Genomic DNA, 57671 nt, shown 5'->3' on the forward strand with positions numbered 1-57671 from the left:
TGTGCCCAGGTGTCAGCTATTGATGAGGAGCTACTCACCCAGCAGGAGTTAGCTGCGCCCAGCCATACTGTTCTCTCTGGTGCGGCGCACCTGTATCGATTGTTTCCCAAGCGATCCACAGCCAACCATATGGCGGCCAGGTTGGCGATGATCCTTTCTGGATGCTTTGTGGGTTTCCTACCGGAATACCTGGCCCGTAGATATGTCGGGGAAGGAACCCTACTCCCCCTGCTGCCGGAAAAGTTTCACTACCAAATACAAAATGCTGTCACCTTCAAGAAAAGTGCAACAACTCATCCCGCTGTGCAGCTTTTTTTGGAAGCCTTGCAAATCAATAGACAGATATAGCCACTGCTATTTATTCCTAGTGATACTGAAATAATCGAGCCAAGAATCCAGTAAATAGAGAGATAAGCATTTTAAAAATTATCAACTATTTATGATCGATTCTCTATTGTGGAATTCGTCATAATAATTAAATAAATTTAAACATAAAAACACAACCAAAAAGCAAATCATCTGTAACTTAATGCGTCACAGTGGTAATCTCCTCCTCCAATAGAATTACAGGGATAACCCGTGATAGATTTTAAAAACTCACCGGTCTTTAAACTCAAGCCTATAGATATCTCTGAAGCCAGGGATGACTTTAATAAGTTCCTGATCGAGGGGGAGTTTATTTTTGCTGGTTTTAAAACTATTCGCGATCAGGTAGTTTTCACCAACAAACGCATTATTGCCGCCAATGTTCAGGGTATCACCGGCTCAAAAGTAGACTACACCTCTTTGCCTTTCAGCAAAATCCAGGCATTCTCTGTTGAGACCGCTGGCACTTTTGATCTGGACTGTGAAATAGAAATTTATTTAAGCGAGATCGGTAAGGTAAGGTTCGAAATAAGAGGTTCTTTCGATCTTATTCAGTTCAACAAATATATCAGCCAATATATATTGGACTGATATCAACCCTTAGTAAATACACAAAATAACTGGGGCTCATCAGCTCCCACAACTTTATCAATCAACCCGATAGTAGAGAGGGATGTCCATGTCGCAAATCTGGTTAGAAAGCCTAATTACTGAAAATGCACAACAAGGCTTTGAACTTGCAATGAAACTATCCAGGATGGGAGTTAAATATACCCAGCCTTCAGATGAAGTACGGGGTAAGCTAAGGTCCGCCTATGAGGAAAATGCAGACAGCCTGATCGCCTCCTCTCAGGTTGTTGCCATTAACTTCCAAACCGTTGCAGCTGCCAATAATTACTGGCGCGGCTAAAGGGTTAAGAATGCGTTATCTTTGTAGAACGGGTAACGCATTCTAAATCTGCAAACATTCAAATAATTTCCCTTCACCTCCTCCTCAATAATTAATGGTCTTTTAGTACTACAAACACTCTGAATCTGTACTAAAAATTAGCCATCACTATAGGTAGCTGCAAGATCGTCATATTCACTGTTGACGCTCCCGACCTTATTGATATTTATAAACATTGCGATACTGTCGTTGGTACAAGATAGATTAACTCAACGATCAGTAATATTGCGCCTCAAATGGGAAGGTGAATGAGATGGAATACAATGACGACGAAAAGTTCTTAATTCAACTTTGGGAAACCCATACCAAGGCCGAATTCGATCTAAAAGATGCCGATGCCGCAATTGCTACCATGACAGAAAATCCTGTATTAATTCATGTACCCGTTAATACCGGCGCAACGGGAAAAGAACCCTTACGAAAATTTTATAGGGATATATTTATTCCTCAAATGCCAGCGGATATAAATTTACAACTTCTTTCCCGCACCGTGGGCAAAGACAGCTTAGTGGATGAGTTTATTCTTCACTTTACCCATTCTATTCGTATGGATTGGTTCGCACCTGGTATCGAAGCAACAGGGAAGAAGCTTTCAGTCCCCCATGTGGGAATTATTAGCTTCTCCAACAGAAAAATCAGCTCTGAGCATATTTACTGGGACCAAGCGACTGTCTTGGATCAATTGGGTATATTGCAGTCAGGTCTACCAGTAACAGGAAGTAGTCAATGTCATCGCTTGTTAAATAGTAATGCTCCGGCAAATGACCTGATACCGTAACTTTCATTCCCAAAGGGCAAAATCCCAGCCGATCCCCAATCTGACCAGTAGGTCACAAACGGGTCGACGAAAATATCTATAACTGAATCCAAAGCGTGGGCATTTGCGTCTAACTACTGTAATTCCAGGAGCCTTTGAATAACTCCGTAATGCCTCTGCGGGTCTTGAAGGCTGCAGATGTTAGGCGCAACTCGCCGCGAATGGCCGTAGCCCTTTGCAAGAGCTGCAACGCAGCAGCTGTGGCCTTCAAGGCGCGCCCTTCGGGGCCTGCAGAGCGATTCACACTCCGCGTTGCGACTTCTTGAAAGGTCTAGACATTCCAGCGAAGCCGCGCCTTGATTGTGAACCACTCTGCAAGCCAGAGGTATCACGGGGTTATTCAGAGGCTCCTTAAAATGATATAGCGATTAGAATTTGCGGTAACATCAGTAGATTACCGTTTTCACTAATATATTTTACCGAATTGGTAGGGGTAGTTATGCGAACACTTGGAAATTTCCTCTGGTTTATCCTTGGTGGTGTCTTTATGGGACTCTGCTGGTGGTTTTGCTCGCTGATTGCCTTTATCAGTATTATTGGTATTCCCTGGGGAAGAGCCTGCTTTGTAATAGGCAAATTTTCTTTTTTCCCCTTCGGCAAGGAAGCAATTTCCCGAGAAGAGCTCACCCTGCGCGGTGATATTGGGACAGGTGGTTTTGGTTTAGTCGGAAATATTATCTGGTTCCTATTGGCCGGTATCTGGCTCGCTATTGGCCACCTTCTGCACGCTATTGCCTGTTTTATTACTATTATTGGTATACCTTTTGGTTTACAGCACCTTAAGCTTGCGGCAATTTCACTCTCTCCGATAGGTAAGACTATTGTCAGCAAGGAAGTAGCCCATTCCGCTAAAATGCGTAATGCAGATGTTGAAGTAACCAGATTAAGAAGTGGTACTTAAGTAAACATACATTAACAGTGATACCGTACCAACTTGGGGCTATTTAAAAATAGTCCTGAGATCTCAAGCCCCACCGCAATAAATCAATAAAAAATTTTTCAGATCAGAAAAATCACTCTGTTTATCTTTTTTATAAGTAGATACAAATAATTTACAGTATTCAATTTTGAATCAATCCATTAATATCAAATTCAAACCTATTCATTTGTACGATGCTTAGGAAAACTATAGAAACCAAATAATAAAATAAGGATATTTAATGAAAAACATAGTAAGACAAGTCACTGGCTCAATTATGCTTTCTTTGGGGCTTATTGGCCTAAGTGCCTATGCGGAGCCAGTAGAAAGTACAGAGCCCGCACAGGTTATGCTTTTTGGTAGCTTTCACTTTAACCACTTCAGAAAACCCGGTAAAGATGTGGTGAAAACACAAGTTATTGATGTTTATACCGACGAAAGTCAAAGGTATTTGGAGGATTTATCCTCACGGATTGCCGCTGACTCGCCAACACATGTTCTTCTGGAATGTCACACCAATGACGAAGGCAAAATGAATCAGCGCTTTGCCAGATATATCAAGGGTGAGCACAAGCTAAATAGAGGAGAAAGCGAACAGCTGGGATTTAGAGTAGCCAAGAAAGCAGGCCTATCAAAAGTAAATTGCTATGATTCGGATCAGAATCTTCCTTACGGTGAGCTTTTATCCTACTTAGAGAAGAGTTCTCCCGAGAGGAAAAAGTTGATAGATGATTACCTTGAAGCCTGGGGAAAACGTTTCAATGATCTGTATGCCTCATCAACCTTGGAGCAAGCTCTCGATAAACACAATGATCCCGCTGAAGACAAAATAAATGTAGGCTCCTATATAATGCTCAATGACGTTGGCCAAGGCGATAATTTTATCGGTGCCGATCTATCCACCAAATGGTGGTCCAGAAATTTCCGTATGTATGCCAATATCCAGGCGATTGCCCAGCCAGGAACCAAAGTATTTGTTCTTGGTGGCCAAGGACACAGTTCTGTAATGAGACCCATGCTCGAGCTGGATGACAAGCGTGAAACCTGGAATGTCAGAGACTATTTCTAAGCTGGTCGCCGAATAAAAAATCAGCCCCTACGGGGGAGGAGCCCTGCCATTGGATTTATAGATAGAGTTATCCTCTATATCCACTTCATAGGCAGGGCACTATGCGTTTTTCTCCCACTATTTTACTAGGGCTTCTGTTTGCCCTGATACAACCCGCGTCAGCCAGTACTTCCAAGGAAATCCAGGTATCCTCTGGGAAAATAGAGACACTCCCTCCTCTCATTCAGGAAGGGCTTTCCGAGCGTTCTGTTCGAGTATGGCTACCCAATAATTACCCGACTCAACAGCCCTACGCCGTTGTCTATATGCATGACGGGCAAATGCTATTTGATAAAGGTACCACCTGGAATGGCCAGGAATGGGGTATGGATGAAACGGCTTCAAAACTGATCTCCCAGGAAAAAGTCCGTCCTTTTATCGTTGTTGCTATCGACAATGTCAGCAAGTTCCGACATGGCGACTACTTTCCACAAAAGGCTAGGGACTTTCTACCAAGTGATGCCCGACAATCCAAGCACCCTTTCAACCAAGCTGAATTACGGGGCGATCTTTACTTGAAATACCTAGTGACTACAGTAAAGCCGTATATTGATGAACATTACGCAGTTGGATATGGAGCCGATGATACCTTTATCGCCGGTGCCAGTATGGGAGGTTTGATATCACTCTACGCCGTTGCCGAATACCCCGATATTTTTTCCACGGTAGCAGCAATATCCACTCACTGGCCGGGTATTAATCCAGATGACAGCCTCCCCTTAGCGGAAGCTATTCGTGCTTATTTACGGGAAAATTTACCGAAGCCTGGCAATCATCGATTTTATTTTGATCATGGAACAGAGACTTTAGATGCCTACTACCCACCACTGCAACTAGCAGTAGATCAGATTATGCGCCAGCAAGGTTACAGCTCCTCAGACTGGTTAACTCAAGTATTCGAAGGGCACGCTCACGATGAGGAGTCTTGGAGTTCGCGTCTCGATCAGATATTAATATTTATGTTAGGACACCAAAAAAACAAATAAGTGCTTTTTTCCTTCACATGCCGGTACTCGTATTGAGTTAAGACTTTACTGGCCGGCATGCTAACACTTAAGGCCTTCGTTTTAATATCAGGCGATAATCTCAGTGCAACTACACTTCTCTATCAGTATCTTATATCGCTTTAAAGAGTAAAAGCTATGGCGTTAGAGAACTCTCCTGACGCACAAACGTTTCTCACAACACATAAAAAACGTAAAAGTAGGACAGTACTTTTGATACCCGGTATTTTTGATCGAGGAACCTCCCTGTTAAAAATGCAACATGAGCTGGCTGCTGATGGATTTGACGCTCATTATATCCACCTGCGCTACAACTCTGGCTGGCATGGTATGGAACACCTCTCATCCCAGTTACTCGCCAAGTTGGAACATATTGTAGAAAAAGATACCACATGCACATTGGTAGGCTTTAGCATGGGGGGGATTGTCGCCCGATATTACTTGCAGGCCTTACAGGGTATCCATAGGGTCCATAAGTTTATCTCCATCTCATCGCCCCACTACGGCAGCTACTGGGCAAGTTTTCTTCCTTATAAGGGAGGTAAACAATTGCGGGTTGGCAGTGATTTTTTGCGAAAGTTAAATCACGGTTTGAAGATGCTCGAAAGTACGCAACCAGTTTCAATTTGGACACGCTATGACATTACTATTATGCCCCATAGCAGCGCCATACTCGGCCTTGGCACAACATATGAAGTTCCAGTGATATTACATCGAATGATGCCAATGAGCCGTAAAGTAATCTCTGTACTAAAGCGGGAATTAGAACTTGGCATGGCTTAATTTTGTAACTCAATCTGAATGGTTAATTCATACTGGATGATTTTGGCAGGAGGCTGATGCATGGAAAACTCCCGATGGAAAGACTCCGCTAACCGTTCGAGCTATTCACAATTACTATAGAAAATTTGAGAGCCTGATCGCGCTTATTTTAACCTTTATCATTGTCGTAATCGTCATCGTTGCCATTAGCCGTCTAGGTTACTCTGTGTACAGTATGCTACTTATTGAAGTGCAAGACCCATTGGATCACAATGGTATTCCAAACAATATTTGGTGAAATAATCATACTACTGATTGCACTTAGGTTCAGCCACACCCTTCAATATGTAGTCACACGTCAACAAAGTATTATTCAAACTAAAGTTGTTGTACTCATTGCTATTTTAGCTTTATCTAGAAAGTTTATTATTTTGGACCTGGACAAAGTTGATGCCGGAGAACTTCTAGGTCTATCTTCAGCCACTCTGGCATTAGGTTTTACTTATCTGATCTTAAAAATCAAAAATAAAATTTAAGCTGTTGATTAGAAAATAGGGCGGAGAACATCTCCACCCATTATAGTTAGCTATCTTCGCGCAATGCATGATGCAGCTTTACAGGATGCGTTTTGCGAGCCTTCTTACTGCGCAAGCGAAGATTGAGGAATTCAACTGCCATTGAGAATGCCATGGCGAAGTAAATATACCCCTTAGGTACATGCACGTCGAATCCTTCAACGACCAAAGTTAACCCAACCATAATAAGGAAGGACAATGCCAGCATTTTTACGGTGGGATGGCGATCGACAAAATCTCCGATCGGTTTCGCCGCAACTAACATTACAATTACAGCCAAGATTATGGCTACCGCCATTATTGATATTTCATTGACCAATCCAACAGCAGTAATCACAGAGTCGAGAGAGAATACGATATCCAGCAGAGCAATTTGTAGCAGCACCATCCAAAAACCGGCACTGCCTAGAGAGGAAGCACTTTCTTCCTCTCCTTCAAGGCTGTTGTGAATTTCGTGGGTTGCTTTAGCAATCAGGAATAGACCTCCCCCCAATAGAATTATATCCCGGCCAGAAATATCCATACCGAAAATACTAAATAGCGGCTCAACCAGGCCCATAATCCATACGATAGAGAAGAGCAGGGCCAGACGTGTTACCATTGCCAGGGTTAGACCAATAAAACGTGCCGGCTCTCTCTGCTTTGGTGGAAGCCTTCCGACCAGTATAGAAATAAAAATAATATTATCGATACCCAGCACAATTTCCAATGCTGCCAAAGTGGCCAAGGCGACCCAGGCCTCGGGGCTGGTTATCCACTCAAACATACAAAATAATCCTTATATCAATTATTATTTACATTGAGGTCCACGCAGGACATAAACTATCGAGAAAATCAGCCTTTTCATAGAACGTTCACTACAGATAGCAATTCTATGTATCTTCTTCCAACCATGCCATAGCCTCGGGTTCGGATTCAAAGGTCCGATACTCTCCACCGATAAACCAACTCCCCACTTTACCAGCTACTTGCAGCCAGCGCTTGCTAGACAATACCGCAATACGATTAAATTCTCGCCCATACTCAACCCCCAATTTGAAATCATCCCAAGCCGCTCGAGGCTCCCAACCCTCAAATTCTCGGGCATCCATAAATACATTAATCTTTGGATGACCGACCTTTTCAATCGCTGAGGTAAGCATTGGCACCATGGCCTCGTAGTCTTCATGAGTCAGCTTACCTCGGGCTTTCAAAGTAAGAAAAATATGCTCAGATTTCTGCTCAAGACCGATAGACACACCGTGAGACGTAGCAGTCATAAGATACCTATAAAATTTGATGGGTTATGAGAAATTCATTACTCAACAATTCAGCGAATCCTAGTTTTTCAAACATCTGTTCCAAAACTTCCCTCTTAGCCAGTTAAGAAGATAACTGTAAATTTATTTTAGCTAGTTGATTTAACACCTATAGTTATGATTTCATGGCTCACGGGCAACACTTTGATATGACTCCCCTGTCACCCCTAGACTCACCTCTATTTGGCAATGCCTTTGTAGAACCTCGCATGAGGGAAATATTCAGTTTTCACAATTATTTGCAGTCCTGTATAAATACTGAGGTAACGCTGGCCAAAGTACAGGCATCTCTCGAAGTAATTCCCAGTTCCGCCGCTAAGGGGATTGCCGATGCTGCGGAGAAATATATTCCAGATCTGGAAGAGTTACAGAAAAGTACAACATTGGTGGGCTATCCAATCTTGCCTTTAGTGGAGCAATTAGCAAAACAGGCGGGAGACTCAGGTCATTATCTGCACTGGGGTGCAACTACACAGGATGTTATGGATACTGCAACGGTGCTACAAATGCGCAGCGGGATAGAATTAATTGAATCACAAGTTCGGAAAACCATAACTGCGTTATTAAGTCTAGCAAAGAGGTACCGCGATACACCCATGGCGGGCCGTACTCACTTACAACAAGCCATTCCCATTACTTTCGGCTATAAGGCTGCTGTCTGGCTTAGTGGCCTGGATCGCCACCTGGAACGCCTTTCGCAACTGAAAGCTCGAGTGCTGGTTGTCCAGTTTTCCGGCGCCGCTGGGACACTCGCGTCTCTGGGGACAAAAGGGCTAACCGTGCAACATGCACTGGCAGAAGCGCTTGATCTGGAAGTTCCAACTATTACATGGCACTCAAGCCGGGATGGCTTTACGGAAACTGTTCAAACACTGGCATTAATATGTGCTAGCTTGGCGAAGATTGCTGTAGATGTATCTGTAATGATGACAACGGAAATAGCAGAAGTTGCTGAACCTTTTGCCCAGCATCGTGGCTCATCCAGCACAATGCCACAGAAGCACAATCCCATTTCTTGTGAGTTGATTAGCGCTAACTCAAAAATGGTACGTGAGCATGCCGGATTGATGCTTGATGCAATGGCAGTGGACTTTGAGCGCGCTACTGGACCATGGCACCTTGAGTGGCGGGCAATCCCTGAGAGCTTTGCCCTGACTTCAGGATCGCTCTCCCAAGCAAATTTCATGTTGACAGGGCTCCAAGTATATCCAGATAAGATGAGAAGAAATTTAGATTTATCCAGGGGGCTGATTTGCGCTGAGGCAGTAATGATGACTCTGGCTCCCATAATAGGACGGCAAACTGCACACAACTTAGTTTATAATGCCTGCAGGCAAGCAGTAGATACCGGTAGCCCTTTCGCAGACATACTTTTAGAAATGCCTCAAATAAGAAAAACATTGACTGAAAAGGAGATAAAAACCCTGACAACCCCAGAAAATTATCTTGGCTCGGCACCTGAAATGGTGGACAAAGTTGTGAATAACCGCTGACAGCGCTAATCAGGAAATATCCAATTTATAAATCAGCCGCTGCTGAACCACCCTTATTAAATTGCATCAGGTAATAGCTATTACCAAATGGATCTGAGAGTGATGCTTTAATTCCCCATTTTCTTTTCTGAATGTTGCCGTTCATCTGGCCACCAGTATCAACGACCCGCTCTATCGCCAATAGCAGTTCCTCCACAACGACATCCATATGTACCGGTGTCCAGTGCCGATCATAACTATTTATATTTTTCTTACTATTTATTGGCCAGGCCCCAGGATCTCTTTGCTTTAGGAAAATTGGTATGCTGCCACCGAGTATCTCAACCACATCCGTACCCAGGCGACGTCCTTCGTGAAGACCAAAAGCATCACAGTAAAAATTACTCCCTCGACTTAAGTCATCCACATCAATATTCAAGAGTATTTGCATAATGATGCGATTCTATTTTCCAGTCGATTTACACAAAACTTTTTAAAAAATCATATCACTAGTCAGCCGTAGGCCGGGATCTACCACATTGCCAGCAGAAGTCAAAAGCTGCACCATTATCCTCACCACAAGCAGTGCATAGCCAGTTTTTTTGTTCCACTTCTGCTTCAGCAAGAACCTGCTGAGCGCGCTCTAAATCGCGATCCCGCTCCAACCACAATTCGGGCCAAACCTGATTTGGAGCTAACTCACCGGTTGCTCCCTGGGCATATTCATTCTTTAACCGGGTTTTTATTCCCGCTACTTCCAGACGACTTTTTACCAACTCAACCAACAGACGGTTTTCATGGGTATAGATGAGCTTCATAGTAAGTAGAACCAAAAAATGGGCTACTCAGAGTACCTATCTACCAACCTGCAAACAATTACTTTACCGATTGGAAACAACAGGCCACTCCTCTATTTCTAATAGGCACCCACTCGATCACAATGATCAAAATCGCAGTATCGATCTTCCGCAACTGTAATTATCTCCAGAATCGACTCGACGGAGTCTATGGCAGATCGGCTGTTCAACAGTATTCGGCCGGAGCGATTGGCAATATATTCGAGAACCACTTTCCCTTTGATATTTCGGTGCTCGGCGATTTTCTGCCCTTTTCTGACTTGATCACCGCGGTTAACATAAAGTCTGATCCAATCTCTATGTCGCTTTTTAAGGTTATTGCCCCGAGCAGTACTCGCATATATTTGCTCAGCACCGATCAGTCCCATAATTTCTCCAAACACTGGAGATTTCGCAGCCTGGGCATAAGAAACACTACTGGCGTACAAAACAACAAAGATAAAGATCTTGCTCAAACCTGTACTCCCGACCGCCATCCAACCTAAAAATTGGAAACCACAAATCTGCAGATGACGCCCCAAACTTTTTCTGGAGCAATAAGTTAGGTATAGCTGACTAGATAATTCGCGCCAGAAAGCTCTCTGTATGCCAGGTTACTGATTGATGGGGAGAGGTTGGTGTGGTATCGCTTTCACGAAAGTTCAGGAGCGATAGTGAACTGACTCACTATCGGGTAGAAAGTAATAGGGGGACCGACACGCGGTCCCCGGGGGGTTAACTCAGGTCAATCCAGGTGGACTTAAGTTCACAGTACTTATCCAGTGCGTGAAGGGATTTATCTCGGCCGTTACCGGATTGTTTAAAACCACCAAAGGGTACGGTGATATCACCGCCAAAATAATTATTTACCCAAACAGATCCGGCGTATATATCACGCGCCATGCGATGGGCACGTCCCAGGTTATTGGTCCAGATACCCGCCGCCAGACCATAGATAGAATCATTGGCAATAGCGAGTGCTTCTTCCTCACTCTCAAACTCGATCACAGACAGCACCGGGCCAAAGATTTCTTCACGGGCGATGGTCATATCGCCAGTAACACTGCGAAATACCGTTGGCTCATAGTAATAACCACCCGCAACTTCATCCACTGGTTTACCACCGCAGACTAATTGCGCCCCCTGCTCCAGGCCCTTGGCCACATAAAATTCAACTGTGTCAAACTGGCTGCGATCGATCAGGGCGCCCATACGAGTATTCGGGTCTTGGGGATGCCCGGGCTTAAAACACTCTGCGGCTTTACTCACCTTTTGAATAAATTCATCAGCGATAGACTTTTCCACCAGCAAACGTGATCCGGCGGTACAGGTTTCACCCTGATTGTAAAAAATAGCCAGGGCCGCCGCTTCCGCCGCCTTATCCAGGTCTGCATCGGCAAATACAATATTCGGGCTTTTACCGCCGAGTTCTAAGAATGTACGCTTGAGATTGGACTGGCCAGAGTACTCGGTCAGGGTTTTGCCCACCTCAGTGGAGCCCGTAAAGGTCAGGCAGTCGATATCCATATGCAGGCCCAGGGCCTTGCCCAAACTGCTACCCGGCCCCGGCAGCACATTTAGCACGCCATCAGGAAGTCCCGCTTCCTTAGCCAGGCCCGCCAACTTAATCGCAGTCAGTGGTGTATTGGAGGCGGGCTTCAGAATAACGCTGTTGCCAGTGGCAAGGGCTGGCCCCAGCTTCCAGGCAGTTGTAGATAAGGGGAAATTCCAGGGCACAATAGCAGCCACCACCCCCAAGGGCATACGGGTAACCAAGCCCAGTTCACCAGGGCCGGTCGGGGCCACTTCATCGTAAATCTTGTCGATAGCTTCGCCACTCCAGCGAATCGTGGTGGCCGCTCCAGGGACATCCACCGCCATGGTGTCGCCAACCGGTTTACCCGCATCCAGGCTCTCCAGCAGGGCAATTTCTACCAGATGCTCCTCAATCAGCTCGGCAAAGCGCACCATGATTTTTTTGCGCTGCATCGGCGGCATTTTCGACCAAACGCCAGACTCGAAGGTTTCCCGGGCCACATTTACCGCCAAGTCCGCATCTTTCGGGCCACAGCTGGCAATCTGTGCCAGCTCTTCACCATTAGCTGGATTAAAAGTGGCGCGAATTTCACCGGAAAGGGCATCGACATAGCTGCCATTGATAAAGGCACGGCCCTCGATCTTCAGTGAGGCCGCCAGAGCCTGCCATTCCTGCAGGTTTTGGGGGATATTATTTTGCGCTGACATGGCACACCTCGTTTAGGTTGGAGATAACTTTCCCGGTTATATCTAAAATGTGATCACAAATCAAAGGGTCATATCATAGTTGCGAATTAGGCGACCTGTGTTTCTACTTGCAGCCAGTCGTCCTCCAACTGCATCGACAGCTTATCGCCATGGTGTAACTCGCCTACTCCAGCCGGCGTACCGGTCAAAACCACATCACCGGGTTCGAGAGTGAAATAACTGCTGATATAAGCCACCAGGTCGAGAATCGGGGTCAGCATATTTTCGGTTTTACCCTGCTGGCGCAATTCGCCATTTAGCCACAGGTAGTAGCTGAGCTTGTCCCAGTCCGGCAGCCAGTCGAGTTTCACAAAAGGGGAAAGTGGGCACGATTTATCGAACCCCTTGGCCTTCTCCCAGGGCTGACCCGCTTTCTTTAACTTCGTCTGGAGATCGCGCAGGGTTAAATCCAGGGACAGGCCCAGACCTGCAATCGCCCCTGGAGCTTCTGCCACATTGGCATTACTCAGGCGCTTACCAATCAACAGGGCAAGTTCCCCCTCAAAATGGCAGCTGCCGCGCCCCAACGGTAAATGGATGGGCTCCGCCATAGATACCACTGATGTAGCTGGCTTGATAAACAAAAGCGGCTCTTCTGGCACCGGGTTATTTAGCTCTGCCGTGTGATCAGCGTAATTGCGTCCCACACAGACGACCTTCCCCAAACCAAACGGTACTTCACTGCCACAGGTAAATTGATGTTGGTACATAGATAAACAAGATAGTTAGGATAGAAATTTCGAATAAAGCCTTGAAGGCTGCATGTGCTATGATCGCGCCTTCGCCAAATTTGCGGCACCCCCGAAGAAGTGATCCAAGCACTTTGCATCTGTTATTCGCACTCAGTGAAGAGATAGTTTATGGCTGCGCACAGTCCCGATCAAAAGAAGTCCCTGCAAAAAGATAAGATTCGCATTCTGTTGCTGGAAGGCGTACACCAGTCCGCCGTCGACTTACTCAGCTCCCGAGGTTATACCAATGTGGAGTACCTCAAGACCTCCCTGCCTGAAGATCAATTGATCGAGAAAATTGCCGATGCGCACTTTATCGGTATTCGCTCGCGTACCCAATTAACCCGCAAAGTATTGGAACATGCCTCCAAGCTGATAGCCGTAGGCTGTTTCTGTATAGGCACCAACCAGGTGGATTTACAGGCGGCAACGGAACTGGGCATCGCAGTCTTTAATGCGCCCTACTCCAACACTCGCAGCGTAGCCGAACTGATTATTGCCGAAACTATTTTTATGCTGCGTGGTATCCCAGAGAAAAACGCTGTGTGTCATCGCGGCGGCTGGCAGAAATCAGCGGTGAGCTCATACGAAGCTCGTGGCAAAACCCTGGGTATTATCGGCTACGGTGCTATCGGCTCCCAGGTTTCTGTTATGGCCGAAGCTATCGGGATGAGGGTCAGGTTCTACGATGTGATTACCAAATTGCCTCTGGGCAACGCCACCCAAGTGAACTCTCTCCCGGAATTGTTGGCGGAATCCGATGTGGTCTCCCTGCACGTACCGGAATTGCCTTCCACCAAAATGATGATGGGCGCCGAGCAAATCGCGCAGATGAAGCCCGGCAGTATTCTCCTCAACGCCTCTCGCGGCACGGTGGTAGATATTGATGCCCTGGCAGAAGCACTGAAGAGCAATCACCTGGCCGGTGCGGCGATTGATGTCTTCCCGGTTGAGCCCCGTGGCAACAGCGACGAATTCGTCTCTCCCCTACGCGGAATCGACAAGGCGCTGCTGACTCCCCACGTAGGTGGCTCCACTATGGAGGCCCAGGAGAATATCGGAACAGAGGTATCAGAGAAACTCGCACACTATTCCGATAACGGCACCACCACCAGCTCTGTGAACTTCCCAGAAGTGGCACTGCCCGGTCACCTGGATACCCACCGCCTGCTGCATATCCACAAGAATGTGCCCGGTGTGCTGAGCGCCATCAACCAGGTGTTCTCGGAAAATGCCATCAATATCTCCGCCCAGTTCCTGCAAACCAATGAGACATTGGGTTATGTGGTTATCGATGTGGACGCAGAGTATTCTGATCTGGCACTGGAAAAGCTGAAGAATATCCCCGGCACCCTGCGTTGCCGCGTGCTTTTCTAAGTTTGCCCATTCCTGGCGGGTACATATCAGTACCCGCCTATGAGCTCAACGGGGCGCGCCAGTCAGAGCCTTCCTCGCGGTAAAAAAGATTGATCCCCCCCGGCCACCGCTTCTACAATGGCCAAACCTATTCTTTTGCTTCAGGCCCAGGTGACCACATCCACGTGCCACCCCTGAATCAAAGCCAGAGTTATCCACAGCAGGTGCTCCCTTGCGTAGTAATGATTCCGCCTCAACCGGCCTTCTCGCCGGGATTTCCGCCTTCCTCATTTGGGGGCTGGCGCCACTGTACTTCAATAAATTACAGGATATTCCCGCTGCGGAAATCCTTGCCCACCGCAGTATCTGGTCGCTGGTACTCGCTATTGGTATTCTGCTGATTGTACGCAAAATGCCAGACTTTCTGGCAACCCTACGCGACGGCAAGAAGATGCGGATGCTGGCCCTGACCACGGTATTGATCGGCGGTAACTGGCTGGTGTTTATCTGGGCGATCAATAACGGCCATTTGCTCGAGGGCAGCCTGGGTTACTACATCAATCCACTGATCAATATTTTGCTGGGGGTCCTGTTCCTGGGTGAGAAACTGCGGCGACTGCAATGGATCGCTGTGGCACTGGCAGCTACCGGCATTGCCTATGAGCTTTGGCAGTTTGGTCGCATACCGATCATTGCCCTGTTCCTGGCCTGCTCCTTTGCGCTATACGGTTTGGCCCGCAAGCAGGCCCCTGTGGAAAGCCTTACCGGCCTCGCGGTGGAAACTCTCTTTATATTGCCAGTGGCCGTAATCTACCTGTTTTGGAGCGACAGCCCCACCAGCAACTTGCTGAACAACAGCCTGGAGTTAAACAGCTTACTGCTCTTTGCCGGCCCCATTACCCTGGTTCCCCTGCTGCTGTTTACGATCGCCGCGCGCAGGCTCAACTTATCCACATTGGGCTTCCTGCAATACATCGGCCCCACACTGATGCTGGTAGTTGCCACCCAGGTATTGGGTGAGTCTTTCAGCGAAGAAAAGCTCACCACCTTTATGTTTGTCTGGCTGGGTCTAGCGCTCTACTCTGTCGATGCACTGGCACAGCGGAGAAAGCTGCATCTACAAGGTAAAGCAGCACTTTAACGGTAAAACCTGTGTAAGAATGGCCGCTTAAATTAACCGAAGGCGGCCATCATGAATTACTCGCCGACAGCCACCCACCTCAAGTGCGACTGTTACCCAGCAGGCAGCAGTCGCTGACTGTCCTGCTGGCCATGCTACTTTGAGCGCTGCAACTTAGCTTCACCTGGAAGACTAGCAACACAGATCTCTTCCTTCGCACCAGCACTACCGCCGTTTCAGCAATCTTTATTATTAGCCTGCTCGAGTAGTAGCCGCACAAGTTACCGCGCTGGGTAATACAGGTAGCGGGTGTAGCTATTTCTATTCCAATTACACTACTTGTTGTCGCTATAGCCCTGACGGAACAGGGGCTTCCTGTCCATAGCAGTGACAGGTATGCTTTCGGCCCCTTGCCCAGGGTTCCATTGTCGTCAATTTAAAGACTATCCGCGATGTAATAAGGGAGGGAGATACGGGCCAAATTATGCTGCTAAACACTGAAAAAAACTGCCTGTGAGCCGACGCTACCTGTACCTGCTTCAATAAATGTAATCACTTTATTAGTAGAGTGAATCAGAAAGCCAAATTTGTCTCAGGCATAGGCCCCCGGATATTTTCCGAATTTATTGGACAGTATTAATTCTTGGACAAGAATTACATAAATCTACATAAGTTTTCCTGGAAAGTCCTATGAATGGTTGCCTCCGATTCCTAACCATACTGACACTGACATTTCTTTCCGCGAGTCTATTTGGTCAGGATAAAACCAACGACGTAAAATTTGAAACTCTGGTGTCCTCTACAAAGGACTGGGAAGGACACTCCCTACCAAAAATGAAACCGGGACAACCGGAGCTGACAATTGTCAGTGTAACTATTCCAGTGGGGGAACAGATGCCTGTACATAAACACCCTGTTCTCAATGGCGTCTATGTGGCGGAGGGAACCTTAACCATTGTACTCCCAGGACAAAAGGAAACACTCACTCTTGGGGAAGGTAAGGCATTTATCGAGGTTACTGATAAATGGCATTATGGGCGCAACGACGGGGACACACCGGTAACCATTATTCTTTTTTACTCCGGTCTGGAAGGTCAGCCAACTACCATCTTTAAGAATCCTGACGAAACACTGAATTAATAGCGCTTTCAAACTGTGTTTTTCTGGGGGCTAATTGAACGCAAGCTAAATATATGCCCCCTAAATCTTAAACATTATTTATTAAGTTTAAAAATATCTGCATACCCTTGCTATGTATTTCCGCATTGACTGGAATCTATATAACCATGCGACGGACAGTTGATACTATTGCCACTGTTATCTTCAGTGTTCTTTTTGCCATTTCATGTTTGGCCAATCAACCGGAATCCCTGAAGCGCTACCCACCTTATGTGGTAGACGACGGCAAAATGCATATCTATTTATGTGGGACTGGAACCCCTGATCCCGCCTATCAATATTTGCGCCACCCGGCATGTGTGGCTGTACAAAGCAGCGGAAAGCTATTCCTGATTGATGCCGGTGAGGGGGCTACCGCGAGGATTGGCCAACTGGGCCTGAACCTTGCCCAGCTCGACCCTATTTTCATTACCCACTGGCATTCGGATCATTTTGGCGGTCTCGCAATGGTGATCAACGAGTCCTGGTTTGTGGGAGCAGACTCACCTATCAATGTCTACGGCCCCTATGGTATCTATCGCATCATCGATGGCATAAACCAGAGCTTTGCGCCGGATATTTTCTTTAGGTCTTCCAATCGCCAAGGCATCCTAGACCCGGTGCTTGCGGTAGCAAAACCGCACTTAATCAATATTGCGGGTGACCAGAATGAAATTGTACAAAGTGTGTGGCACCACAGAAACACCTATGTTTCTGTATTCGCGGTACACCATGAACCCGTTTTTCCCGCATTTGGCTATGAAATACGCTTTGGCCCCTGCAAGGTTATTGTTACCGGTGATACCCATGTATTTGATGCCCTGGAACCCATTGAACGCGATGCCGACGTGCTTATATCTGAAGCTTTGAGCTATGCACAATACATCAGTAAGTTGAAGCAGACCGGTGATAATCGCCGTGCTAGATTGCGCTACGAAAAAGCGGACCAGATTATTCACTACCACTCAAATACACTCGATATCGCCAAGATGGCTAGTAAAGCAGGAGTTAAATCTGTTGCCCTGACACATCTTATCCCACCTCCCGTTACGGAACAGGACAAAATCGGTTTTATCAAGGGAATGAGTAAATACTATTCAGGCCCCATAAGGGTAATGGATGACCTCGATGAAATTGTACTTTCAGACAACGGACAGGGCTCCTGCAAGGTCGAATACCCAACTAACAGGATTCCTACAAGCACCAAAGAAAAGTCCGGAAAGGGTACACCCATCAAAAAAACCTCAATGCCTGAGGAAAAATCCAATAAGTCTGATGAGAGCCCCCACTCCAATAAGAGTGATCAAAACCCAAAGTAACTCTCTAGCGAACTGAGCTATTCATCCCAGAGCTACTGTTGCAGCAGTTCTAAAAAAAGCTCGTAAGTGGACTAGCCTGTAGATTTATTTATCGCACCATTTCACAATTTCCACAGTTCAGGCCCTCACTCCAGTCACATATGCTCGAAACGCCTCCAAGAGATTGGGTACAAAAGCTGTTATGAGCAGCATTTGGTTCTTTAGGATTGGCCTGAGTTTCTGAGTATTGATTAATCAGGGCTCCGTGGGTTTCGACCCAAAAACCGTAACAGTGACCTTTATTGGCTTCTTGAGTTTCTCAGTGCTGGAAATTCCACTGGCGATACTGGAGCTTTATCTCTATGCACAGCGCATTAACGCCACAGGGACACCTGGCGACTATATTAGTTATAGATCTCTACGGTAATTAATGCAGTGGATAACTTCGCCGCAGCAACCTTTAAATAGTTGCCTCGACTGGGATCAATCTAAAAGAGGCGTCACCGACAACTATTTGCGATTTAACCACTCATCCATCGCTGCCAATATCTGGTGGCGATAGGGTTGGGTCTCGTTGATCATCTGGTGCCGAGCGCCACGGATCAGTACCCGGTGACAATTGGGAAATCGATTTCGAACAGCATTTAGGCCGTAGCGCCAATCAACGGTCTTATCATCCGTTCCCTGCACTAAAAGGATTGGCCGCTGGTTGCGTGCTGTGCGGGGAAATGTCTGCAACCAGTCCACCATAGCCCTAAGCCAGCTCATAGAGATTGACTGTGCTTGGAGGGGATCTCTGAGTGCTTGGCGTCGGGAAAACTCCACATCGTGTGTATTGATCGTAAAAGCCCGTCCGGGTTCACGTATAAAAAGCCGCCCTACATAGTATTTCCAGCGGTTTAGCCAAGCCCAGTTCGAAGGCCTCACCAAAGGCGCCAGCAAAAAGACCTTATCCAGGGGCTGCCAGCGACTGTACTGCAAGTGAGCAAGTAGCGCCGCACCGCCTGTGCTCTGGCCCAGTGCGTGCCAGGGCCCAGGCAATTTTTCTCGCGCAATCTCCAGCAGACCATCGAAAGCCTGGCGGTATTGCAGGAAAGTATGGATAGCAACACGCTCACCACTGGAGAGACCATGGCCGGGAAAGTCAAAAATCACAACATTCAGGTCCCGCTCCAGGCCAAAGCGAATTGCCGGGCCATAAATACCCGTATGATCAAAATAACCGTGACAAATAAACAGGGTGCCCCTGGGTTTCTCCACCATCCAATACTGAGAAACCAGCTCAAATCCCGCGGCTCTAAAAGTCCCCACCCCAGTCTTTCGGGCTCGAGGAAAATGTAAATCGTAAAAATTACGATAATCCTGTAGCTCTTTGCACAGAGGGGTTTCGTCAGCACCAAAGTCCAGCTCTGGCAATTTCTGACGCAATGCAGAGTAGTCCGGCCGCTTAATTACCGGGCTGTTATCGTATGTACTGAGATCTTGCAAAGTATCCATTAGTCCAATGGTACTGCATTTTGGCGAGAGGGGTAGTGGTGTCGTAGCGTGAAAGGCAACTCGAAAAGAAAAAGGTGGGCCTTGTGCCCACCTTTTTATAGCAACATGCGCCTCTACTTGATCTGTGGCTCCAATTCGCCAGCGATGTAGCGTTCGCTCATAACATCGAGGCTAACAGGGCGAATCTTGCTGGCATTACCAGCTGTACCAAACGCCTCATAACGAGCGATACAGATTTCCTTCATCGCCTGGGTGGCAGCTTTGTAGAACTTGCGCGGATCAAACTCAGATGGATTCTGAGCCAGGAAGCGACGGGTAGCACCGGTAGATGCCAAACGCAGATCGGTATCGATATTCACCTTGCGCACGCCATACTTGATTCCCTCACAGATCTGCTCAACAGGAACGCCGTAGGTTTCCGGGATCTCACCACCAAACTCATTAATTACTGCCAGCCACTCCTGGGGTACAGAGGAGGAACCGTGCATTACCAGGTGGGTGCCTGGAATACGTGCGTGAATCTCCTTGATACGGTCGATTGCCAGGATATCTCCCGTGGGCGGACGAGTGAACTTGTAAGCACCGTGGCTGGTACCACAGGCAATGGCCAAGGCATCTACCTTGGTCTTCTGCACAAAATCAGCAGCTTCTTCCGGGTCGGTCAACAGCTGGTCGTGAGACAATTTTCCTTCCGCACCAACACCATCTTCCTCTCCCGCCATACCAGTTTCCAGAGAGCCAAGGCAGCCCAGCTCACCTTCAACAGAAACACCACAGGCATGGGCCATATCCACAGCGCGCTTGGTGACATCCACATTGTACTCGTAAGAGGCCGGGGTCTTGCCGTCTTCCTCGAGGGACCCGTCCATCATCACAGAACTGAAGCCCAACTGGATAGAACGCTGGCAAACTGCAGGGCTGGTGCCGTGATCCTGGTGCATAACTACCGGGATCTCAGGGAATTCCTCGATAGCAGCAAGGATAAGGTGGCGCAGGAAAGGGGCACCGGCATATTTGCGCGCGCCCGCAGAAGCCTGAACGATTACCGGGGAATCGGTCTCTTTGGCCGCTTCCATAATCGCACGCATCTGCTCGAGGTTATTTACGTTAAATGCAGGTACACCGTAGCCATGCTCTGCGGCATGGTCCAACATTTGGCGCAGGCTGATAAGAGCCATAATTAATTCCTTTCTCGTCTACTCGTAGTATTTGTATTTTTTGCTTTTATGGCCTGCCTGCAAATTGCGGCAGGCCTTAATTCTCGTTATTCAGTCTTGTGCGCGACTTTCAAGTATCGCGACTGCTGGCAGCTTCTTACCTTCAACATACTCCAGGAAAGCACCACCACCTGTGGAGATATAGGAAACCTTATCGGCAATACCATACTTATCCACAGCCGCCAGGGTGTCTCCACCACCAGCGATGGAGAAGGCATCACTCGCAGCGATAGCTTTGGAAAGATGCTCCGTACCGCCGCCGAACTGGTCAAACTCAAACACACCCACAGGGCCGTTCCAGATAATGGTCTTAGCGCTACTGAGGATCTCCTCCAGCTGCTCGGAGGATTTCGGGCCGATATCAAAAATCATATCGTCTTCAGTGACAGCATCTGCATTCTTGGTTTCAGCTGCAGCGGATTCGTTGAATTCCTTGCCAGTGACCACATCGGTAGGCAGAGGAATATCACACTTCTGCATCAGGGCTTTAGCGGTATCTACCAGGTCGTGTTCGCACAGGGATTTGCCCACTGGCTTACCGCTGGCCGCCAGGAAGGTATTGGCAATACCACCACCGACAATCAGCTGATCAACTTTGTCAGCCAGGCTTTCGAGCACGGTCAATTTTGTGGAAACCTTGGAACCGCCAACAATAGCAACCAACGGGCGCGCCGGTTCAGCCAGGGCCTTCTCCAATGCATCCAGCTCAGCGGCCAGCAGAGGACCGGCGCAGGCAACCGGTGCAAACTTAGCCACACCGTGAGTGGACGCCTGGGCCCGGTGGGCGGTACCGAAGGCGTCCATCACGAAGATATCGCACAACTGGGCATAGGCCTTTGCCAGGGACTCATCGTCCTTCTTTTCACCGCGGTTAAAACGTACATTCTCCAGCAGGGCAACGTCACCATCAGCCAGCTCAACGCCATCGCGCCACTCTTTAACCAGCGCCACATCACGACCCAGCAATTCACCCAGGTGCTCAGCCACGGGAGCCAGGGAGAATTCCTCGGCGTATTCGCCCTCGGTAGGTCGTCCCAAGTGGGACATCAGGAGTACTTTAGCCCCAGCATCAATAGCGGCTTTAATAGTCGGTAGCGCCGCACGGATACGTGCATCGGAAGTTACACGACCGTCCTTAACCGGTACATTCAGGTCCTCACGGATAAGTAAGCGCTTACCAGCAAGATCGAGATCTGCCATCAGTTTGACCGCCATTCGCCAATCCTCTTCTACTTCGATTAACTGAAAAATGTGGGCGGCGATTATATCAACTGGAACCTATCGATGCCGATATTAAAAACAGGGGAAAACGTTGTTATCACAACCAATCCACGCATTATTAGCTCAGTTGATACTGTCTTGGGGGTCATAAGTCCAAAGCCGGCCTCACCTTAATTTTATTTAGCTTCAGGGTTAGCGAGCGATCACTACAACCCAAAGAGACACCTAAAGCCAATTTTACGGTACTTAAGCAAGAATCCTGCCTTCTCACTTATCTGAAAGCTGCCTCAAGCCCATTGCCTTTCACTTGGTAAATAAAAATCCACTTGAGTAATACAGTACACCTCACAAGCGATAGCAAATTATTGAATAACACCTACAAGAAATCGAAGTGGCAACGGTATTGAGTCACCTCAAAAAGTGGGCTGATGATTACCGGTTAATTACACTCAATAACAGGCAGGCACAGCCAAATTGTACTTCCCGCTTCTAAATTGGATCGCTAGAATCGCCGCCCCCCTTCCAAAACACATTAATCACAGAGGCTATTTGAAAGTAAAACTGAGGATGGCCAGAAAAAGAGGTAAACAAAACGATGCAACCAACGGATAGTGATATCGTTTTTCAAAGCTATGGACGCTGCTGCAATAAAGAAGAGTTTTTTGTAGACTTTTACGATCGGTTTATGGGTAGCTCTACAGATATTCGCCAGCTATTTGCCAATACAGATATGAAGGCTCAACGCCATCTTTTACGCAACGGTATAATGCAACTTGTGCTTCACTCTCGCGGTATGCCAGATACCAAGCTGCGCGCTCTGGGCAAAAGTCACGATCGCAATGGCTATAATATCCGCCCGGAATGGTATCGCCTCTGGCTCGATGCCCTGCTTGCCACTCTCAGGCAACACGATGAGGAATACTCTTCAGAAATTGAAGCTGCCTGGAACCGCGCAATTTTGCCAGGTATTGAAATCATACGGCAAGCGTATTAATTCCTACGGCTCCATGAAAATATAACTGAAGGAAACTCTAAACAACTCCATGATGCCTATAGCTTGAAGAGCGGTGCATATTTAAGGAGTGGCTTCTAAGGGATGTCAAGACCTTTCAAGAAGTCACACCGCAGAGTGTGAATCGCTTCGTCAGCCGCGCAGATATGTTACGGAGTTATTCAGAGGCTCCTTGAGTTTAAATTTGCTAAGCCCCAAACTCGCTCTTTCTGGCCGTGCTTTCCACCAATTTATTCGTACGGCCATACCGAGTATCTATTATCAGAATAGTGCTCCCCCTCCCAGATTTCATTAATAGCTTAAAAGCTCATTCATAGCTATCCCACAAAAGTAAATGTAGCTATTGTAGAGATGCTTCTCCCTAATAAAGCATCAAAAATAAATTTTTCATAATATGATTAATATCATAAAATAAATATGCAAACAGATATTTTTAGAAAAATAAAAATAAAAATATAAGGATTCATCAACAAGCTTTAGCAAGGCAATGTCAAACCTCACTGCTGGTAGCAGTATTTTATCCAGGTATTAATTTACATTCATATCAAATGAAAAATGCTAGACTCCCAGAGTAAGTGGCGCACGTTTACACATAAGAATCCAGTTAGCCCAATAATTTTTTTACCGAATAAATATGCAACCCCAAAAAGTATTGCAAAAAACCAAAGAAAAGCATACCAACGAGATACCCGGTCGATCCGATCTGTATCCGAGGCTTATCGAACAAGATAACTTATGAAAGATCTCTAGGTTATATAGAAGGTTAAGCGCATTAAGATCGGAAAGTTAACTTGGATTAAACTCATTTGCCGACTCTTGATAATTTTACAGAAGACAATTTCACATAGGTTATAACTGGAGATAAAAGTAAGATAAGAGAAAAAATACTTGACCTTAAACTGAGCCTGCAACTGAAATTACAATTAAAGATAGCCCAAATAATGTACCCGAAAAATGCATTTTAACTACTATTGAAAGTGGGGCATCGAATTGATGCTCAATTAATTGCTCCCTAAATTCATCCAGTTGTTCATCCTTTATAAGCTACCAAACTATCTATAACTTAAAAATTGTTGATCCAGTTCACACTATCAAGTGGGCGAGAATTATCTGAAAACTTCCTCCCCACCAAAATCCCGAAAAAAATTCAACCTAAGAAAGACGCAATAGCAAAATCAGAAAGACAAATAACAAACCCAGATGGTTAAAATACTCCTAAAAAACTTAAAAAAATAGCAAAAATAAAATCCCTCAATAAAATTTTTAAAAATTTACCAGTGAAATGCTTATTCATACGACACAAAAATCCTGATAAATTCCTCAAATCGACGCATTAGAAAAAAACCAACAATCAAAATAACTTAAAAATGTCGATAGAAGAAATAATAAGCAATTAAACTTCCAGGAGTCTCCAATGAAAAAAACACTCTCTATTTTTGCTGCCAGTGTATTAGCCTTAGCCGTATCCGGTAATGCTACTGCTGAGGACAAACGTTATATCGTGACTTTCAAGCAGGGAAAGGGTGAGTCAGTTAAGTCCTTTATGAAGAAGAGGGGCGGACGCCAGGCTCTTGAAATACGTCGGCAGAATGCGATGGCTGCACATATGTCCACAGCTACCCTAAAGGAGATGCGTTCCAATCCGGATGTTGCTTTTATTGAAGAAGACGTTAAACGTTATCCGATGTCTCAGGAAACTCCCTATGGAATCACCATGGTGCAGGCAGATCAGCTAGGTGACACTCAGGCCGGCAATCGCACCGTTTGTATTATTGACTCCGGCTACGATCTTGTACACGAGGATCTATCCGGCAACGCCGTTACCGGCACCAGCGATCCCAGCGGCGCAGGTAACTGGTATGAAGATCAAAGTGGTCACGGCACCCATGTGGCCGGCACTATCGCTGCAATGAATAATAGCACTGGTGTCGTGGGCGTGATGCCCAGCAGTAATATTAATCTGCATATTGTAAAAGTATTTGACGGCGATGGCTGGGCCTACTCCTCCTCCCTGATGGCAGCTGCGGAGGTTTGTGCCGACAACGGTGCCAACATAATCAATATGAGCCTGGGCGGTGAAAGTGCCAACTTCCTCGAAAGACGCACCTTTAACAACCTGGATCGCCAGGGAATCCTGTCTATCGCTGCAGCCGGAAACGACGGCAACACTGCGCACTCCTACCCAGCCTCTTACTCCTCCGTTGTATCCGTCGGCGCTATCGATAGCGATAAGGCTATCTGGTCCTCTTCCCAGCAGACTGACCAGGTAGAGCTCTCGGCTCCCGGTGTGCAGGTTCTATCTTCAGTTCCCACCGACACAGGCAGGATTTCTTACTTGACCGTCGACAGTGTTGACATCGAATCAGCTCCGATAGACGGCACTCCAGCTGGCGCAATCACCGGTTCAATGGAGGACTGCGGTACAGCTGAATCCGCTTGTACCAGTGCAGCAGGCAAGATCTGCCTGATTGCACGAGGCAATATCAGTTTTGCTGAGAAGGTTTTAAATTGTGAGTCCGGCGGTGGTATCGGAGCGATTATTTACAACAATGAAGAGGGCTTACTCTCCAGCGCAACCCTGAGCGATACTGTAACCACTATTCCCTCGGTTGGTATTTCTGACACTGATGGTGCAACTCTGCTCACACAGCTAAGTGCCAGCGTAGATTTGGAAAATGAGGCTACAAGCTACGAATATTTCAATGGCACTTCCATGGCTACCCCACACGTTGCCGGTGTTGCCGCCTTGGTATGGAGCCATTTCCCCAACTGTAGCAATACAGAGATCCGCAATGCCCTGACCGCTACAGCTGAAGACCTCGGTGATGCTGGCAGAGACAACGCCTACGGCTACGGCCTGGTGCAAGCAAAAGCAGCTTATGACTATTTGGATACCTACGGCTGCTCCGGCTCCTGATCCAACTCGGGTTAACTAGAGCTTGAATAGGAAAGGGGAGCAAAGCTCCCCTTTCCTTTATCAGAACAGACAAATAATTTGCTTGAAGATTTTTAAGGGCTCAGCAGTGTCTCCGCCCCGGTACTGATATCTTCCTCAGAAAGTATACCTTCCACGAACAACTTCTTTAGCACCTCCGAACACCGATCTCTTATGGTATCCCGAACTAATCGTACCGTCGGCGTTATCGACTGCCTGCCCGGTGATACCAACCACAGCTCTGTCGCCTTGGGTTTATAGCCACGCATAGTGGCCACCACCCGACCAGCAAGTAGATCCGCAGACATATCCAGGCAGGACTTGATTGCAAGACCATATCCAGATGTACACCAACGTCGCACCAGATCACCATCATTGGACGACCGATTCCCTGACATGCGTACCTTATAAATCTCCTCGCCCTTAAAAAACTCCCAATTATTGTGCACAATCTCGTGAAGTTGATAAAAAAGGCCATTATGTGCGGAGAGATCCTCCGGTGTTTGCGGGGAACCCTTTTCCTCCAAGTAGGCCGGGGTTGCACACAATAAACGGGGCACCTCACAAATCTTAAAACCATATAGGTTGGCATCCGCCGGGGGTCCGTAGCGCAACGCGATATCCACAGGATCCCGGTAAAAGTCCACTTGGCTATCACTGATATTCACTCTCAGACTCAGCCCCGGGTGCTCCTGTAACAATTGATCGAGCCAGGGAGTTACGAGGTTCCTTCCCAGGTCCGAGGATGCACCTATGCGAAGCTCACCATCTATCTGGCCACTGTCTTCCTTGAGGTTTTGCCGGGCGAGGTCCAGAGTCAGAAGAGCCTCCTCACATTTGGGAATAAACCTTTCCCCAGCACTGGATAGCCGCAGTTGCCGCGTAGTGCGAATAAACAAATCTGCCCCCAGCGCGCTCTCCACACGCTTGATTGCTGCACTTGCAGTTGCGGTGCGCAAATCGAGACTGGCGGCGGCCGCAGTGATACTGCGAAGCTCAGCCACTTTAAGAATGACCCTCAAGTCTTCAAGCTGCATATTTTCAATATGTTTTTGATAAAGATTCAAAGATTATAGTGTTTCTAGCGATGCAATCTAGATCTAGAATGACCTCATCAGCTCGACATCTCAGTCCTTACTCAGGAGACAGCTGAGCTGTTCACTAGGTCTCCTCTGAAAGGATCAAGGAAAAGAGTACAAACCTTAATCCAACACATATCGAAACAAATAGGTGTTCTCATGAGCAGGCTCACTATCGTTGCCAATATTAAAGCCAAGGCCGACAAAATTGACCTGGTGAAATCTGAACTGTTAAAACTCATTGATACAACACGAGCAGAAACTGGTTGCATTAATTACAACCTTCATCAAGACAATGACAATCCTGCACACTTCCTGTTTTATGAAAATTGGGAAACTCGCGATCTGTGGCAAACCCACATGAACAATAAGCACCTGGAAGACTATATGAAAGCAACCGAGGGTGCCGTTGAAGAGTTTGTATTGAATGAAATGACCGAGATTGATAACTAATCTATCCCGGTGTGTTATCCAGGTTCCCGCCTGGATAACACCGAGCTAATAAATACACTTCTTCAAAGGGCTTTCCCGGTAAATTAAGCGTAAAAGCCCTTCGGCGGAGCAACTCTTCGTCTAGAGCTATTCCCTGATAGCAACCCAGCCAAATAAAACACTAATCAACAAGTCCGGATTGCCAATTAAGGTTGATAATCACCTGTGAATTCATCTGTCGGTTTATCTGGGTCGGTCATCCTTTGCACTCAATCAGGCCCTATGCTTAAATTATTCCATTAACAGTCACTAATAAACATAATTAGCCTGAAGGATTTATGGAACTGGAATTTTTAACGGCAACCCTGTTTAACCTGGGAATTAACCTGATTTATACGCTGCTAGCGTTATTTATTGGCATCACCGCACTGATTACTATTGATAAAAAACTACTTCGCTCAGTAGATATTGAAGGCGAACTAAAAAATGGCAATATCGCCGTATCTATATTTGCATCGACCATATTAATATTTGTTGCCATCATTATTTCGTTTGGCCTCAAGGGGTAACAGCATGCGTAAGTGGCTGGCTATAACACTGATACTTTCCCTCGCACTGATCACCCCTGAACTTGTACGGCGAGCTAATACACAGGAGCCGCCAACGAAAAGTACACTGGAAATCCCCCTTTCCGATAATTTACGGAGCTTTGGTAGCAGTGGCAGTCAGTTAGCCAGTACTGTGGACTCACAACAAGGTGTCGTGCGAGTGGTGGGTACCCGCTATCCACTGGAGGAGAAAATCATCCAGCAAGTGGTCGACAAGCGATCACTGGAAGAGAGTGCTCATGTCTCAGTGTGGAACTGGCAGGGAATTGAGGCTGCGACAGCTTCCGCCCGGGGACTGGACCAGCAACACCACTTTGCCAATAGCTACCTGGTGGGGTTCAAGCCCTTTAAAACCCAACAGCTTTGGGTGCCCCTTTATACACTGGCTATAAATAAAGAGTACCAATACGATCACCTGCAATACGCCGGTTTGTCAGACATTTGGCAAACATCCCGGCAGGCCTATTACCAAAAGCGTGGTGACTGTGAAGACCACGCTATTTTGCTGGCAGATTGGCTTATCGAGTTGGGAGTTGATGCGCGGGTGGCACTCGGAACCCATAAAGGTCAGGGTCACGCCTGGGTAGTGGCCATCTTGAACGATCAGGAATACCTGCTAGAGGCAACCAGCAAACGCCGCCAGACCAGCTGGCAAGCCATGCCCCTGGCAGCACTGGCGGAGGGTTACGATGCGGAATTTCAGTTTAACCGCCATTTTTTCTGGGCGAAGAAAAATCCAACACCCACTCGACAATACCGAGGCAATCACTGGGTAAAAAAGTCCCAGTTTATTCGCGGTTAATGCCCAAAGGGGGTGAACGTTTACTGCCCACCCCCTTTTATCCATTTCAAATCAGATCGGAGATCCTGGCGGCAACGCCTTAACGGCCCCAGGTTTTACTTCCAGCTTGCCCTGCTTAAAGGCATCGATACGCTGTGCCTCATAGTAATAGTGTGCACTATAACCCTCGGGATCCTCGCCAAACAGCCGCATAGAACCAATCTCCTGCAGAAGCTTTGCCAACTCCAAGTGCGCTTTGGCCCGCACCGATTCGTCTGCCTTGGTATTACTGGCCAGTAACATCAACTGCTCGATATAGGCATGATTAACCCGCTGGTGCACACTCGCCTGCAGACCGGTATAACCCTCACCCTGCAAGGCCAGTGCGGTCAAGCGCTGCAGCAAACTAGCAAACCCCGGTACCTCGCTGCTGCGGGCACTCTGTTGATTCATTCGCGCCGCGCGCTGCGGGTCCATCAGGATTGATAGCGTATGCCCAGCAGCCGCTTCCGCCAGAGCCACCCCATCAAAAGCTACCCCCGTATATGAGGGGAAGCTCTCGATAGTGCGTTCGTAGCCATAGGACTTGGGCGGAATCAGTTGCAAGACCTGCTCCGGCAAGGTGAGAAACTGAGGCGAAAGTGTATCCAGCAGTGCATCAATTGCCCGCTGTTGTCGCTCTGCGGGCACCAGGGTATAGCTATTTTGATCGGTACCGTTGTAGACATAGTCATAGTCCAAGCCACCGATCAATTTGCCCACAGCCTCCGCCTGGTAGCGATGACCGTAGTACACAGGCACCAGGATCTCTTCCAGGTCAGAGCGGGGCGCGGATAAGGGCGCTGCCGCCGCAGAGAAACTATCCAGGGCGTGACGCCTCAAGTCGACCATCCGCTGGAATTCCGCCAATGGGTCGGTGCCGTTGTCCCAAAGGTGTGAAACTGCGTGAGCATTATTGATGGTGCGGGAGTCCGGGTCTGAAATAAAGCGCAGCTCTTGTTCCCCGGCCTTAGCGATAACACTGTCGAGATAACTTTTTTCATCATCGCCCTCGCCATAGCCATAGCGAATCGCCAGCTTATCCCAACTGCCGATGCCAGTGGCGTAGGCATCTGTCAGGTTCAACTTACCTCCCAGCAGAGAGACCAGCGGAGCCGGGTAATCCATTACTGAAGCGCGCTCTTCGCTACTGGCAGCAAAGTTGTGCGCCAGCCCCAGGGTGTGGCCTACTTCGTGAGCGGATAGCTGACGGATACGGGCCAGGGCCATATTCTTTAGCTGCTCGGTACTGACAGTATCGCCGCGGTAGGGCTGTACAAGCCCTTGAGCAATCAGAAAGTCCTGGCGAACACGCAGGGACCCCAAGGTAACATTGCCTTTTAGAATTTCGCCGGTGCGGGGATCGTAAACCGAATAACCGTAGGACCAACCGCGAGTGGAGCGGTGTACCCAATTAATCACGTTATAGCGAACATCCAAAGGATCGACGCCCTCCGGCAGAATCTCTACGCGAAACGCATTTTTAAATCCTGCTGCAGCGAATGCCTGGTCCCACCAGCTCGCCCCTTCGATCAGGGCGCTGCGCACCGGCTCAGGAACTCCGGAATCTACGTAGTAAACAATCGGCTCCACAACCTCATCGCTACCCGACTTCTTCTCCAGTCGATGACGGTAGATATAACGCTGGTCCAGAGGCTCTTCAATCGCCGTAGCGTAATCTCGATAAGCGAACGGGAAGTAGCCACTGCGGCTGTGAAAACGGCGGGGCTCATAGTCGTTATCTGGCAATTCAATCAGGGAGATATGCTGGCGCAGGGACACCAATGTAGGGGTCGGAACCACTTCGCGCAGATAGTTTCCCGGAGCTGATCCAGCAAAAGTTAACTGGGCCTCAAACTCACTGTTCTTGGGAAAGTTTTTTGTGCGGGGCAGATAAACTGCTGACTTGCTCTTATCCACACTGTAACTGCCCTGCTCTGCGCCCTTGAGACGTGTAGCAATGCCGTGCTGATCGCTCAGCAGGAAAGGCGTAAAGTCCACCAGTATTGCCTTATCGCTCTGAGCAAGCACCTTGAAGCCCCAGAGTACGGACGAAGCGAAAGCTTCCTCAACCGCGCGGCGCTCAGCCGCATTTGCTGATTGGGCACGGTATTTCAGATTCACCTGATGCAGTAATACCTTATTACCCGAATGCTGGAACTTCACCAAGCGGCTCTCACCCACTTGATTCCGATCCAGGCCCACCGGGTTTGAACCCAGTCCCTGGGCCAGCCCGGTGAGCAACAGCAACTCGCGCTCAAACTCATCGATCTCCAGCAACACCCGGCCGTTAGCCTCGTCCCAGTAAAAGTCGTGGAAGCCACTGTGCCTATGCATGCCTGCGGTGTACTCCGCGATGCTCCCGGCCTGTGCCATTGTGCTGACTATCAAGAAGCACAGTGCAGCAATGTGCCTGCTTATGGACATTGAATACCCTCAATTTATTAAGTGTTATGGGCTAAAAATACAGAATACCCGCTGGAACATCCATGCTTGGCCATCACTCCCTGGGCCTGCGTCAGGAAAAAATGAAAAATATTTCTAGCTGCCTGCATCTGTTCGGCGACTCAGGCGCGTCACATTGAAAAGACACACAATAGGAAACCGGCATATGTGGAAGCCAATCGCACTTTCAACCCTGATAGGCCTCGGTATCAGTTCACAGGCAATGGCCCACGATTCTTTTCATGTCGATACCAGCGACTGCAACGTGTCCACGGATTACGCCATTGAAGTAGGCCCGGATTTCTTTACCGTCGATGGGGAGAACGGAAAACTGATGACATTTCAGCTTCCCAGCCAGCTGTCGGTGGATGGTGAGCCGCTGCCCCTCAACTCTGAGCAGGAACAACTGCTTCAGGAGTACCGCCAGCAACTTCATATCGCAGGCCGTGACACACTGGTACTTACCCTCGAGGCGATAGATATCGCAATGGATGGCCTGTCCATTGCCATTAACGCTCTCGCCGGACCAGATCACCCTGACATCCTCGAGCTCCAGCAACTTTCCGCCGACCTGATCCAGCGCACCGAAGACCGCCTCAATCGAGAGGGTGAGATCTATCAGCTGGGAGGGGAGGAAATTGGTGACTATATAGAGAAAACCATCTCTGAAGAGTTTGAGCCCCGTATCGAGCGTCTCGCTATGGAGTCAGCGGGAACCATTGCCTGGCATGCACTCAAAGCAGCCTTTACCGGAGGTCAAAGCATTGAGGAACAAGCCACCGAAGAGGCGGAGCGCTTAATTGAGCAGCGTGCAGAAAATATTGAGCAGTCTGCATACAGGTTGTGTACACAACTGAAAACCATTGATCGGCTGGAAACCGACCTCCACCAGCTGGTACCAGAACTCAGTCACTACGACATAGTTAAAACCAATCTGGTTATAGCCGATTAGATACTCTTGATTTTCATCCCCCCAAATTCGGCCGCACTGCGGCCTCTTTTTTAATTCTCTGCAGTCTTGTTACAGCCCTTGCCGCTGGAGAAATGCTGTTGCATCGGTGACGCTTTGTTCGGCATTCTCGACATGGGACATGTGCCCCACCTTTTCGTAGACTACTAACTCTCCTTGAGGCAATTTGCCAGAAAAATACTGTCCTACGGACAGGGGAATAATTTGATCCTCAGCACCCCAGATAAATAGAACTGGAATTTTAATATTTTCTAAGTCCGGCAATGGCTGAAAATTGATTGTGGCATTGGCAACCAGATTGATCGCAGTCCCCCGGTTCTTCTCATAGCGGGAAAGCAAATAGATTCTTTCCAACATCTCTCCAGGCAGGGCCTCCGGATTATAAAAAAACCTGGACCCCAGCATTTTTTTGAGTAATCCGCGACTACCAATTTGGGAAACCAGCTTTCGTCCCCAGTGGCTGGTGGCAAATCGGGCTATGCCTGCAGGCATTTCCAATCCCTTGCCACATTTATAACCACCGGGAGAGACAAGAATAGCTGCTTTAGGGATATTTGGATGCACTGTTAGATAACGTAAAACCCCATTCCCACCAAATGAATGGCCGACGATCACAAAATTATCAAGCTTCAGGGTAGCGATAAATTCTGTAATAAAATCGGCAAAATGCTTTGGTGTATAGGTGCCCCCCGGCAGTGGATCGGTCAACCCATGTCCCGGTAAGTCCACTAGAATAACGTGGTATTTTTCAGCCATTTTTGCCGCCCAGGCATTCCAGGCACCCAATGAATCACCACCTCCGTGACAACATAATATGTTGAGGCCGTCCACGGGTCCCATTTCGCGATAATTTACCGATAAACCGCCGGGCAGCGTAAGTTGATTAAAAGAGAACTTCAGCAGTTCATTTCGACTTAAGCTGGGGCTACAAAACGCCATCCCCAGAAGCCAGAATAAAATCAGAAGGAGAATTAAAATCAGCCAAAAAGTCATCGTTATGCCCGAGCCCTTCATCTACTATGTGCTATAAAAGTGGCTGAATTGGCGGAAATAGTGATATTCCAGGGGTACGATTGGAAACATTGAGTCATATCCGCCCATATTCAATAAGAATAGACGGCATTGGCAACTGAAATCACCTCCTACTACCATAGGCAGGAAACCAGCGAGCCTTGAATAAAGCCACAGAACCTATATGAGTTGCAGAGGTGAACTGCGACTTGCACTTAATGACTTTTAGGGGCTCCCTATTACTCCGTGCCGCAAAACAGGTTACCGGATTGTTTGGGTTTCCGTCGCCCGGCGAATAGCATTTAGCGTAAGCTCTATATCCCTATCCGTAGTCGCCCAGGAAGAAACGCTGATGCGCAGGGCCATTTTGCCTCTCCAACTGGTTGTTCCGAACCAGCACACGCCCTCCTCCTGTATGGCACTTACTATTTGCTGAATATCCTCCGTAGTTCCAATAGTCGCTATTACCTGATTTAGCACCACATCATTAAGGATTTCATAGCCCATTTCTGCCAACCCTTCGCACAAATGTTGAGCGTGAATGCAACAGCGATCAATCATCGCTGTAATTCCTTTGGGGCCCATCTCCTGAATAGCTGCCCACACTTCCACACCCCTGGCTCGGCGGGAGAATTCTGGCACCATATCCTTGGGTGGGACCTCTAAACCCGCCTGCAGGTATGGCGCCTGGGTTGTCATGACATTGTGTACAGCCCCTTGCTGCCGACAAATTGCTAAGCCACAGTCATAAGGTGTATTTAGCCACTTATGGGCGTCTACGGCCCAGGAATCCGCTTGTTCAACTCCGGCCGTTAATGCTGATTTCACCGGAGAAGCTGCCGCCCATAAACCAAAGGCGCCATCCACATGGACCCAGGCGCCTTTAGATTTAGCTTTGGGAATTATGTCTGTAAATGGGTCAAACCCTCCGGAATTTACGTTTCCCGCTTGCAGGCAAATAATGGTGGTTTCATCAACCTCGGGAAAAGTATCTGCACGCACTCTCCCCTGTTCATCACAGGGCGCTTTAATCACCTGGTCCATGCCAAATCCAAGAATAGAGAGTGCCTTGTGAACTGTGACATGGGACTGCTCAGACACAATAATACGCAGTGGCGGCGCACCGGCTAGCCCGCATTTTGCCAGGTCGATATTTAACTTTTGATAAATCGTATTCCGCGCAGCAGCCAAACACACCATATTGGCCATAGATGACCCTGTGGTAAAACCCACACTACTTTCCGTCGGCAAGGTTAACAATTCCAGTATCCAATTTGCCGCAATGCGCTCCAGATAGATTGCAGAAGGCGCCGACGACTCCAAGACGGCCACTTGGTCCCAAGCGGCGTTCATTACCGCCGCGCCCATAGAAGCTGGCGTAGCCCCACCTACCACCAACCCGAAAAAACGCCCACCGGTACTGGCAACTGTTGCCGGAGAACCATAACGATGCAGGCTCTCGACAACAGCCTCTGCCGGTTCCCCAGCCCGTGCCAAGTCACTGTTAAAAAATTGCATTTGATCAATATCAAAAGCGGACGGACTTACGCGACGATCGCAAATATTAGCAACATATTCCTCAGCGTACTGTGCTGCCAGGGATAGTGCTTTTATGGCATTAGAGATATTTTTGCTGTCATTATTATCCATTTTCGACTCCTCGACTCCTTTTCCCAGAACTGATCCAGCATAAACAATTAACTGCTCTATTAGACTTAAACTAATAAAAAACTAATTAAAGCGATACGAACAATAAGGACAAAAATACTTATCTTTGTGGCAATAATCGCTTTTAACTAAAGTAGAAACAGCAATAAGATTTGCACGCTAGAGGGAATAAATTAACTTGAAAATACTTTTTATCTAGTGCTATCTTCTGCCCCAACCTAACCAGTCGGGGCTCATACAGTGTTTGCTTACTTGGGGTTTATCTCCCTGGTATGGATGGTTGTAGGTGTTACATTGGCAGGAGCAAAATACTCGGGCTATAGCCATTCAAGACAATTCTGTAGCGAACTAGGAGCCGTTGGAAGCCCAACCCAGAAACTCTCTCCCTTCATTAACAACTACCCACTTGATATATTATTCTTCTTATTTGGCCTGCATATAATTCAAATTGAGCAGGCCCCAGTTGCACATACCATCATTGGAATTTTAATTATTATCCACGGTATTGGAACCTGGGTTGCGGGTTACTTTCCTATGGATGCGGATCCCTATACAAAAACCCCTAGTCGCGAATGCCAGATACATTCCTGGGCGGGGATGTTTATGATACTGTCATTACTCATTGCGCCATTACTAAGTATTTTCAGCAGTTATTTCTCAATAGAATTCAGGTTATTTAGTACAGCCTGCTTGCTCGCATCTATCTATTTTACTGTTACCTTAAAAAAAGCCTACGAGGAAAAAACCAACCCCGGTCTGCACCAACGTCTCAGCTATGGAGCACAGTTGATATGGTTAACGGGGCTTTCCTTCAATCTGATAACGAGCTGACAAATAATTTATAGCAACTTGGAGCGATCAATCTGATAACGCTTCGAGAACAGTAAAAGCCCCTTGTGGGAGAAAGTAATCGCCCTGGAGTCCGCTCTTCTAACCGCCCACTGCTTTGCCAAGGCATCTTCGAGTACCCATTGGCCCAAGCTGCCAGCAAGGTGGCTTTTTCTTTCGCTCCAGTCCAGGCATGACTTGCAAACAGGGCGCTTGCGCTGCTTAAAACTATCTATAGCTGCCCCTTGGTTCTGAAAAAAAAGCACGCCCTCTTTTGTTAGGGCTACCTGTTGTGATTGCTCAGCAAGCCATTTATTAGCCACTAGAGCCTCGTAAAGCAGGACACCAGTTAAACCTGCTAAGTGGTCATAACAGATACGGGATTTCCTTAAATCTGGATCAGTGGGTCCAGTGGTAACTTTTTGAGGTACCAGGGTGCTACTCAGATTGAGCAGTGCCTCTAGCGCTTCGGCAACTTGATGACTCGCCAGCTGAAAGTACTTGTGCCTACCCTGCTTGCGAACTATCAGCAGCTTGCTATCTACCAGCTTGGAAAGATGGTTACTAGCAGTCTGTGCAGTCACATCAGCCTCACAGGCTAACTCTGTTGCTGTCAGTGCTTTTCCACTCATAAGCGCCATCAATATTTTTGAGCGTGCCCGATCCCCAATCAAGCTGGATATTACCGAAATGTCAGGTTCCATGGTTACCCCCGCAACAGTTCGCTGAACACCGAAGTATAGAAAATTAAACCATCTAGAATGCCAGCAAATTATGAATAGAGGCAACTTAGATGACTGTAACCTGTTTTATTGAATACAAGATCGATCCGTTTAAGCTTGATGCTTTCCGGCTGTATGCGGAGAACTGGGGCAAAATTATTCCCGATTGTGGTGGACGGCTATTAGGGTATTTTCTACCCTCTGAGGGCACCAACTTTCAGGCCTTTGGTATTATTAACTTCGACAGCTTGGCTCACTATGAACAATATCGAAAACTGTTGAAGCAGTCTCCTCAGGGCAGTGAGAATTTCCAGTTTGCGATGAGAGAGAAGTTTATTCTTGAGGAGAAGCGCAGCTTTTTAAAGACTGTGCCGGAAACCTACCTGAAGCTCCCACAGGAAAATCAGTGATGATTGCCGTCATATTTGAAGTTACACCAAAGCCTTCAGGAAAAGACAAATATCTGGCCGTTGCCGCCAACCTAAAAGAACACCTGACCAACTTCGATGGATTTATCTCAGTCGAGCGATTTCAAAGCCTCAATCAGCCAGGAAAAATTCTGTCACTCTCTATTTGGCGAGATGAAGAATCTGTAGTGAGTTGGGAAAATAACAAAGCACATTGCGATGCACAGCATCTAGGCAAAAAACAACTATTTGATCACTATCGCATAAGGATTGGAAAAATTTTTCGGGATTATTCTATGCAGTAAATCAACAGTCAATTTTGACTCAAACTAAAGAGCCTCTGCACCTCGTTCCTTTTCTAAAGAACAGAATACAGAGGCTCCCTTTCCTAAAAACGGACTGACCAAAATAAACGAATTACATTGGCAGAAAAACTGTAAGCCGGCTCGTTCCCAGGACTGATAGACGTATTCGAATTATGTACGGTGACGTCCAGGAAATCCTCATAGTCAAACAGGATATGATCCCAATATAGATTGATTGTATTCCTGCGATTTAACAGTGACCAACGCCGCGGCAGTTCATAGGAAACCCCTATACCCAAGGCCAAAGTCGTAAAATTACTTAATTCTTTATCTCGGGCGCGAAAGTTTGTGGCGTTGAGATAGGGAAAAAGGTCACTGTAAAAGTCAGCGCTGTTCTGCTTGTAGTAGCGAATCTTCCCTTCAAAAATCCACTCATCCCGTTCTTTCCAAGGGTGCGTATAGCGAAACTCCACATTATCTGCAACAATCCCCCAGCTATCCGCATAGTGTCGGTATTCCCCTTTGATTGCTGCACGATAGGGCAATCGATATTTTGCCCTTATGGCAACTGCGTCACTGTTGCGGGTCCTGGGGTAAACCTCGGCCTGATAGCTAAACCCGGAGCCAGATGCTTCATCGACATACCTGACGCTGCGGTAGGGATTGTTGAGAAAACCCTCATCCGCCACAGTTTCAACACTTAACTCTGCAATCAGCTTTTGCGTGAGAATCTGGTTCCAGCTAAGCGCGTAGCGGCGGTGTTGCGCTTCCTCGGCGAAATTATCATCGCCATTGCGAAATACATCATCACTTCCGTAACTAACCCGCAGGTCGATAGTGCTCAAATCACCAAAGAAGCCCTGACTGATACCGAAAGCAACGGTCTGCGCCTCGTAGTCATTCTCAGAACTGTTCGTATAGCCCATGCTGATAGTAGTTTTATCTATCAGGTAGTCAGCCCCCAGAGAAAACTCATCCCGCTGTTCAGAATACTCACTGGCCGTAGCTTCTACATCAATAGAGGCCCCGGAAATCATATCCACATAGTAATTTGCAGATAAGGAGACATTGTTGCCGATATTCTTACGGATCAACACTGAGGGCCCGTCAATAGTCACCCCACCACCGCTATAGGCATGGTACATATTGTCCGCACGCTCTTCGGGAAGAACTGCAGCGACAGCCACTATCGGCCCCAAAAACAGCAATCCACTCCAGCGATAAAGAAGCTTAGTTACAGCCACATCCACCTCCACTGCCCCCTTCAGCTCCGCGCGCTGCTTCACGAGCTTCGTAAACGTGATTCATATAACGAGCTGCTACCGGGTCCTGCTCAAATCCCATAATCGGGTCGGCAAGGAACTGCCGTTCATAGGGGGCAATCCAGGGGCTGATAGTGCAACCTGTGCTCATCAAGAGAGTGCAAACTAGCAATAGCGCACGCATGACACTACTCCCGAATCAGTTCCTTAATAATTTTTTTATAGGCGGCTTCATCTCCATCGCGGTAGCCTTTATGGATATAGCGAACATTACCATCACGATCGATGAATACAGTGCTGGGCATGGCAGCAACACCATACATTTTGCTCACTTCCCCTTTACCATCAAAGAGAATCGGAAATTCCACCGGAATTTTTGCCAATAGAGAATCTGCATCCTTGCGCTGGGCATCCACATTCACCCCCCAAACCTGGAAACCTGCTGCTGCATAGCGAGCATGTAACTGATCCAACAGCGGCATTTCCTGTCGGCAGGGACCGCACCAAGAGGCCCAGAAGTTCAGCATGATGACATCACCGCGCTGCTCTGCGAGCCTCAGGTTTCCGCCCTGGTTTGAACTCAAGGTGAAATCCTTCGAGGGCTCAGCGGCGTAGGCCTGCGACATCGATAAAAACAGGGTCAATAAAGCAGCCAGGTATTTCATGGATTAGTCCTTGTTATTTATTGATTATCAATTAAAAAAAGATGGTAAGCCCCAACTGGGCAGAAAGGTTATTGGTGACCTGTGCTTCGCCAAATAATTCATGCTCAAAAATATGATCGCGAACATCCAGGCGAACTGCGAGCCAATCGTTGGCAAGCATTCTCACTCCAGCACCAAAGTTATAGGTAAAGTGCTCTTCGTCAGCAAATGAGGTATTCCCCACACCACCCACAACATAAAAATTGGCATTAAAAGCCCAATCATCAAATACAAAGTACTCACCCTGGAAAATATTCCAGCCCACGGAAGTATTGTAATAACTGAGTTCGCGCTGTTCGTCGGTCAGAAGTGGCGCGGCGCCGCTCAACCGTTCAAAGCTGGATTCACCCAACTCAGTCTGGGCATAGGTAGCCTCAATAAAGAAGTCTTCGCTGATATGGTAGGCCGCTGAAGTTCCATAGAGGGTGTTTGAACCAAAATCTTCAACGTTGATAACACCCGCAAACAGGCCGATTTCTATATTTTCACTATCTATCAAGGCATCGCGTATCTCCCGCCGCTCCAATTCAGGTGCGACAATATCAGCGAGCACTTCATCATCCTGTTGGGCGGCACATGCTTGAGCCCCCACTAGGGCGGAAAGGGCCGCAGAGCCTACAGATATACGTCGAAACCAAGTTTCCACTCGACTATCTCCTGATTATTTTCCTGCGTGGTAAGCAAGTAGTGATTGGTATATTCAGCCCTTATAGCGAAGCGGCGAGACAGGTAAGTACGTAACCCCAGTCCAGCCAGCATCGTTGTATCCTGTCTATCCTCAGTAGCAACGATAGTAGCATTCGGGGAAGTGATATTTACCCCGGCTCCCAAAACAAAATAAGGGGACACTTTCCAGTGTGGAAATGGCTGATGGACCATCGCCACCTGATACACTTGGCTGTCTGAATAGGAGCCCACAGCCTGTGTCGCACGTAATTCTGCAGATAAATTAGTGGTAAACTGATAACTCAAGCTAACGCCCAGGGAATTGGCCCCAGCAAAATCGCCATAACTCAGGCCCAAATAAAAGTAACCGTCGTCAACGTCAGAGAAATCGGGCAGTGGCACCCTGACAATCTCTCCGTTTTCCCCGTATATTTCACGCAAATCATCAACTTTTACCCAGCCACTTTTATTGCGTGCAGTCAGAACTTTTACCCAATCAGTGCGGCGCTTGAGCAACCAAATTTTTTCACCATATTCCGCCACATAAAAAATAGGGTAACCGCGGCCCGGACCTCGATATATATTGATAAATGCATTACCTACTGTAACCAGCTCTGCATCCTCAGGGTCTTTATCCTTTTTCTCAGTCTCAGTCTCAGTCTCAGTCTCAGTCTCAATCAATTCTTCTTTCAGGATTTCATCTGAGACATCAGATTTCATCAAAGTTTCTTCAGAAAAGACCGGTCCTGAGAAAAGGATAAGTAATATAAATACCGGGAAACTACCAATAAAATAGCGTTGTAATTTCAACATGGATTAATCTGCCGGTGCTGCAAAAGGATCGTTATAGTACTGGGCACCGATATCAAACCACTCGGCAATCAAACGCAGCTCGGCATCCTCTAAGTACCCTTGGTGTGCGCCACCATTTTCAAAAAGGGAAAAAAACGAGCTCTCAAGAGCCGAGCTCGCTAAGGGAGAGGAAATATTGACGGTTACCATTACCGGAATCGGATCTCCATTACTATCGAGAACCAGCTCACCATTTTCATCGACTTCGTAAACAGGATTTCCATCATCGTCATATTCCTGTACAAGCCGCGGCGTTAAGACTCCATTAACTAATTCCAACTGCGAGCGATTAACCACCAGTTCTGAGTAGGAAGTAAACCAGGCATCATTGACAGAAGAAGCTGAATTTGTGAGATCTAATTGCCCGTCGGGGATCCGTGTTGCCCCAGCGGCATCGACCGGCGAGTGACAACCAGTACAAGTATAATCGTCGATCACCGCCCCCGTGCTATCCAAGACTTCGCGGGACAAATCCCACAGTGTCTGAATGTGCTGCTCGTAGTGAATGACGATTCGACAGTTGGTATCCCACTCCGTCAGGCAGGTGGAATCTACCGGCGCATCGGTACTTAAATCACCGTATGACAGCAATATTTCGTCATCTTTAGTGCGTACCGCTAGATCAGTCCACAAATCGGTAAAGTGTAGATCCCCTTCAAGCTCAGCCTCACCGATATATCGAGCCAAAAGCTGGGCCATGGTCTCGCCCATTTCCGCCAGTAGCGCGGGCTCGGTATTGGCAAATGGCGCAGACGAAGTAGGCGCCCCATCCCAGGCCGAGTCCAATTGCATATCCGTGCGCCCATGGGGAATTTCGCTATCGCTGGTATGGCAACCGTTACAACTGCGCACTTCTCCGGCCTGTAGCTGTAGCCAATTGTTATGCGCGTCAAAAATACGTTTTCCATCCGCATCGACAATTGAAATTGCCAGGGGCATATCGGCAGGAATTTTTACCCTGACAGAACCGTCCGGTTGGATCGGGGTATAACCCAGAATTTCGCGCATTCCCTGGTTGCCATTGCGACCAAAAGCAGCCCCATCGAAGTCGAGCACATCATCGTCGGGAATGGCCACGGCTTTGGAGACTCTCAGAAATCGCGCGGGCCGCAGATCTGCCGTGGTTTGAGCCGGATCTGCCAGGGTTTCGATACCGACAATATCTTCACCATCAAAATCATAAACACTGCGAATATCCAGAATTCCGACAGATTCCTCCACCAGATCCGCATCGACATCGACTCCAGCGATGGGATCTGGAATATAGGTTGGTTCGGTGCGAGGCTCCAGAGTAACCCCTTCAGAAATCATTTCTCCCTCTTCCACAACCACAATAGGAAGCTGGGTGCCGGCGATATAATCGTAAATCCACAGGCCGTATAGCGGGTCCGCCAGTTGAACCTCTTCATCTTCTGCAAGGGTATCCGGGCAGGTCTCCAGCAGCTCGGTTTCCTCATTGACAATTCGACACTCACTCCAGGTTACCAGCAGGCGACTGGTGCCATCGTGGAATGGCCACGCGGAGGCAAAAGTGCCGTGTGGAGAAATGGTATCGTCGGTAGTGACTTCCCCCACAGTAATTGAAGCCTGCCCGACCATTTCACCACTTTGCTCCGGTTCGCTATAAGCTTCGTTATAAACAATTCCATCGATAGTAATGAGATCGCCACCATAGGTGAGACCGGAGGGGGATCGCAGAGTCACCAAAAGGCGACCATCGGGCATTTCGTGCGGTCGATTGAACGCCGCCTCTGTATCCTCTGTACCCGTATTTTGACTGTGATAACCGTAGTAAACCGCCAGATCAGAACCGTCCGGGTTTACCGTGTAAAGGCTCAATTTATCGATACCTGCCGCATTGTCCCAGCGATTGAACAAGATACGTCCATCGCTCAGTACGATAGGGTTTAAATCATGGCTTTGATTAAAAGATATCTGGGTGATATCGGTTCCATCCGCCTCCATCACATGGAGTACAAATGCCGGCTCCTCTCGGTTTTCCGTCAGGGCTGAAAATTGCGGTTTATCATCATCCAGTAGTAGAGCCCTGGAACGGCGCTGTCGCGTAGAGGAAAAAACGATGCGTCCATCGGGCAAAAAAGCAGGGGCAATATCCTGGCCTTCTTCCGCGGTTAAATCTGACTCGATTATGCGAGTGAGTTCTTCTGTCTCTTTATCGTATACCCAGATATTCCAGGTTGGCTGCTCATCGTCATCGGCATCTTCAATTTCCGGTGCACGCATCGCAAATATAAGCTGGCTGCCATCCGCTGAAGTATTCAGGTCTTTGACATCGTAATCACCGTCGAAAATATCTACGGTAATGACAGTTTCTGCAGCACTGGCAGTTGCGCGGTCTTTTAATATCAGCTCAGCACCGGCAAAAAATTCCCCAGGTTCGTAAATGTCATCCGCCTGCAGACTGCCATCATCTTCAATGCTCAATTGGCGACGAACAAAGGCAACAGGGTAATCCTGCACGACGGGATCTTCGGCTTGATCTCCATCGTCACTGGAACTGCCACCGCCACTACAGGCCGTCACCAATAGCAAAAGTGGCAGCGCACGCAAACATTTCATTTTTGTTATCCACCCGGGTTTGGCACGAGCAGCACTCGCCTTTTTTATGCTCTTAGCCTGAGAATTTTTTTATACGGCTTTGGCCGCTGAGGGTAATTCTCGCAAGTTGCGCACAAAAAGTTTGCCAACTGGGACGCAAATATTGAAAGTCATTCTGACATTATTGAAATCTGCTTTTAGACTGCTTTGCCACATCCCAGTGATCTCACCGACAAAAATAGTCCAATGAAAAATAATTCGTCTCGAGCGCGTGTACTCCGGCTCACCACGGTAACCGCACTGCTCGGAGTAGGTCTGTGGAGTAATTCTGTCCTTTCAGCATCACAGGACCAGGCCCTCCAAATTCATAGCCGCATCACCGGAACCATTCCTAGCGAAAGCGTATTGCTGGATATGGCAGAGGATATAGAAAACGGCGACCCCACCGCTGCGGCGTATACCGCAATGGAGAATGACGCTTTCTACAATGTCACTTTAAAAAATCTGGCCACTCCCTGGACCAATGAGGAGCAGGACGTATTTGAACCATTAAATGATTACACGGCGACGGTAATCGGCATGGTCCGGGACGATATGGACTTCCGCCAATTGCTTTCGGCAAATATTCTCTACACTGGTGATATTTCTGGCCTGCCCTCCTATAACACAGGCAATAACGATCACTACGAGACACTGGAAGCCGGGGGTTATTCCCTGCAGGACAATCTGGTGCAGGAAGCCCAATCCTCTCTCAATGGTCTCCCCGCAGATGCCACCGCCGGCGTTCTTACCAGCCGCGCTGCTGCCAAGGCTTTTTTTAGTGCGGGAACCAATCGCGCCATGTTTCGCTTTACCATGCTCAATCACCTGTGCAACGACATGGAGCAGGTGCAGGATACTTCCCGCTCACCGGATCGTATTCGCCAGGATGTGAGTCGCAGCCCCGGGGGCGACAGTCGCGTATTTCAAAATAACTGTATCGGTTGTCACAGTGGCATGGACCCCATGGCACAGGCATTTGCCTACTACGACTATGTATACGATGCGGACAATGATCCTGATGGCGAAGAGGGAGCTTTGGATTACAACGCAGCCGGTGATATAGATCCAGAAACCGGCAGCCGTGTTAAGGCCAAAAACCTGATCAACAGCGGCAACTTCCCCCACGGTTTTATCATTCCCGACGACAGCTGGGTTAACTACTGGCGTGAGGGCATAAATATGCACCTGGGCTGGAGCGACGCCTTGTCCGGCAGCGGCAACGGTATCAAATCACTGGGAGAGGAATTGTCCAATAGCCGAGCTTTTGCCGAATGCCAGGTAACCAAAGTTTTTCGCCAGGTTTGTCTGCGCGAGCCAGAAGATGCCACCGATCGTAACCGTATTGAAACTATTACCGATGACTTCAGCAATACCGGCTACAAACTTAAGCAGGTATACGCAGACACTGCGGTTTACTGCGCGGGAGATTAAAAAATGAAAATCTATAAAAGTCTCCCAGTGATGGAAAATACACTGGCAGCTCGCACACTTAGTATCGCTTCACTGTTTTGTGCTGCGCTGGCAATCAGCGCCTGTAGTGGTGGCAGTGGAGAGGGCACCGAAAGTCAGCCGGATACCAGTGACAGCGATGGCACCGCTGCCTATTCCGGACCAGATCCTGAAACCGATGATGTCAATCAATATAAACAGTACATCTGGGATAACCTGGCGGCGACAAATCGATGTGGCAGCTGTCATATTGAAAATAACCAGAGCCCGCATTTTGTCCGTGGCGATGATATCAATGCTGCCTACGATGCCGGACGGGAGTTAATTAACTTATCAGTTCCCGATGAATCCCGCTTAGTAACCAAGGTTGGTGGTGGGCACAATTGTTGGCTTTCCAGCGATGATGCCTGTGCGGAAATTATTACCAACTATATTGAGGAGTGGGCCCGGGCCAGCGGCAGCCTGAGCAATACAATCACCCTTGTCGCTCCTGTCGAACGCGAAGTGGGTGCCAGCAAAAGCTTCCCCGAATCCAGCGGCAGTTTTAGCACTACTGTTTACCCGCTTCTGCGCAGCTACTGTGCCAACTGTCACAGCGAAGATGCAACAACGGCACAAACTCCCTACTTTGCCAGCTCTGATGTCGACCTGGCCTACGAATCTGCGGTCAGCAAAATAAACCTGGATTCCCCGGCCGACTCGCGTTTCTCTGTGCGCCTGGGCAGTGAATATCACAACTGCTGGGATGACTGTGCAGATAACGAAGCGGAGATGACCGCAGCAATTCAGGCCTTCGCCGACACTATCAGCCTTACCGAAGTAGATCCCGATTGGGTTATCAGTAAAGCTCTGCGCCTTACTGACGGAATTGTTGCGAGCAGTGGCGGTCGTATAGAGAGCAATGCAATTGCTCTCTATGAATTTAAAACCGGCAGCGGTACCACTGCCTACGATACCTCCGGAGTTAACCCCGCAATTGATCTCGCCCTTTCTGGCGATGTGGAATGGATCGATTCCTGGGGACTGCAATTAAAGGGAGGTAAAGCACAGGGCGCTACCGCAACCAGCAGCAAGCTGTACGATACCCTCACAGCGACCGGCGAATACTCTATTGAAATCTGGGCGGCACCGGCCAACGTCTCACAGGATGGGCCCGCGCGTATCGTCACCTATTCCGGTGGCGATGATATTCGCAACTTTACCCTCGGCCAGGATCAATACAGCTACACCGTACAAAACCGCAACGACAACACCGATGCGGACGGTATGCCGGCCCTGGCAACTGATGATGCCGACCAGGTTGTGCAGGCCAGCCTCCAGCATGTGGTGGCCACCTACGATCCGATTAACGGACGCAAACTCTACGTCAACGGTGCAAATACCGGGGAGCTGGACCCAAGTGAATCCGGTTTGCTATCTACCTGGGACGACACCTTCGCCCTCGCAGTAGGCAGTGAAGTCAGTAACGGCAACAGCTGGGAAGGTTCCATTCGCCTATTGGCAATTCACTCACGCGCCCTATCGGAAGAGGATATCGCCACCAACTACGAAGTCGGTGTCGGTGAAAAATATCTGCTTTTATTCAAAGTTGAAGAGCACACAGGCATTGCCGAAAGTTATGTCATGTTTACCGTGCAGCAATTTGATAATTATGCCTACCTGTTTAGCGAACCCACCTTTGTCAGCCTTGATGACAGTGTCGATCCATCTGGAATCGCCATTGAGGGAATGCGTATCGGTATTAACGGCCGCGAAGCCGAGGTGGGCCAAGCGTGGTCCAAGTTAGCCACTGCTGTCGACAATAGCTACGTAGCAGGTGAAGGTCAGCAGCTATCCAGGCTCGGGACCATTATCACTTTGGATAAAGGCCCCCTTGATGATGAATTTTTCCTGACCTTCGAAAGAATCGGCAGCGAAACCTATAACCGGGTTGAGGCCACTCCGGCTGAACCGGCAGATGCCGCTGATCTGGAGGCGCAATCGCGCATAGGTCTGCGCCGATTTGAACAGATCCATGCGAGCCTGTCCCAGGCGACCGGAGTTTCCATGTCCCACCCGGATATTTATGAAACCTGGGAAACCGTGAAGCGCCAGCTTCCGGTTGAAAGTGACATTGAAGGATTCCTCGCTGCACAACAAATGGGTATCACTCAGCTGGCAGTGAAGTATTGCAGCACCCTGGTGGACTCCAGTGATCGCAGCAGCTACTTCAGCGGATTTGACTTCAGCGCTTCCGCAGACACCGCCTTCGACAGTGCCAGCAAGCGCGCGCAGATTATCGACCCGCTGATGGAAGGACTGCTTGGCCACGAGATGAACTGGCACGACGGCAGCGTCTCGCAACTTGCCAGCGCTCCAGACCTGGCCTCTGTAGAAACGGAACTGGACGCGCTTATCGACACCATGACCTCCTGCGGCGGAAGCTGCGACTCAGACCGCACAGAAACTACGGTGAAAGCCGTGTGCGCTGCAGCAATGGGTAGTGCCATGATTCTGATTCACTGATCTAGAAAAAAAAACAGCAGCTTTGCCGGTGGGTAACAACAATAAACACCCACCGGCCAAACCACTCAACGATAAATAGCCGGCAAACCGAAAACTATATCCGGGAATATTATGAGCAAGAAAAAACATTTTGATCTGGACCAGCCGCTACGGCACCCGGACCACCACCGCCCGGTAACACGCCGCGATTTTCTCGCTCAGGGCTTCCGAGCGGGTGTGGGAACAGTACTGGGCGGCTCTGTCTTCAGCTTGTTTGCAAATCCCCGCAGCGCCCATGCAGCCCTTTCCTCAGACCTGGAAGCACTGCGACAAACCAATGGCGGCCCCTGTGATGTCAGTGCATTCGGTGCCGGTAAAATTCCTTTTATTTGTTTCGATCTCGCCGGCGGCGCCAATATCGCAGGTTCCAATGTGCTGGTAGGCAAAGAGGGCGGTCAAATGGATTTTCTCGGCACTGCCGGCTACAACAAGCAGGGCCTTCCCGGAGATATGATTCCATCTCTGGGCGATGAATTTATCAATACTGACCTGGGCCTCGCATTCCACAGCGACAGCGGCATGTTGCGAGGCATCCTGGAAAAAATCAGCACGGGCACAGCATCAGCGACCAACGGTGCAGTTATTCCTGCTCGTTCGGAAAATGACACCGGCAACAACCCGCACAATCCCATGTACGGTATCAACCAGGCCGGAGCCAATGGTTCCCTGCTGGCCCTGATTGGCTCCAGCTCCAGTGATTCCGGTGGCAACTCCATGGCTCCTTCCGCCATGATCAACCCCGAAGTCCGCCCCACCAAAGTAGACCGCTCTTCCGACGTTACCGGCCTTGTGGACGTAGGAGATCTGGTGGGTCTGCTCAGTCAGGAGGACACTGTCGCGGTGATGGAGTCCATGTACCGCATATCCGAGGCGAAACTCAGCAACGTCAACACTAAAGTCAGCACCGATGCAGTCATTAAAGATCTGGTGCGTTGCGGCTATATGAAAAGTGCTGACCTGGCTGATCGCTTTGGCAACCCGGCCGATTTAAATCCCGAATCCGATCCTGATATCGTCGGGCCATCCGGTGTTTTTACCAGCTCAGAATTGAGTGGTGACAGAGAGTTCCAGAAAACCGCCTCAGTGATGAAGCTGGTCGTCAATGGATATGCCGGTGCAGGCACTATTACCATGGGTGGCTACGACTATCATACCGGCGACCGCGCCACAGGAGAGATCCGCGATTTGCGCGCTGGACGCTGTATTGGCGCCTGCCTGGAATATGCCGCACGTCGCAGCCAGCCATTGATGATTTATGTCTTTAGTGATGGCTCCGTTTTCTCCAACGGAATGTTGGACGACTCAGTAGAGGGCCGCGGCAAAGGCGTCTGGACCGGCGACGACCAGCAGACAGCCGCCTCATTTTTCCTGGTATATAACCCAGCGGGACGCCCGCAGCTACTAGGCAGCACTGCAGACGAACAGGCGATCCACCAGCAACTCGGTTATATGCGCAGCTCCGGCGATGTAGAAACAACATCGACTCCCGCTGCCAACAATGTAAACCTGTTGGTAGAAACCGTTGTACTCAATTATATGGCCCTGCACGGGGAGCAAGGTAACTTCTCAACACTCTTCCCTGACCACGGGCTCGGCAATAGCACCTTGCAAGACAGCATGACTGCATTTGCTCCTATTGTTTAAGTTGGATAAGTAATGTTCCGCTTTTTTAAAACGCTGTTACTGTGTAGTGCCACACTTTGCACGATTCCTTCTGTGGCCGAATGGCATTACGCTGAACGTGCAATTATGGGCACGCAGGTACGCCTGCAATTGTGGCACGAAAACGGCGATGAAGCCGAACATCTTATTGAAGAAGTCATGGCAGAGTTCCAGCGCCTGGACAATCAGCTCTCCCCGTACAAGGAAAACAGTGAATTATCACTGGTGAACCGCACGGCAGGCCGGGGTAAAGTTAATATTTCCGATGAACTCACCAGCCTGATTGATAAATCTCTTTGGTTTAGCCAACTAACTGATGGAGCATTCGATATCAGCTATGCCACTCTCGGCAAGCATTATGATTTTCGCCAGCAAAAACAGGCAGACAACCAGCTGACGGACTCTCTATTAGAGGCACTGAATTATCGCCATCTAAAACTGAATAAAAAGACCAACACACTGCGCTTCAGTCACAAGGATACAAAAATAGATCTGGGTGGCATCGCTAAAGGCTACGCAGTTGATAGGGCCATTGAGATTCTCAGGCAGGCAGAGATTTGCTGTGCCAGTGTCAGTGCTGGTGGCGATGCTCGTATGCTCGGAGATAAACAGGGGCAACCCTGGTTAGTGGGTATTCGCCACCCCCGTGAAAAAAGTAAAAATGCTGCGGTAATCCCCCTGCGCGATATCGCCATCTCCACCTCTGGAGACTACGAGCGCTATTTTATTGATGAGCAGCAGGATAGAGTTCACCACATTTTTAACCCTTCCACGGGTAAACCCTCTGAAACTTCGGCAGAGAACACGGATAAGCTGATCAGTGTCAGTATTATTGGCCCCCGAGGTTTTGATACCGACCCTCTCTCTACCAGTGTGTTTGTTCTGGGAAAAGAAAAGGGCTTGGCACTTATCAATCGATTGCCCCAATTTGAGGCAGTAGTTATCGATAGTAACCGGAAGCTGTTTTTCAGTCGCGGTTTGGAGAATCTTTGAGTATTCCATTTTATCTTCATAGAAAATTTGCCAACAAGATCACATCAGATCATTGATCCCCTGACATAATTTGCGCCGACCAAAGAATAATGCCAATTCCTATCAAAAGGTCTGCCATGAGACGCCTCTTTCAGTGCTTTATTTTCTTTATCGGCTTTTTAGCCTCTGCGCTTTTACAGGCTCAGGAAAACGATTTCTCCGCAGAGAAACTGGAAGAGTTAAAGCGCAATGTACTCAAATTAAACAGGGATTTATTAATTCTTGAAGAGGATCTGCTCTACCCTGCGCAGAGCCAGATCGCTTTTTATGTGTCTATGGATGTAGGCCATTATTTTACTTTAGATGCCGTAAAGCTCCACATCGACAACAAGTTAAGTGCAAGTCATCTGTATACGGAACATCAGCGGGAAGCGTTGATTCGCGGTGGCATTCAACCACTTTACAAAAGCAACCTGAAATCCGGTGATTACACTATTTCTGCTTTTGTAACAGGTCTGGGGCCCGAAGGGCGCGAGTACAAGCGGGCGGCCAAATTGGAATTAAATAAAACCGATGAGCCCGCCGTTATTGAGCTGGTTATCTCTGACAGCTCCGGAAAACAACAGCCGGAGTTTGAGTTGGTGCAGTGGCCAACGCCCTGATTAGCCATGTACTACCCATCTTTTACCCGCACCCTATCCCTGGCGCTCACCCTTGCTGCGAGCAGCCTCTGCGCTCAGGAAGCTGAAATTGTGGCCGAGACAGACGGCCCCAGCAATGAGCAGCGAGCCCCCCAAAAATACCAAAGGGCTCAGGATCTGGCCTATGGCGCTACCCTTTACGAGTATTTTCAAGGGAATTATTTTGATGCTCTGAGCACACTGCTGGTTGCTCAGCAGCAAGACTCAATTCAAATTCACCGGGATAACGCCGCATTGATAGAGGGCGGAATCAGCCTCGGGTTTGGTCTACATAACCGGGCTGCCGAATTATTTGAACAGCAGACTAATGCCGAGGCAGTGCCAAAATATCGCCGCACTGCCTGGTTAAAACTGGCCGAATTGAATTACCTGAACGGAGATTTTATCAACGCTGCGGCACACCTGGAAAAGTCAGGGGTTGCCGAGGAGTCCTCTCTACCGCTCAATCTGGCTCTGCGTAATAAAGACCTCACCACGGCGAAAAAATTACTGGAATCCAGTGATTTATTCCCTGCAGAAAAAGTACTGGGACATATCAACTTAGGCGCCGCCTTTGCCAGGTCCAGCCAATTGCCCGCAGCAATCCACGAATATCAAGTCGCGGTTGATTTTGCAGAAACGATTGATATTCCATCAACGGAAATTCCTATACTTCTCGATAAAGCCCATATTGGTATGGGTTATGCGCTGGCACTTTCAGAACAGCACACAGAAGCCAAGCAAGCCTTTTCCAGGGTTCGCCTCAACACGCCCTGGGCAACTCGCGCACTCTTGGGAATGGCTTGGTCCTCCATCAACGGCGAGGACTATCAGGCGGGCATAGACGCGCTGCAATTTTTACTGGATAAGCACCGCTACAGTCCCGCCGCCCGGGAAGCCATGGTAGCGCTGCCCTATGGCTACGAAAAACTGGAGAATCGCTCCGTTGCCCTAAGTGCATATCGAAATGCTGAAGCTTATTACCTGAAAACGCTCACTGAATTACAACAGTTACAGCAAGACCTGACGACGGAGCCGCTGGCCTATGATCCTGTTCAGCGCGAGGCATGGCGCTACGGCTGGTTACAACTGGCCCAGGCCTCTCCCCTATTGCGTGACAACCAGCACTTTCTGCGGCCAATCCTGCAAAGTGACCGCTTCCAATTACGGCTTACCGAGTTGCGCGACCTGCAGCAACTGACCCAGGTCCTGCAAAGCTGGCAAGATAAACTGCCCCTATTCACCGACCTTATCGAAGAGCGTCACCTGCGCCGTACTACTATTATCGATCACTACAATAGCGCTCAGTTTGACCAGCAGTTGCAGATGGCAAAACAGCAATATGATCATTTGAGGGCAGCACTCGAGCAAATTGAGCGGGAGCGCGATGCACTCACTTTATTGGCGACCACCGCCACTCCAGATGATCAAAGTGAAACCCTGGAATTACTGGAAATTCTCACCGGCGCACAAGAGCGTCTTAAAAAAATCCAGGGCAGCGGTAAAGCCAGCCAACAACAAGCGGAAACCCTGGCGAAAGCCCGGGGGATTTTGCTCTGGCAAGCCAGTGAACAGTATCACGACAAGTTATGGCAGCAGCGGAAATCCCTACAGCAGCTCGAAGATCAGTTACGCAGTGGGCGGGAACAACGCAAGAAAACAGATACCGAGGCACAGCGGGGGCCACAACTGCGCCAGCTAGCCTATCGGGTGGTCACCGCCGGTGACAAAATTCCAGCACAGCAGGCAGCGATTGTTCGAGCCAGCGAATTGATTGAAGCCGACCTGCGCCGAGAGGTTATCGCTCAGCTGGGTAGGGAGCAGCAGCAAATTCACAATTATATGGCCCACACACGACTGGCTATCGCACGTCTGCAAGACGCTGAAATGCAGGCAATCCCCGCAGCCTCTCAGGCTGACAGTGACACGGATAATACCGGGGCCGCAGACCATGAATAACGCCCCGCATCCGGCAGCTGTGTTTGCCCTGCGCTCCCTCGCTATTGGTATTTGCTGTGCCCTGACAGCCTGTGGTAATCAACCGGTACAAACCCTGGCTGACCTGCCCCGTGCCAACCCGCCCAGCTCCCAGGAAGGGGCACCGCAAAGTCCGCCCGTGCAGACCGCTGTCGCGTTGGAAAACCTGGTGCAAAGTTACCGCACGGCACTGGAGAGCCACACCGACCCCAAGGTTCGGCAACAAATCCATCTGCGCCTGGCTGACTTGGAAATGGAACGACTGGAGCAAAAGCAGTCCGACAATCCAGATACCATAGTCGACTACTCCAGCGCGGTCGATTATTACCAAAGCCTATCCGCACAGCGCCCGAAAGATGATTACATTCTCTATCGCTTAGCCCGCGCCAGGGCACTGGATGGGGAAATGCCCGCGGCCTTACAGGCATTGGAAAAGATAGCCGGTAGCGCACCGGACTCACCGTTTATCGGCGAAGTCTTATTCCGCCGTGGCGAGGCGGCATTCAATCGCAAAGACTACCCCGGTGCCGCCCGAGACTTCCGTGCATTGCTCAAGCAGGGGCCTAGTCCATTTACGGATAATGCTCGCTATATGCTGGCTTGGTCAGAATTTAAATCGAGCAATTACCGAGCATCCACAGAAATCTTTCTCCAGTCGCTGGATATTTTGCACAGTGAGGAACAGGGGGAGGAACTCCCTGTTGGGCGGCAGCGCCTGCGTGAAGACAGCTTGCGCGGGCTCGCATTAAACTTCAGCTACCTGGGAGGCGCTGAAGCCATTGAGTCTTTTAACCTCAATGGAGAGCCACGTCCCTACCAGCACCAGTTATACAGCGCACTCGGCACCTGGTATCGGGAAAAAGAGCTGTTCCGCAACAGCGCCGATACTTTTTTACAATTCGTAAATCACTACCCGCAAACCCAGCAGGCCCCACAGCTCCATCTTCTCGCCGTTGAAACCTTGCAAGCGGGGAGACTACATAAAGAAATTCTGCCCACGAAACGGGACTTTGTGCGGCGCTATGGCGTGAACAGTGATTACTGGCAAGCAGCAGGTGAAACTCAACAACAGGAGTTAGCCAAAACTCTGCAACCATGGCTGTACGAATTGGCCCAATTTGACCACGCCCGCGCACAGGAATTGGCTCAGCAGGTGACAAAACTGCCCGCGAATAAAGTGAAAGAACGCCGCCTTGTCAGCGCACAATCACTGGGTGCCTATCGCAGTGCCGCCGCTTTATATCACGAATACGCGCAGACTTTTCCACAAGACCCACGCACGCCATCCATGGTTTTCCTGATGGCGGAGTGTCTCGAGCAGGCTGCAGATCACCCCGCCGCCTGGCGCGCTTACAGCCAGGTCGCCTGGGAATACCAAGATCCCAGGTATGGCGCCGAAGCCGGCTACGGAGCCATCCTCAGTGCAGCCAGGGTGCATGAACAAACTCCGGATCAAGAGGCGGAACAGAAAATCCTGTGGCTCGATCGCAATATCGAAGCGAGCCTGAAATTTGCACAGAGCTGGCCCCAAGATCCGAGGGCGCTGCCAGTGCAGCTGGCCGCTGCCGATAAGTTGTTGCAACAATCGCGCTTTGCCGAGGCCATCGCCGCTGCCGAGCACGCCGATCAATGGCAACCGCCAGCCAATAAACAACAGCAATTAAGTATTGCAATGATACTGGCGCACAGCCATTTTTCCCTGAAGCAATATCCTCAGGCAGAGGCCGCCTATACCCGCGCGCTCGGCTACCAGCCAGACGATTCACTGCGCAAAGACGCATTGCGCCAATTGCAGTTATCCATTTACCGTCAGGCAGAAATCATTCTGGCCCAGCGCGAAAGTGAGGATGCCGCTCCCAGTGAGGAAGCCCTCAATCACCTCCTGCGTATCCGCGATAGCGGGCGCACAGAGGTTGCGGCCACGGCCCAATACGATGCAATTAATTTTCTTATTCAGTTAGGGCAGTGGCAGCGCGCCAGCACAGAGCTCGCTGATTTCCGCCAGTTTTATCCCGCGCACACCTTGACGCCGACACTGGCTGCCAAAGCCATCGTTATCTTTGAAGCGCTGGAAATGCCGGCGGCTGCCGCCTCAGAATTGCTGCAATTAGCCGCTACTGATCCGGATCGGGAAGTTCGCCGTCAATCCCTGTTTATGGCAGCAGAAAACCTGCAAAAAGCCGGTGAGTACAACCGGGCTATTGAAAGCTATCGCAACTACAGCAAATTGTGGCCAGAACCCGCTGAGCAACGTCTGGAAGCGCAATTTCAGCTGGTCGAAATCTACGCTCAGACTAAAAAGCCCACCAAGCGGAATTACTGGCTAGAACAACTTGCACAGAACTCGCTGCAGTCACCCCGCGGGCGTTACCTGGCCGCTTATTCTCAAAGTGAACTGGCGGAGCAAAGTTATGCGAAATTTGCTGAACTGGCACTGCGCTTGCCGTTAAAGACCAGTCTCGCTAATAAAAAGCGGGCCATGCAAACCACCGTGGCGGATTACCGTAAAGTACTGGAATTTGGCATTGCAGAATTTACCCCTCAAGCAAATTATCGTCTTGCGGAAGTTTACCGACAGCTCAGCCGTGACCTGATGGACTCACAGCGCCCTAAAAACCTGAACGAGCTGGAATTGGAACAATACGAAATTCTGCTGGAGGAACAGGCTTATCCCTTTGAGGAAAAGTCCATAGAACTTCACGAGGCCAATATCCAGCGCACGGTTGAGGGTATTTATGACGATTGGGTTAAACGCAGCTTCCATTCACTGGGAGAGCTGCTACCCGCACGCTACAAAAAAGAAGAAAAAACCCTGGAGTGGAGTGATGCACTGCACTGAATTGAGCGCCCGGAAATCATCTTCAATCGCACGGTTACTTTTTACTGCGCTATTAGTTTTTTTACTCGCCGCATGTAGCGGCCTGCAAAAGACGACATCGCCCGCAGATAGTGACGCCGGGCAACAACTTACAGAGAACCCCTACTTGCGGGATGGTAAAAGAGTACCGCAACAGGCCCGTGCGGCGATGGAACTGGCTCGCCAGAATTTTCAGGCAAATGATTTACCTGCGGCTGAATCGCAACTTCTACAAATTACTGAAAAGTGGCCGGAACTCTCCGGAGCCTGGCTAAACCTGGCAATCGTGCAGCAGTCCGGCGAGAAATACGAGGAATCCGAGCGCAGCTTTCGCCAGGCTATTGCTGTAAACGATAACAATGTATTTGCCTGGAATCGTCTTGCTGCGCTGATGCGTGACCGGGGGCGGTTCGAAGATGCAGAGCAATACTACAACGGCGCCATAGAGCGTTGGCCACACTATGCCGATGCACACCGCAACCTGGGAATCCTCTACGACCTTTACCTGCAACAACCCGAGCGCGCCCTTCAGCACTATATGGCAGCGCAAGATTCCGGTACTGAACAGGATAAATTGCTCAGTGCATGGATACTCGAGCTGGAGCGGAGACTTTAACAATGAAATTATTTTCTAGCCTCATACTGAGCCTGTCTATCTTTGCATACGGCGCAACAGCAGAGGAAATAACAACGCTGGAGTCCACCGTAATTGGCAGTCAGGAACAACCTAAGGTTTTATATATCATTCCCTGGAAGCAAGCCGACAGTTTACAAAGGCTCGACAGCGTTCTGCCGCAAACTTTCTCCTCTGTATTTGAACATCAGGAATATTCGGAATTTCGGCGGGAAATAAAGCTGTTGCAAGCTGAACAGGAAAAAAACGACTAGGCCGACCCACCAAAATTAAAAATAATTTTTTGCGGCGCATGGAAGCGGCGCTGCTGAATTTATACAGCGAAGACATGGAACCGCCGCAGCAGGCTTCAACGTCCCGCGGCCCTCTTTATACACCAAGGGTGGGAACTCAATCGTTCTCCCTTTGCACTACAAATTTATAACTTTATCTGTGGAGAATTAAATCATGGAATTCACTCAAGCGATGCTGCGTTTTTTCCAAAATGGCGGACCCTTTATGTACCCGATTGCGGTGGTCCTGGTTATCGGACTGGCAATGGTAGTAGAGCGCTGGATATTTTTATCACGCGCGCGGAATGCCAATAAAAAAGCGTATCAACAAGTATTGCCCATGTTGCAAAAACGCAGCTATCAAAGTGTCTTGCAGCTGGCCCGAGACAACGACGCAGCAATGGGGCGTATCGCCGCGGCGGGCATCAACACTTTGCAATTTGCCAAGCGCGAGGAAAATATTGCCCTGGCTATTGAGGAAGGGATCCTCGAAGCAGTTCCCCGTCTGGAAAAACGCACCAGTTACTTGGCCACTCTCGCTAATATTGCCACTCTGCTGGGCCTACTCGGCACTATTATGGGTCTGATTGCTGCATTTACCGCAGTAGCCAGTGCCGACCCATCTGAAAAAGCGACCATGCTCTCCACCAGTATTTCCGTAGCGATGAACACTACAGCATTCGGTTTGATTTCTGCCATTCCCCTGCTGTTGTTTAACTCAATGCTGCAAAATAAAACCAATGAGATTGTCGATAGTTTGCAAATGGCCGGGGTTAAATTCCTTAATCTGCTGACCATGGGACGCCCACAGAAAGCGGAACAGCGCACCGCTAACAGCTAAGGGATACCGCCATGCTGAACATAAATATTCGCCGGCGTGGACATGAGGAAGCGGAACTCGATATCACCTCGTTTATGAGTTTGATGACCATTTTGGTTCCTGTGTTACTGCTAAATATGGTGTTTTCCCACATCTCCGTGCTCAAGCTGAATCTGCCGGGTATCAGCGATGGAAGTTCCAGCAGTGTGGAGGAAAATCGCCAGCTCGAACTCGTTTTGCGTACGCAGTATGTCGATATCAATTATCCCGCTGGGCAGCGGGTTAAACGCATCCCACACGAGGAAAACTCACCGGATTTCGCCACGATATCTGTCGTTTTACAGCAGATAAAACGGCAGTTGCGAGAAAAATCTATCGACAAAGATGATCTGGTCATCCTGTCAGAAAAGGGAACGCCTTACAAAACTCTGGTCGCCGCCATGGATACTGCGCGTAGCTACCGGGCTGTAGTGGCCGCATCCGTTGTTGA

56 protein-coding genes (2 of these 56 only partly in view) are annotated in these 57671 nt (G+C 48.8%); 34 read left to right on the top strand and 22 right to left on the bottom strand.

Annotated features, from left to right (window positions below; all coding sequences use genetic code 11):
- The 4 genes from BTJ40_RS20435 to BTJ40_RS20450 form a co-directional block, all read left to right on the top strand.
- A protein-coding gene (locus tag BTJ40_RS20435; RefSeq protein WP_108735373.1) for a LysR family transcriptional regulator crosses the window boundary here: on the top strand, window positions 1–348 show its 3' portion. Its footprint begins 579 nt before the window's first position; the window shows 348 of its 927 coding nt (coding positions 580–927); its start codon lies beyond the left edge, outside the window; the stop codon is at window positions 346–348.
- 231 nt (window positions 349–579) lie between these two features.
- Complete coding sequence (locus BTJ40_RS20440; RefSeq protein WP_108734815.1) at window positions 580–957, top strand: PH domain-containing protein; 378 nt, start codon at window positions 580–582, stop codon at window positions 955–957.
- An 88-nt stretch (window positions 958–1045) separates the two neighbouring features.
- Window positions 1046–1276 carry a hexameric tyrosine-coordinated heme protein gene (locus BTJ40_RS20445; RefSeq protein WP_108734816.1) on the top strand — a complete coding sequence of 77 codons (231 nt, stop codon included), beginning with the start codon at window positions 1046–1048 and terminating at the stop codon, window positions 1274–1276.
- A gap of 292 nt (window positions 1277–1568) precedes the next feature.
- Window positions 1569–2093, top strand: coding sequence for a nuclear transport factor 2 family protein (locus BTJ40_RS20450; protein ID WP_108734817.1), 525 nt, complete (start codon window positions 1569–1571; stop codon window positions 2091–2093).
- Between the two features lie 109 nt (window positions 2094–2202).
- Here the strand turns inward: BTJ40_RS20450 and BTJ40_RS22430 are convergent, their stop codons facing one another.
- Entirely contained in the window at window positions 2203–2376 is a 174-nt protein-coding gene (locus BTJ40_RS22430) for a hypothetical protein (RefSeq protein ID WP_157954181.1), read from the bottom strand.
- A 195-nt stretch (window positions 2377–2571) separates the two neighbouring features.
- Here BTJ40_RS22430 and BTJ40_RS20455 point away from each other — a divergent pair, with 195 nt between their 5' ends.
- The 5 genes from BTJ40_RS20455 to BTJ40_RS22635 all read left to right on the top strand — a co-directional run bounded on the left by BTJ40_RS20455 (window position 2572) and on the right by BTJ40_RS22635 (window position 6461).
- A complete protein-coding gene (locus BTJ40_RS20455) occupies window positions 2572–3033 on the top strand; it encodes a YccF domain-containing protein (RefSeq protein WP_108734818.1) in 462 nt (153 codons plus the stop codon).
- A 259-nt stretch (window positions 3034–3292) separates the two neighbouring features.
- A complete protein-coding gene (locus BTJ40_RS20460) occupies window positions 3293–4120 on the top strand; it encodes a DUF5694 domain-containing protein (RefSeq protein ID WP_108734819.1) in 828 nt (275 codons plus the stop codon).
- A gap of 101 nt (window positions 4121–4221) precedes the next feature.
- On the top strand, window positions 4222–5145 hold the full coding sequence (locus BTJ40_RS20465; protein ID WP_108734820.1) for an alpha/beta hydrolase: 924 nt from the start codon (window positions 4222–4224) through the stop codon (window positions 5143–5145).
- Window positions 5146–5301: 156 nt separating this feature from the next.
- Window positions 5302–5946 (top strand): lipase, encoded by a 645-nt coding sequence (locus tag BTJ40_RS20470; protein ID WP_108734821.1) that lies wholly within the window; start codon window positions 5302–5304, stop codon window positions 5944–5946.
- A gap of 251 nt (window positions 5947–6197) precedes the next feature.
- A complete protein-coding gene (locus BTJ40_RS22635) occupies window positions 6198–6461 on the top strand; it encodes a phosphate-starvation-inducible PsiE family protein (RefSeq protein ID WP_202862836.1) in 264 nt (87 codons plus the stop codon).
- A 46-nt stretch (window positions 6462–6507) separates the two neighbouring features.
- Here BTJ40_RS22635 and BTJ40_RS20480 read toward each other — a convergent pair whose 3' ends face one another.
- Window positions 6508–7266 (bottom strand): TerC family protein, encoded by a 759-nt coding sequence (locus BTJ40_RS20480; protein ID WP_108734822.1) that lies wholly within the window; start codon window positions 7264–7266, stop codon window positions 6508–6510.
- Window positions 7267–7372: 106 nt separating this feature from the next.
- On the bottom strand, window positions 7373–7759 hold the full coding sequence (locus tag BTJ40_RS20485; RefSeq protein ID WP_108734823.1) for an STAS/SEC14 domain-containing protein: 387 nt from the start codon (window positions 7757–7759) through the stop codon (window positions 7373–7375).
- A gap of 164 nt (window positions 7760–7923) precedes the next feature.
- Between BTJ40_RS20485 and BTJ40_RS20490 the strand changes: the two genes are divergently transcribed.
- Window positions 7924–9291 (top strand): adenylosuccinate lyase family protein, encoded by a 1368-nt coding sequence (locus BTJ40_RS20490; protein WP_202862837.1) that lies wholly within the window; start codon window positions 7924–7926, stop codon window positions 9289–9291.
- A 25-nt stretch (window positions 9292–9316) separates the two neighbouring features.
- Here BTJ40_RS20490 and BTJ40_RS20495 read toward each other — a convergent pair whose 3' ends face one another.
- The 5 genes from BTJ40_RS20495 to BTJ40_RS20515 all read right to left on the bottom strand — a co-directional run bounded on the left by BTJ40_RS20495 (window position 9317) and on the right by BTJ40_RS20515 (window position 13099).
- Window positions 9317–9721, bottom strand: coding sequence for a VOC family protein (locus BTJ40_RS20495; RefSeq protein ID WP_108734825.1), 405 nt, complete (start codon window positions 9719–9721; stop codon window positions 9317–9319).
- A gap of 58 nt (window positions 9722–9779) precedes the next feature.
- The gene (locus BTJ40_RS20500) at window positions 9780–10088 is read right to left on the bottom strand and encodes a DUF2007 domain-containing protein (protein ID WP_108734826.1); all 309 of its coding nucleotides are present in this window, start codon (window positions 10086–10088) and stop codon (window positions 9780–9782) included.
- Between the two features lie 98 nt (window positions 10089–10186).
- On the bottom strand, window positions 10187–10582 hold the full coding sequence (locus BTJ40_RS20505; protein WP_157954182.1) for a hypothetical protein: 396 nt from the start codon (window positions 10580–10582) through the stop codon (window positions 10187–10189).
- A gap of 259 nt (window positions 10583–10841) precedes the next feature.
- Window positions 10842–12350, bottom strand: coding sequence for an aldehyde dehydrogenase (locus BTJ40_RS20510; RefSeq protein WP_108734828.1), 1509 nt, complete (start codon window positions 12348–12350; stop codon window positions 10842–10844).
- An 86-nt stretch (window positions 12351–12436) separates the two neighbouring features.
- Complete coding sequence (locus BTJ40_RS20515; protein ID WP_108734829.1) at window positions 12437–13099, bottom strand: fumarylacetoacetate hydrolase family protein; 663 nt, start codon at window positions 13097–13099, stop codon at window positions 12437–12439.
- Between the two features lie 150 nt (window positions 13100–13249).
- On the opposite strand from BTJ40_RS20515, the gene serA reads away from it, so the two are divergent.
- From serA to BTJ40_RS20535, 4 genes are all read left to right on the top strand, one after another.
- Window positions 13250–14497, top strand: coding sequence for a phosphoglycerate dehydrogenase (serA, locus tag BTJ40_RS20520; protein WP_108734830.1), 1248 nt, complete (start codon window positions 13250–13252; stop codon window positions 14495–14497).
- Between the two features lie 211 nt (window positions 14498–14708).
- Complete coding sequence (rarD, locus tag BTJ40_RS20525) at window positions 14709–15617, top strand: EamA family transporter RarD (RefSeq protein WP_108734831.1); 909 nt, start codon at window positions 14709–14711, stop codon at window positions 15615–15617.
- 669 nt (window positions 15618–16286) lie between these two features.
- Window positions 16287–16736 carry a cupin domain-containing protein gene (locus BTJ40_RS20530; RefSeq protein ID WP_108734832.1) on the top strand — a complete coding sequence of 150 codons (450 nt, stop codon included), beginning with the start codon at window positions 16287–16289 and terminating at the stop codon, window positions 16734–16736.
- Between the two features lie 146 nt (window positions 16737–16882).
- Entirely contained in the window at window positions 16883–18073 is a 1191-nt protein-coding gene (locus BTJ40_RS20535; RefSeq protein WP_108734833.1) for an MBL fold metallo-hydrolase, read from the top strand.
- Window positions 18074–18562: 489 nt separating this feature from the next.
- Here the strand turns inward: BTJ40_RS20535 and BTJ40_RS20540 are convergent, their stop codons facing one another.
- The 3 genes from BTJ40_RS20540 to BTJ40_RS20550 all read right to left on the bottom strand — a co-directional run bounded on the left by BTJ40_RS20540 (window position 18563) and on the right by BTJ40_RS20550 (window position 21981).
- Complete coding sequence (locus tag BTJ40_RS20540; protein ID WP_108734834.1) at window positions 18563–19549, bottom strand: alpha/beta hydrolase; 987 nt, start codon at window positions 19547–19549, stop codon at window positions 18563–18565.
- 113 nt (window positions 19550–19662) lie between these two features.
- Window positions 19663–20727, bottom strand: coding sequence for a class II fructose-bisphosphate aldolase (fba, locus tag BTJ40_RS20545; protein WP_108734835.1), 1065 nt, complete (start codon window positions 20725–20727; stop codon window positions 19663–19665).
- A 90-nt stretch (window positions 20728–20817) separates the two neighbouring features.
- On the bottom strand, window positions 20818–21981 hold the full coding sequence (locus tag BTJ40_RS20550) for a phosphoglycerate kinase (RefSeq protein WP_108734836.1): 1164 nt from the start codon (window positions 21979–21981) through the stop codon (window positions 20818–20820).
- Window positions 21982–22582: 601 nt separating this feature from the next.
- Between BTJ40_RS20550 and BTJ40_RS20555 the strand changes: the two genes are divergently transcribed.
- Both BTJ40_RS20555 and BTJ40_RS20560 read left to right on the top strand, forming a co-directional pair.
- The gene (locus BTJ40_RS20555) at window positions 22583–22981 is read left to right on the top strand and encodes a globin (protein ID WP_108734837.1); all 399 of its coding nucleotides are present in this window, start codon (window positions 22583–22585) and stop codon (window positions 22979–22981) included.
- 1432 nt (window positions 22982–24413) lie between these two features.
- Entirely contained in the window at window positions 24414–25916 is a 1503-nt protein-coding gene (locus tag BTJ40_RS20560; protein WP_108734838.1) for a S8 family serine peptidase, read from the top strand.
- 92 nt (window positions 25917–26008) lie between these two features.
- Here the strand turns inward: BTJ40_RS20560 and BTJ40_RS20565 are convergent, their stop codons facing one another.
- Window positions 26009–27001 (bottom strand): LysR family transcriptional regulator, encoded by a 993-nt coding sequence (locus BTJ40_RS20565; protein WP_238152080.1) that lies wholly within the window; start codon window positions 26999–27001, stop codon window positions 26009–26011.
- Window positions 27002–27172: 171 nt separating this feature from the next.
- Between BTJ40_RS20565 and BTJ40_RS20570 the strand changes: the two genes are divergently transcribed.
- From BTJ40_RS20570 to BTJ40_RS20580, 3 genes are all read left to right on the top strand, one after another.
- Complete coding sequence (locus BTJ40_RS20570) at window positions 27173–27466, top strand: putative quinol monooxygenase (RefSeq protein WP_108734839.1); 294 nt, start codon at window positions 27173–27175, stop codon at window positions 27464–27466.
- A 317-nt stretch (window positions 27467–27783) separates the two neighbouring features.
- Complete coding sequence (locus BTJ40_RS20575; protein ID WP_108734840.1) at window positions 27784–28014, top strand: DUF350 domain-containing protein; 231 nt, start codon at window positions 27784–27786, stop codon at window positions 28012–28014.
- A gap of 4 nt (window positions 28015–28018) precedes the next feature.
- The gene (locus tag BTJ40_RS20580) at window positions 28019–28855 is read left to right on the top strand and encodes a transglutaminase domain-containing protein (RefSeq protein WP_108734841.1); all 837 of its coding nucleotides are present in this window, start codon (window positions 28019–28021) and stop codon (window positions 28853–28855) included.
- 51 nt (window positions 28856–28906) lie between these two features.
- On the opposite strand, the gene BTJ40_RS20585 is transcribed toward BTJ40_RS20580, so the two are convergent.
- On the bottom strand, window positions 28907–31300 hold the full coding sequence (locus BTJ40_RS20585; protein WP_192879361.1) for a zinc-dependent metalloprotease: 2394 nt from the start codon (window positions 31298–31300) through the stop codon (window positions 28907–28909).
- Between the two features lie 184 nt (window positions 31301–31484).
- Here BTJ40_RS20585 and BTJ40_RS20590 point away from each other — a divergent pair, with 184 nt between their 5' ends.
- Window positions 31485–32270, top strand: coding sequence for a DUF2884 family protein (locus BTJ40_RS20590; protein ID WP_108734843.1), 786 nt, complete (start codon window positions 31485–31487; stop codon window positions 32268–32270).
- Window positions 32271–32339: 69 nt separating this feature from the next.
- On the opposite strand, the gene BTJ40_RS20595 is transcribed toward BTJ40_RS20590, so the two are convergent.
- Window positions 32340–33227 (bottom strand): alpha/beta fold hydrolase, encoded by an 888-nt coding sequence (locus BTJ40_RS20595; protein ID WP_157954183.1) that lies wholly within the window; start codon window positions 33225–33227, stop codon window positions 32340–32342.
- 333 nt (window positions 33228–33560) lie between these two features.
- A complete protein-coding gene (locus tag BTJ40_RS20600; RefSeq protein WP_108734845.1) occupies window positions 33561–34949 on the bottom strand; it encodes a pyridoxal-dependent decarboxylase in 1389 nt (462 codons plus the stop codon).
- A gap of 258 nt (window positions 34950–35207) precedes the next feature.
- Between BTJ40_RS20600 and BTJ40_RS20605 the strand changes: the two genes are divergently transcribed.
- The gene (locus BTJ40_RS20605) at window positions 35208–35798 is read left to right on the top strand and encodes a DUF998 domain-containing protein (RefSeq protein ID WP_238152081.1); all 591 of its coding nucleotides are present in this window, start codon (window positions 35208–35210) and stop codon (window positions 35796–35798) included.
- 8 nt (window positions 35799–35806) lie between these two features.
- Here BTJ40_RS20605 and BTJ40_RS20610 read toward each other — a convergent pair whose 3' ends face one another.
- Window positions 35807–36499 (bottom strand): helix-turn-helix transcriptional regulator, encoded by a 693-nt coding sequence (locus BTJ40_RS20610; protein ID WP_108734846.1) that lies wholly within the window; start codon window positions 36497–36499, stop codon window positions 35807–35809.
- An 89-nt stretch (window positions 36500–36588) separates the two neighbouring features.
- On the opposite strand from BTJ40_RS20610, the gene BTJ40_RS20615 reads away from it, so the two are divergent.
- Both BTJ40_RS20615 and BTJ40_RS20620 read left to right on the top strand, forming a co-directional pair.
- Window positions 36589–36927 carry an NIPSNAP family protein gene (locus tag BTJ40_RS20615; RefSeq protein ID WP_108734847.1) on the top strand — a complete coding sequence of 113 codons (339 nt, stop codon included), beginning with the start codon at window positions 36589–36591 and terminating at the stop codon, window positions 36925–36927.
- Entirely contained in the window at window positions 36927–37229 is a 303-nt protein-coding gene (locus BTJ40_RS20620) for an antibiotic biosynthesis monooxygenase (protein WP_108734848.1), read from the top strand. The genes BTJ40_RS20615 and BTJ40_RS20620 overlap by 1 nt, the downstream gene beginning before the upstream one ends.
- An 83-nt stretch (window positions 37230–37312) precedes the next feature.
- On the opposite strand, the gene BTJ40_RS20625 is transcribed toward BTJ40_RS20620, so the two are convergent.
- From BTJ40_RS20625 to BTJ40_RS20650, 6 genes are read right to left on the bottom strand one after another with little or no spacing between them, the layout of a single operon-like run.
- Window positions 37313–38473 (bottom strand): DUF3570 domain-containing protein, encoded by a 1161-nt coding sequence (locus tag BTJ40_RS20625; RefSeq protein ID WP_108734849.1) that lies wholly within the window; start codon window positions 38471–38473, stop codon window positions 37313–37315.
- Window positions 38460–38675, bottom strand: coding sequence for a DUF4266 domain-containing protein (locus BTJ40_RS20630; protein WP_108734850.1), 216 nt, complete (start codon window positions 38673–38675; stop codon window positions 38460–38462). Before BTJ40_RS20630 ends, BTJ40_RS20625 begins: the two co-directional genes overlap by 14 nt.
- 4 nt (window positions 38676–38679) lie before the next feature.
- Complete coding sequence (locus BTJ40_RS20635; RefSeq protein ID WP_108734851.1) at window positions 38680–39156, bottom strand: TlpA disulfide reductase family protein; 477 nt, start codon at window positions 39154–39156, stop codon at window positions 38680–38682.
- 31 nt (window positions 39157–39187) lie between these two features.
- Window positions 39188–39841, bottom strand: a complete 654-nt coding sequence (locus BTJ40_RS20640) for an outer membrane beta-barrel domain-containing protein (protein WP_108734852.1) — start codon at window positions 39839–39841, stop codon at window positions 39188–39190.
- Window positions 39811–40674: an outer membrane beta-barrel protein gene (locus BTJ40_RS20645; RefSeq protein ID WP_238152082.1), complete on the bottom strand. Its 864-nt coding sequence runs from the start codon at window positions 40672–40674 to the stop codon at window positions 39811–39813. Before BTJ40_RS20645 ends, BTJ40_RS20640 begins: the two co-directional genes overlap by 31 nt.
- Window positions 40675–40677: 3 nt before the next feature.
- A complete protein-coding gene (locus BTJ40_RS20650) occupies window positions 40678–43293 on the bottom strand; it encodes a PD40 domain-containing protein (RefSeq protein ID WP_108734853.1) in 2616 nt (871 codons plus the stop codon).
- Window positions 43294–43518: 225 nt separating this feature from the next.
- Here BTJ40_RS20650 and BTJ40_RS20655 point away from each other — a divergent pair, with 225 nt between their 5' ends.
- From BTJ40_RS20655 to BTJ40_RS20705, 11 genes are all read left to right on the top strand, one after another.
- Window positions 43519–44745 (top strand): hypothetical protein, encoded by a 1227-nt coding sequence (locus BTJ40_RS20655; protein ID WP_192879362.1) that lies wholly within the window; start codon window positions 43519–43521, stop codon window positions 44743–44745.
- A gap of 3 nt (window positions 44746–44748) precedes the next feature.
- On the top strand, window positions 44749–47268 hold the full coding sequence (locus tag BTJ40_RS20660; RefSeq protein ID WP_238152083.1) for a LamG domain-containing protein: 2520 nt from the start codon (window positions 44749–44751) through the stop codon (window positions 47266–47268).
- 111 nt (window positions 47269–47379) lie between these two features.
- Window positions 47380–48951, top strand: coding sequence for a general secretion pathway protein GspF (locus tag BTJ40_RS20665; protein WP_108734854.1), 1572 nt, complete (start codon window positions 47380–47382; stop codon window positions 48949–48951).
- A gap of 12 nt (window positions 48952–48963) precedes the next feature.
- Window positions 48964–49962, top strand: a complete 999-nt coding sequence (locus BTJ40_RS20670) for an FAD:protein FMN transferase (protein ID WP_108734855.1) — start codon at window positions 48964–48966, stop codon at window positions 49960–49962.
- Between the two features lie 116 nt (window positions 49963–50078).
- Window positions 50079–50603, top strand: a complete 525-nt coding sequence (locus BTJ40_RS20675; protein ID WP_108734856.1) for an AraC family transcriptional regulator — start codon at window positions 50079–50081, stop codon at window positions 50601–50603.
- A 6-nt stretch (window positions 50604–50609) separates the two neighbouring features.
- Entirely contained in the window at window positions 50610–52580 is a 1971-nt protein-coding gene (locus BTJ40_RS20680) for a hypothetical protein (protein ID WP_108734857.1), read from the top strand.
- Complete coding sequence (locus BTJ40_RS20685; protein ID WP_108734858.1) at window positions 52573–55437, top strand: tetratricopeptide repeat protein; 2865 nt, start codon at window positions 52573–52575, stop codon at window positions 55435–55437. Before BTJ40_RS20680 ends, BTJ40_RS20685 begins: the two co-directional genes overlap by 8 nt.
- A complete protein-coding gene (locus BTJ40_RS20690) occupies window positions 55424–56071 on the top strand; it encodes a tetratricopeptide repeat protein (protein WP_157954184.1) in 648 nt (215 codons plus the stop codon). The genes BTJ40_RS20685 and BTJ40_RS20690 overlap by 14 nt, the downstream gene beginning before the upstream one ends.
- A gap of 2 nt (window positions 56072–56073) precedes the next feature.
- Window positions 56074–56343: a hypothetical protein gene (locus BTJ40_RS20695; RefSeq protein ID WP_108734860.1), complete on the top strand. Its 270-nt coding sequence runs from the start codon at window positions 56074–56076 to the stop codon at window positions 56341–56343.
- A 193-nt stretch (window positions 56344–56536) separates the two neighbouring features.
- Window positions 56537–57202 carry a MotA/TolQ/ExbB proton channel family protein gene (locus BTJ40_RS20700; RefSeq protein WP_108734861.1) on the top strand — a complete coding sequence of 222 codons (666 nt, stop codon included), beginning with the start codon at window positions 56537–56539 and terminating at the stop codon, window positions 57200–57202.
- Window positions 57203–57213: 11 nt separating this feature from the next.
- Window positions 57214–57671, top strand: the 5' portion of a protein-coding gene (locus BTJ40_RS20705; protein WP_108734862.1) for a biopolymer transporter ExbD. It continues 55 nt past the right edge of the window; the window shows 458 of its 513 coding nt (coding positions 1–458); it begins with the start codon at window positions 57214–57216; its stop codon lies beyond the right edge, outside the window.

The sequence above is a fragment of the Microbulbifer sp. A4B17 genome, assembly GCF_003076275.1.
GTDB lineage: Bacteria > Pseudomonadota > Gammaproteobacteria > Pseudomonadales > Cellvibrionaceae > Microbulbifer.

Coding starts and splice junctions, on each gene's coding strand:
- BTJ40_RS20445 (WP_108734816.1), top strand. CDS start 1,046: ATGTCGCAAATCTGGTTAGAAAGCCTAATTACTGAAAATGCACAACAA.
- BTJ40_RS20450 (WP_108734817.1), top strand. CDS start 1,569: ATGGAATACAATGACGACGAAAAGTTCTTAATTCAACTTTGGGAAACC.
- BTJ40_RS20455 (WP_108734818.1), top strand. CDS start 2,572: ATGCGAACACTTGGAAATTTCCTCTGGTTTATCCTTGGTGGTGTCTTT.
- BTJ40_RS20460 (WP_108734819.1), top strand. CDS start 3,293: ATGAAAAACATAGTAAGACAAGTCACTGGCTCAATTATGCTTTCTTTG.
- BTJ40_RS20465 (WP_108734820.1), top strand. CDS start 4,222: ATGCGTTTTTCTCCCACTATTTTACTAGGGCTTCTGTTTGCCCTGATA.
- BTJ40_RS20470 (WP_108734821.1), top strand. CDS start 5,302: ATGGCGTTAGAGAACTCTCCTGACGCACAAACGTTTCTCACAACACAT.
- BTJ40_RS22635 (WP_202862836.1), top strand. CDS start 6,198: ATGGTATTCCAAACAATATTTGGTGAAATAATCATACTACTGATTGCA.
- BTJ40_RS20480 (WP_108734822.1), bottom strand. CDS start 7,266: ATGTTTGAGTGGATAACCAGCCCCGAGGCCTGGGTCGCCTTGGCCACT.
- BTJ40_RS20485 (WP_108734823.1), bottom strand. CDS start 7,759: ATGACTGCTACGTCTCACGGTGTGTCTATCGGTCTTGAGCAGAAATCT.
- BTJ40_RS20490 (WP_202862837.1), top strand. CDS start 7,924: ATGGCTCACGGGCAACACTTTGATATGACTCCCCTGTCACCCCTAGAC.
- BTJ40_RS20495 (WP_108734825.1), bottom strand. CDS start 9,721: ATGCAAATACTCTTGAATATTGATGTGGATGACTTAAGTCGAGGGAGT.
- BTJ40_RS20500 (WP_108734826.1), bottom strand. CDS start 10,088: ATGAAGCTCATCTATACCCATGAAAACCGTCTGTTGGTTGAGTTGGTA.
- BTJ40_RS20510 (WP_108734828.1), bottom strand. CDS start 12,350: ATGTCAGCGCAAAATAATATCCCCCAAAACCTGCAGGAATGGCAGGCT.
- BTJ40_RS20515 (WP_108734829.1), bottom strand. CDS start 13,099: ATGTACCAACATCAATTTACCTGTGGCAGTGAAGTACCGTTTGGTTTG.
- serA (WP_108734830.1), top strand. CDS start 13,250: ATGGCTGCGCACAGTCCCGATCAAAAGAAGTCCCTGCAAAAAGATAAG.
- BTJ40_RS20530 (WP_108734832.1), top strand. CDS start 16,287: ATGAATGGTTGCCTCCGATTCCTAACCATACTGACACTGACATTTCTT.
- BTJ40_RS20535 (WP_108734833.1), top strand. CDS start 16,883: ATGCGACGGACAGTTGATACTATTGCCACTGTTATCTTCAGTGTTCTT.
- BTJ40_RS20540 (WP_108734834.1), bottom strand. CDS start 19,549: ATGGATACTTTGCAAGATCTCAGTACATACGATAACAGCCCGGTAATT.
- fba (WP_108734835.1), bottom strand. CDS start 20,727: ATGGCTCTTATCAGCCTGCGCCAAATGTTGGACCATGCCGCAGAGCAT.
- BTJ40_RS20550 (WP_108734836.1), bottom strand. CDS start 21,981: ATGGCGGTCAAACTGATGGCAGATCTCGATCTTGCTGGTAAGCGCTTA.
- BTJ40_RS20555 (WP_108734837.1), top strand. CDS start 22,583: ATGCAACCAACGGATAGTGATATCGTTTTTCAAAGCTATGGACGCTGC.
- BTJ40_RS20560 (WP_108734838.1), top strand. CDS start 24,414: ATGAAAAAAACACTCTCTATTTTTGCTGCCAGTGTATTAGCCTTAGCC.
- BTJ40_RS20570 (WP_108734839.1), top strand. CDS start 27,173: ATGAGCAGGCTCACTATCGTTGCCAATATTAAAGCCAAGGCCGACAAA.
- BTJ40_RS20575 (WP_108734840.1), top strand. CDS start 27,784: ATGGAACTGGAATTTTTAACGGCAACCCTGTTTAACCTGGGAATTAAC.
- BTJ40_RS20580 (WP_108734841.1), top strand. CDS start 28,019: ATGCGTAAGTGGCTGGCTATAACACTGATACTTTCCCTCGCACTGATC.
- BTJ40_RS20585 (WP_192879361.1), bottom strand. CDS start 31,300: ATGTCCATAAGCAGGCACATTGCTGCACTGTGCTTCTTGATAGTCAGC.
- BTJ40_RS20590 (WP_108734843.1), top strand. CDS start 31,485: ATGTGGAAGCCAATCGCACTTTCAACCCTGATAGGCCTCGGTATCAGT.
- BTJ40_RS20595 (WP_157954183.1), bottom strand. CDS start 33,227: ATGGCGTTTTGTAGCCCCAGCTTAAGTCGAAATGAACTGCTGAAGTTC.
- BTJ40_RS20600 (WP_108734845.1), bottom strand. CDS start 34,949: ATGGATAATAATGACAGCAAAAATATCTCTAATGCCATAAAAGCACTA.
- BTJ40_RS20610 (WP_108734846.1), bottom strand. CDS start 36,499: ATGGAACCTGACATTTCGGTAATATCCAGCTTGATTGGGGATCGGGCA.
- BTJ40_RS20615 (WP_108734847.1), top strand. CDS start 36,589: ATGACTGTAACCTGTTTTATTGAATACAAGATCGATCCGTTTAAGCTT.
- BTJ40_RS20620 (WP_108734848.1), top strand. CDS start 36,927: ATGATTGCCGTCATATTTGAAGTTACACCAAAGCCTTCAGGAAAAGAC.
- BTJ40_RS20630 (WP_108734850.1), bottom strand. CDS start 38,675: ATGCGTGCGCTATTGCTAGTTTGCACTCTCTTGATGAGCACAGGTTGC.
- BTJ40_RS20635 (WP_108734851.1), bottom strand. CDS start 39,156: ATGAAATACCTGGCTGCTTTATTGACCCTGTTTTTATCGATGTCGCAG.
- BTJ40_RS20645 (WP_238152082.1), bottom strand. CDS start 40,674: ATGTTGAAATTACAACGCTATTTTATTGGTAGTTTCCCGGTATTTATA.
- BTJ40_RS20650 (WP_108734853.1), bottom strand. CDS start 43,293: ATGAAATGTTTGCGTGCGCTGCCACTTTTGCTATTGGTGACGGCCTGT.
- BTJ40_RS20655 (WP_192879362.1), top strand. CDS start 43,519: ATGAAAAATAATTCGTCTCGAGCGCGTGTACTCCGGCTCACCACGGTA.
- BTJ40_RS20660 (WP_238152083.1), top strand. CDS start 44,749: ATGAAAATCTATAAAAGTCTCCCAGTGATGGAAAATACACTGGCAGCT.
- BTJ40_RS20665 (WP_108734854.1), top strand. CDS start 47,380: ATGAGCAAGAAAAAACATTTTGATCTGGACCAGCCGCTACGGCACCCG.
- BTJ40_RS20670 (WP_108734855.1), top strand. CDS start 48,964: ATGTTCCGCTTTTTTAAAACGCTGTTACTGTGTAGTGCCACACTTTGC.
- BTJ40_RS20675 (WP_108734856.1), top strand. CDS start 50,079: ATGAGACGCCTCTTTCAGTGCTTTATTTTCTTTATCGGCTTTTTAGCC.
- BTJ40_RS20680 (WP_108734857.1), top strand. CDS start 50,610: ATGTACTACCCATCTTTTACCCGCACCCTATCCCTGGCGCTCACCCTT.
- BTJ40_RS20685 (WP_108734858.1), top strand. CDS start 52,573: ATGAATAACGCCCCGCATCCGGCAGCTGTGTTTGCCCTGCGCTCCCTC.
- BTJ40_RS20690 (WP_157954184.1), top strand. CDS start 55,424: ATGCACTGCACTGAATTGAGCGCCCGGAAATCATCTTCAATCGCACGG.
- BTJ40_RS20695 (WP_108734860.1), top strand. CDS start 56,074: ATGAAATTATTTTCTAGCCTCATACTGAGCCTGTCTATCTTTGCATAC.
- BTJ40_RS20700 (WP_108734861.1), top strand. CDS start 56,537: ATGGAATTCACTCAAGCGATGCTGCGTTTTTTCCAAAATGGCGGACCC.